This window comes from Candidatus Eisenbacteria bacterium (genome assembly GCA_005893275.1).
In the GTDB taxonomy this organism is placed as follows: Bacteria; Eisenbacteria; RBG-16-71-46; order SZUA-252; family SZUA-252; genus WS-7.
Map to the genome: position 1 here is coordinate 1 of VBOW01000022.1, position 54,680 is coordinate 54,680.

40 protein-coding genes and 3 pseudogenes are annotated in these 54,680 nt (G+C 64.4%); 25 read left to right on the forward strand and 18 right to left on the reverse strand.

What is annotated here, in order from left to right:
- Positions 1 to 348, reverse strand: a 348-nt coding sequence (locus tag E6K76_04620) for an SRPBCC domain-containing protein (GenBank protein TMQ59357.1), incomplete at its 3' end; no start/stop codon positions are given.
- Positions 345 to 668, reverse strand: coding sequence for a winged helix-turn-helix transcriptional regulator (locus E6K76_04625; GenBank protein TMQ59358.1), 324 nt, complete (start codon positions 666 to 668; stop codon positions 345 to 347). The genes E6K76_04620 and E6K76_04625, both read right to left, overlap by 4 nt.
- A gap of 69 nt (positions 669 to 737) precedes the next feature.
- Between E6K76_04625 and E6K76_04630 the strand changes: the two are divergent.
- Positions 738 to 1,145: pseudogene (locus tag E6K76_04630) on the forward strand (polyketide cyclase).
- Here E6K76_04630 and E6K76_04635 read toward each other — a convergent pair.
- Entirely contained in the window at positions 1,142 to 1,621 is a 480-nt protein-coding gene (locus E6K76_04635) for an isoprenylcysteine carboxylmethyltransferase family protein (GenBank protein ID TMQ59359.1), read from the reverse strand. The pseudogene E6K76_04630 and the gene E6K76_04635 sit on opposite strands and share 4 nt — an antisense overlap.
- Before the next feature lie 72 nt (positions 1,622 to 1,693).
- On the opposite strand from E6K76_04635, the gene E6K76_04640 reads away from it, so the two are divergent.
- The 8 genes from E6K76_04640 to E6K76_04675 all read left to right on the forward strand — a co-directional run bounded on the left by E6K76_04640 (position 1,694) and on the right by E6K76_04675 (position 9,330).
- On the forward strand, positions 1,694 to 2,551 hold the full coding sequence (locus E6K76_04640; GenBank protein TMQ59360.1) for a methyltransferase domain-containing protein: 858 nt from the start codon (positions 1,694 to 1,696) through the stop codon (positions 2,549 to 2,551).
- Between the two features lie 275 nt (positions 2,552 to 2,826).
- Positions 2,827 to 3,516: an HAD family hydrolase gene (locus tag E6K76_04645; GenBank protein TMQ59361.1), complete on the forward strand. Its 690-nt coding sequence runs from the start codon at positions 2,827 to 2,829 to the stop codon at positions 3,514 to 3,516.
- Positions 3,509 to 4,237: a hypothetical protein gene (locus E6K76_04650; GenBank protein TMQ59362.1), complete on the forward strand. Its 729-nt coding sequence runs from the start codon at positions 3,509 to 3,511 to the stop codon at positions 4,235 to 4,237. The genes E6K76_04645 and E6K76_04650 overlap by 8 nt, the downstream gene beginning before the upstream one ends.
- Positions 4,234 to 5,097 (forward strand): hypothetical protein, encoded by an 864-nt coding sequence (locus tag E6K76_04655; protein TMQ59363.1) that lies wholly within the window; start codon positions 4,234 to 4,236, stop codon positions 5,095 to 5,097. The genes E6K76_04650 and E6K76_04655 overlap by 4 nt, the downstream gene beginning before the upstream one ends.
- Positions 5,094 to 6,428, forward strand: coding sequence for an aspartate aminotransferase family protein (locus E6K76_04660; GenBank protein TMQ59364.1), 1,335 nt, complete (start codon positions 5,094 to 5,096; stop codon positions 6,426 to 6,428). The genes E6K76_04655 and E6K76_04660 overlap by 4 nt, the downstream gene beginning before the upstream one ends.
- Positions 6,403 to 7,302, forward strand: a complete 900-nt coding sequence (locus tag E6K76_04665; protein ID TMQ59365.1) for a CDP-alcohol phosphatidyltransferase family protein — start codon at positions 6,403 to 6,405, stop codon at positions 7,300 to 7,302. The genes E6K76_04660 and E6K76_04665 overlap by 26 nt, the downstream gene beginning before the upstream one ends.
- Positions 7,232 to 8,317, forward strand: a complete 1,086-nt coding sequence (locus E6K76_04670; protein ID TMQ59366.1) for a Gfo/Idh/MocA family oxidoreductase — start codon at positions 7,232 to 7,234, stop codon at positions 8,315 to 8,317. The genes E6K76_04665 and E6K76_04670 overlap by 71 nt, the downstream gene beginning before the upstream one ends.
- Positions 8,314 to 9,330 (forward strand): flippase-like domain-containing protein, encoded by a 1,017-nt coding sequence (locus E6K76_04675; GenBank protein ID TMQ59367.1) that lies wholly within the window; start codon positions 8,314 to 8,316, stop codon positions 9,328 to 9,330. Before E6K76_04670 ends, E6K76_04675 begins: the two co-directional genes overlap by 4 nt.
- Before the next feature lie 182 nt (positions 9,331 to 9,512).
- Here E6K76_04675 and E6K76_04680 read toward each other — a convergent pair whose 3' ends face one another.
- From E6K76_04680 to E6K76_04690, 3 genes are all read right to left on the reverse strand, one after another.
- Entirely contained in the window at positions 9,513 to 12,515 is a 3,003-nt protein-coding gene (locus E6K76_04680; protein ID TMQ59368.1) for a T9SS type A sorting domain-containing protein, read from the reverse strand.
- Positions 12,516 to 13,042: 527 nt separating this feature from the next.
- Positions 13,043 to 13,999, reverse strand: a complete 957-nt coding sequence (locus tag E6K76_04685; GenBank protein ID TMQ59369.1) for a hypothetical protein — start codon at positions 13,997 to 13,999, stop codon at positions 13,043 to 13,045.
- A 28-nt stretch (positions 14,000 to 14,027) separates the two neighbouring features.
- On the reverse strand, positions 14,028 to 14,660 hold the full coding sequence (locus E6K76_04690) for an NAD(P)H-dependent oxidoreductase (protein ID TMQ59370.1): 633 nt from the start codon (positions 14,658 to 14,660) through the stop codon (positions 14,028 to 14,030).
- A 210-nt stretch (positions 14,661 to 14,870) separates the two neighbouring features.
- Between E6K76_04690 and E6K76_04695 the strand changes: the two genes are divergently transcribed.
- From E6K76_04695 to E6K76_04705, 3 genes and pseudogenes are all read left to right on the forward strand, one after another.
- A complete protein-coding gene (locus tag E6K76_04695) occupies positions 14,871 to 16,067 on the forward strand; it encodes a hypothetical protein (GenBank protein TMQ59371.1) in 1,197 nt (398 codons plus the stop codon).
- Between the two features lies 1 nt (position 16,068).
- Complete coding sequence (locus E6K76_04700) at positions 16,069 to 16,863, forward strand: VWA domain-containing protein (protein ID TMQ59372.1); 795 nt, start codon at positions 16,069 to 16,071, stop codon at positions 16,861 to 16,863.
- 431 nt (positions 16,864 to 17,294) lie between these two features.
- Positions 17,295 to 17,387: pseudogene (locus tag E6K76_04705) on the forward strand (prepilin-type N-terminal cleavage/methylation domain-containing protein).
- Between the two features lie 368 nt (positions 17,388 to 17,755).
- Here E6K76_04705 and E6K76_04710 read toward each other — a convergent pair.
- The gene (locus E6K76_04710) at positions 17,756 to 18,286 is read right to left on the reverse strand and encodes a hypothetical protein (GenBank protein ID TMQ59373.1); all 531 of its coding nucleotides are present in this window, start codon (positions 18,284 to 18,286) and stop codon (positions 17,756 to 17,758) included.
- Positions 18,287 to 18,747: 461 nt separating this feature from the next.
- On the opposite strand from E6K76_04710, the gene E6K76_04715 reads away from it, so the two are divergent.
- Positions 18,748 to 19,644: a hypothetical protein gene (locus E6K76_04715; GenBank protein TMQ59374.1), complete on the forward strand. Its 897-nt coding sequence runs from the start codon at positions 18,748 to 18,750 to the stop codon at positions 19,642 to 19,644.
- A 40-nt stretch (positions 19,645 to 19,684) separates the two neighbouring features.
- Here E6K76_04715 and E6K76_04720 read toward each other — a convergent pair whose 3' ends face one another.
- Positions 19,685 to 22,447, reverse strand: a complete 2,763-nt coding sequence (locus E6K76_04720; GenBank protein ID TMQ59375.1) for a PEGA domain-containing protein — start codon at positions 22,445 to 22,447, stop codon at positions 19,685 to 19,687.
- Positions 22,448 to 22,664: 217 nt separating this feature from the next.
- Here E6K76_04720 and E6K76_04725 point away from each other — a divergent pair, with 217 nt between their 5' ends.
- The 5 genes and pseudogenes from E6K76_04725 (at position 22,665) to E6K76_04745 (ending at position 29,924) form a co-directional block, all read left to right on the forward strand.
- Positions 22,665 to 23,135: a GNAT family N-acetyltransferase gene (locus E6K76_04725; protein TMQ59376.1), complete on the forward strand. Its 471-nt coding sequence runs from the start codon at positions 22,665 to 22,667 to the stop codon at positions 23,133 to 23,135.
- A gap of 188 nt (positions 23,136 to 23,323) precedes the next feature.
- Positions 23,324 to 24,295: pseudogene (locus tag E6K76_04730) on the forward strand (PKD domain-containing protein).
- 1,116 nt (positions 24,296 to 25,411) lie between these two features.
- Positions 25,412 to 25,915, forward strand: a complete 504-nt coding sequence (locus E6K76_04735) for a hypothetical protein (GenBank protein TMQ59377.1) — start codon at positions 25,412 to 25,414, stop codon at positions 25,913 to 25,915.
- A gap of 92 nt (positions 25,916 to 26,007) precedes the next feature.
- The gene (locus E6K76_04740; GenBank protein ID TMQ59378.1) at positions 26,008 to 28,245 is read left to right on the forward strand and encodes a hypothetical protein; all 2,238 of its coding nucleotides are present in this window, start codon (positions 26,008 to 26,010) and stop codon (positions 28,243 to 28,245) included.
- A 5-nt stretch (positions 28,246 to 28,250) separates the two neighbouring features.
- A complete protein-coding gene (locus E6K76_04745; protein ID TMQ59379.1) occupies positions 28,251 to 29,924 on the forward strand; it encodes a glycosyltransferase family 39 protein in 1,674 nt (557 codons plus the stop codon).
- Positions 29,925 to 29,927: 3 nt separating this feature from the next.
- Here the strand turns inward: E6K76_04745 and E6K76_04750 are convergent, their stop codons facing one another.
- Both E6K76_04750 and E6K76_04755 read right to left on the reverse strand, forming a co-directional pair.
- Positions 29,928 to 31,076 (reverse strand): PIG-L family deacetylase, encoded by a 1,149-nt coding sequence (locus E6K76_04750; protein TMQ59380.1) that lies wholly within the window; start codon positions 31,074 to 31,076, stop codon positions 29,928 to 29,930.
- The gene (locus tag E6K76_04755) at positions 31,073 to 32,995 is read right to left on the reverse strand and encodes a glycosyltransferase family 39 protein (GenBank protein ID TMQ59381.1); all 1,923 of its coding nucleotides are present in this window, start codon (positions 32,993 to 32,995) and stop codon (positions 31,073 to 31,075) included. Before E6K76_04755 ends, E6K76_04750 begins: the two co-directional genes overlap by 4 nt.
- Here E6K76_04755 and E6K76_04760 point away from each other — a divergent pair.
- A complete protein-coding gene (locus E6K76_04760) occupies positions 32,932 to 33,810 on the forward strand; it encodes a flap endonuclease (protein ID TMQ59467.1) in 879 nt (292 codons plus the stop codon). The genes E6K76_04755 and E6K76_04760 overlap by 64 nt on opposite strands.
- An 81-nt stretch (positions 33,811 to 33,891) precedes the next feature.
- On the opposite strand, the gene E6K76_04765 is transcribed toward E6K76_04760, so the two are convergent.
- Positions 33,892 to 34,404, reverse strand: a complete 513-nt coding sequence (locus E6K76_04765) for a CHRD domain-containing protein (GenBank protein TMQ59382.1) — start codon at positions 34,402 to 34,404, stop codon at positions 33,892 to 33,894.
- 445 nt (positions 34,405 to 34,849) lie between these two features.
- Between E6K76_04765 and E6K76_04770 the strand changes: the two genes are divergently transcribed.
- The 5 genes from E6K76_04770 (at position 34,850) to E6K76_04790 (ending at position 42,779) form a co-directional block, all read left to right on the forward strand.
- On the forward strand, positions 34,850 to 37,015 hold the full coding sequence (locus E6K76_04770) for a hypothetical protein (GenBank protein TMQ59383.1): 2,166 nt from the start codon (positions 34,850 to 34,852) through the stop codon (positions 37,013 to 37,015).
- A gap of 174 nt (positions 37,016 to 37,189) precedes the next feature.
- Entirely contained in the window at positions 37,190 to 37,831 is a 642-nt protein-coding gene (locus E6K76_04775) for a hypothetical protein (protein TMQ59384.1), read from the forward strand.
- Between the two features lie 310 nt (positions 37,832 to 38,141).
- The gene (locus E6K76_04780; GenBank protein ID TMQ59385.1) at positions 38,142 to 39,803 is read left to right on the forward strand and encodes a choice-of-anchor D domain-containing protein; all 1,662 of its coding nucleotides are present in this window, start codon (positions 38,142 to 38,144) and stop codon (positions 39,801 to 39,803) included.
- A 72-nt stretch (positions 39,804 to 39,875) separates the two neighbouring features.
- Positions 39,876 to 41,225 carry an aminopeptidase P family protein gene (locus E6K76_04785; GenBank protein ID TMQ59386.1) on the forward strand — a complete coding sequence of 450 codons (1,350 nt, stop codon included), beginning with the start codon at positions 39,876 to 39,878 and terminating at the stop codon, positions 41,223 to 41,225.
- Positions 41,226 to 41,303: 78 nt separating this feature from the next.
- Positions 41,304 to 42,779, forward strand: coding sequence for a hypothetical protein (locus E6K76_04790; GenBank protein TMQ59387.1), 1,476 nt, complete (start codon positions 41,304 to 41,306; stop codon positions 42,777 to 42,779).
- A gap of 194 nt (positions 42,780 to 42,973) precedes the next feature.
- Here the strand turns inward: E6K76_04790 and E6K76_04795 are convergent, their stop codons facing one another.
- From E6K76_04795 to E6K76_04825, 7 genes are all read right to left on the reverse strand, one after another.
- Entirely contained in the window at positions 42,974 to 44,254 is a 1,281-nt protein-coding gene (locus E6K76_04795) for an OmpA family protein (GenBank protein TMQ59388.1), read from the reverse strand.
- A gap of 68 nt (positions 44,255 to 44,322) precedes the next feature.
- Positions 44,323 to 44,739: a hypothetical protein gene (locus E6K76_04800; protein ID TMQ59389.1), complete on the reverse strand. Its 417-nt coding sequence runs from the start codon at positions 44,737 to 44,739 to the stop codon at positions 44,323 to 44,325.
- A gap of 104 nt (positions 44,740 to 44,843) precedes the next feature.
- Positions 44,844 to 45,452, reverse strand: coding sequence for a hypothetical protein (locus E6K76_04805; protein TMQ59390.1), 609 nt, complete (start codon positions 45,450 to 45,452; stop codon positions 44,844 to 44,846).
- A 274-nt stretch (positions 45,453 to 45,726) separates the two neighbouring features.
- Positions 45,727 to 47,937 carry a hypothetical protein gene (locus E6K76_04810; GenBank protein TMQ59391.1) on the reverse strand — a complete coding sequence of 737 codons (2,211 nt, stop codon included), beginning with the start codon at positions 47,935 to 47,937 and terminating at the stop codon, positions 45,727 to 45,729.
- 42 nt (positions 47,938 to 47,979) lie between these two features.
- Positions 47,980 to 49,227 carry an FtsX-like permease family protein gene (locus tag E6K76_04815; GenBank protein ID TMQ59392.1) on the reverse strand — a complete coding sequence of 416 codons (1,248 nt, stop codon included), beginning with the start codon at positions 49,225 to 49,227 and terminating at the stop codon, positions 47,980 to 47,982.
- 23 nt (positions 49,228 to 49,250) lie between these two features.
- Positions 49,251 to 50,489, reverse strand: coding sequence for an ABC transporter permease (locus E6K76_04820; GenBank protein TMQ59393.1), 1,239 nt, complete (start codon positions 50,487 to 50,489; stop codon positions 49,251 to 49,253).
- Positions 50,486 to 51,766: an efflux RND transporter periplasmic adaptor subunit gene (locus tag E6K76_04825; protein ID TMQ59394.1), complete on the reverse strand. Its 1,281-nt coding sequence runs from the start codon at positions 51,764 to 51,766 to the stop codon at positions 50,486 to 50,488. The genes E6K76_04820 and E6K76_04825 overlap by 4 nt, the downstream gene beginning before the upstream one ends.
- Before the next feature lie 507 nt (positions 51,767 to 52,273).
- Here E6K76_04825 and E6K76_04830 point away from each other — a divergent pair.
- Positions 52,274 to 54,680: hypothetical protein (locus E6K76_04830; protein TMQ59395.1), on the forward strand; the 2,407-nt coding region annotated here is incomplete at its 3' end.

Genomic DNA, 54,680 nt, shown 5'->3' on the forward strand with positions numbered 1-54,680 from the left:
TACTCCCGTGTGACGCAGGGTGACCCGCGTCTTGTCGCCCTCGGGCTCGAAGGTGAGGGTCACCACCGACTCCAGCCCGCGGGTGCCTTCGGAGACCCAGGTGTGCTCGATGCGCCGCGGTCGATCGAGGGTAATGAAACGCCCATAGTGCGCCCATTCCCGGCCCTCGTGGCCAACGCAGTTGTAAAACAGGCCATCGACCTTGACGTCGAGGATCATGCGTTTGCACCCGAACCACGGACCGCCCGGGTTCTTGGAGTCGAGCCATACGTCATAGACCTCCGCAGGGCCCGCCGCGATGGTGCGAGTGAGCGTGAGCTCGGTTTGCTTTGGACGCGTGTAATTCATCGTTTCTTCTCCTTGCTTGCGAAAAAGGTCTCGAGTCGATCGAGTCGCTCGGTCCAGAAGCGCTCGTAGCGGTGCGCCCAGCGCGCGACGTCTCGCAGCGGGGCGGCGTTTAATTGCAGCGTGTGCTCGCGGCCGCGGCGTGCCCGCCGTACCAGGCCAGCCCTCTCCAGCACCTTGATGTGCTTGGAGACAGCGTTGAGCGACATCGCGAACGGCGCGGCCACGTCGGTGACCCGCGCCGGCCCGCGCGCCAGGCGATCGATGATCGCCCGCCGCGTGGGATCCGTAACTGCAGCAAAAACGTTTCCGATCTCGGTCATATAGTCAACCTATGGGTTGAATATATACCGGCGAGCAAGTCCTGTCAAGCGCAAATAGGAGAAGGGACCATGACGACTCAGAACACAATCACTCTGACCCGAGCTCCGGTCGTCCAAAACGCAGATGCTGATACAAGACCTGTCGCGGAAGTGTTTCGGGCATTTGTCGACCCTGCTGTAACGACTAGGTTCTGGTTCACAAAGAGCAGTGGACGGCTGGAAGCAGGCAAGCAGGTGACGTGGGACTGGGAAATGTATGGCGTTTCCGCCAAGGTCACCGTGAAGGAGATCCAAACGGACCGACGAATACTCGCCGAGTAGGGTTCCGAGTGCGGTGCCCCGACTCAGGTAGCGAATGCGATCGATTCCATAGGAGGGTTTGCCATGGTGCTGTGCGCGCTGAAAGCGTTACTCGAACACAACGTTGTCTTGAATGTCGTGGCGGATAAGGCGCCCGACGCCCACGTAAAGCGCTAATTCCGGGAACGGGTGGACCACGGGATGAGCCCCCATGTCCGGGCTCGGTACCTCGCGTACTCGGGATAACGCGCGAGCAGGAGCTCCTCCTCGAGCCGCACCTTGATCGCGAGAAACGCGATGACCGCGGCTGCGGAGATTCCGACGAACGCTGTTGGCTTCCGGAGGAATAGGCCAACGACGAGCATGAGGATCCCGGTATAGATGGGATGCCGGAAGCGGCCATAGACGCCCGTCGTCACCAGCTCCCCCTTGGGGCGGGGCTCCGGCGCGATCTGGATGACGCGGCGGAGGGTGACCACCGCCGACAGCATGAGCAACAACCCAATCACGCACAGCGCGGCGCCAACGGCGCTGGGTACGCCGCCCCGCATCCACAACGGTGGCTCGCGATCCACGAAATAGACTCCGGCGAAAACGCACAGGAGCACGGTCTGTGCTGCAGCGTAGATTTCGCTCTTGCGGCGCACGCTCATGGCATCAAGACCCGGGTAGCACTGGGTGGACCTCGGCGGCGACAGCCCTCAATCGGAGTACTCGACTATACTATGATCGTCGTTCACTCCACCACGAGGAGGATCCGTAAAGCCGTGACCGACCTCAATCCGCAGGCAAAGCAGATGGCCGACGAGTCGATGGTGCGAACGCTCGACGCGCAGGCGCGGGCGATCTGGCCGCAGGAATCCGAGCTGATCCGCCGCTATGAGCTGCCGGACAACATCCGCATTCTTGACGTGGGCTGCGGCCCGGGGGAGGGTTCATCGCGTCTCGCCGAGATGTTCCCGCGCGCGGACGTGCTCGGGGTCGACGTCCTCGACCGAAGTCTCGACCGGGCACGCGCACGCTTTGGGCACCTCGCGCCCCGCCTCCGGTTCGAGAATCAGAGTGCGTTCGGGCTTCGTGCCGCCGACCGAGCGTTCGACCTGACGGTGAGCCGCCACGTGCTCCACTCGATCCCGCATCCGGACCGCGTGCTCGCGGAGCAAGTGCGCGTGACCCGCCGCGGGGGCCGGTTGCACCTGATTCCCGAGGACTACGGGATGCTCCACTTTCAGCGTGCATCGCTCGATCCGCGGGATTTCTGGTACGAGGCGCCGGCGCGATTCGGCGAAGCCACGGAGACGGACTTATTCATCGGACGCCACGTATTCGCCATTCTTATGGATCTCGGTTTGACGGACATCACCATCGACTACGTCGTGGTCGACACGATTCGCGTGCCGCGGGAGACGTTCGCCGCGATCATCGAGGCGTGGCGGGACGGCTATGTGGAGCCCGTCGCCGAGTTCACGCGCTTCACGCGGAAGGAGGCGAAAGCGTACTTCGACCAGATGATCGCCAACATCCGCGACCCGCGGGGCTACGCGGCGTGGATGGTTCCCGTGGTCAGCGCCCGCGTCCCATAGCGCGGGCTGCGCCTGCGCCTTAGGCCGGCTTGCCTGGAGTCGTCGGGGATGCTAGCGTGCTTGCGCTCCCGCTGCACGGCTAGAGGCAAGACAAGGCTCCACACCGCCAGCGAGCTGGTCACGTAGTGGCGCACCAAGCGTAAGTCCCTGTACAGCGTCCTAGACCTTCGCTAGGGGTGGTAAACCCGCATGAGCTACGTCGATACAACGCACGCCCTCTGCCGTGAAGCTGCCCGGAAGCCGCGGTCTAGTCCTGCCCCAATCCTCCTGCTCCCATGCACCGCGCAAGCCCCGCCCAATCCATCCTGATCGATTTCGGAGGGACCCTGGACGCGGACGGCGAGCCGTGGAGCCTCCGATTTCACCGGGCCTACACTGATCTTGGTGGGCGACTGGAGTTTTCAAGCTTCGAGCCGGTTTTCCAGAAAGCGGATCGCGCCGTCTTGAACTCTCGAGGGATCAGAACCGCGGGCTTTCGGCAGATGGTGCAGAGCCAGGCTGAAGTGCTCCTTCGCCTTCTGGGTGAGGGTCCGGCGCTGGACGCGGGAGCGATCGCCGAGACCTTCCGATCGAGGGCCGTCGCGACCGTGGAGCGCAATCGGCCCGTCCTGGAACGGCTGCGCGCTCAATACCGCCTTGGGATCGTGTCGAACTTCACCGGAAACCTGGAGCCGTGCCTTGAGGAGCTTGGAATTCGACATTTGTTCGGTGCCGTCGTCGACTCCGCTGTCCTTGGAGCGGCGAAACCGGACCCGCGCCCGTTCGTCGAGGCGCTCCAGCTCCTGGAAACCCACCCCGACCAGGCCTGGATGGTGGGGGATAATTTCGAATCCGACATCACACCCGCTCTGAGCCTGGGCATGCGCGCCTGCTGGCTTAGATCCCGATCTCGCCACGCGCGCGAAGGCCATCCGCCGTGCACCCAGATAGGCTCCTTCTTGGAGCTAGAGGCTGTGATTGGCTAGCTTGCAGGCCCTGATCCTGGCCGGAGGCGAGGGGTCCCGGTTGAGGGCGGATGGAGTGGCGGACCCGAAGCCTTGGGTCCGTATCGGCGCACGGCCCTACATCGCCACCCTCATCGAGACCCTCCTCACGGTTGGGTGCGAGTCGGTATCCTGCCTCATACGGGCAGACGAGCCCCGGGTCTTGGGGGAGCTGCGCGAGGACTTCCCCGCCGATCGGTGCTTCGTGCATGCCTGCCACACGCCATCCTCGCTACACACGCTCGCGATTGGATTGGGGGTGACTCCCCCGGGGCCCGTGTTCTGCACCATGGTGGACACCGTCATGCGCCCCCCCGACTGGGCGTATGTCCACCGCTCCGTTGAGTCGCTCCTGGGCGAGGGCGCGGACGCCGTGCTGGCTGTAACCCCTTACGCCGAAGGCGACGGGGCGCTCTACGTGGACCGGGATCCCTCCGGATGGGTGCGGGCCCTCGGAGAGACCCCCTTCGGAACACCGATCGTCACGGGGGGCGTTTACGGGCTGAGCCCGGGAGTGCGGGCCCTCGCGGCGTGCGCGGTGGCCGAAGGCCGCTCGCGAATGCGCTCGTTCCTCCGCATGTTGAAGGAGAGAGGGCTCCGTGTTACAACGATCGAGGTCGAGAAAATCGTCGACCTGGATCGCGCTTCGGATCTGATCGCGGCTCGAGACCTCCTGGCGCAGTGGGAGAATAGACGCTCGTGAAGACCCGCCTAGGCCAGGGGATCCTCGTGGCGCTCTACAGGCGACCTTCCTACTCACCGCTACAGCACCGGATCAATGATACGGCCGTGCTCGACGAGACTGTGTCGCACCTCGCGGCCAAGGGTTGGGATGTCGTTACGACGAACGAAGCCGAGGTCGAGCAAGGGCGAATTCCCGGAGGGCGGCTCTACCTCAACATGTGCCAGGGCCCGCTCGCCTCTGAGTACCTCCTGCCCCTCGAAAACGACGGGGCGCTGATCGTAAACAAAGCGAGCAGCGTGCTGCACTGCCACAGGCATCGCATGGCCCGCCTGCTCCAGGAGAGCCGCGTTGCGTTCCCGGAAACCCTGATCATCCAGTCCTCGGATCCGGCCCACGAGCGGGATCGGCGGCTTGATTTCTGCGGGCGGCATCCCAGGGTGTGGGTCAAGCGCGGGGACGTGCACGCGGAGCGGCCCGAGGATGTGGTCTCCGTGGCATCCGGGAGCGTGAGCGGGATCATGGCTTCCTTCGCCGCGCGGGGCGTTCCATGGGTGGCAATCCAGGAGCATGTGCCGGGCCCCGTCATCAAGTTTTACGGCATCCGCGACGGCAGCTATTTCCGCTGGTATCCCGCAGAGCGCCGTGCCGGCCCGTTCGAGGGTCTCGTTGGCTCGGGCACGCTGCGCGGGCTCGCCTTCGAGGCGGCGGCGGTTCTCGGGCTCGACGTCTTCGGGGGGGATGCCGTCCTGCCATCCCCGGACCGTCCCGTATTGATCGATATGAATGATTGGCCCAGCTTCGCGGCATTACGATCGGAGGCCGCCCCTGCGATCGCAACCTACGTCGACCATAGAGCAAACCCTGGAGAGTCCGAATGAGCACCACCAAGGCGCCCTCCCTCGCGCTGCCCGGCCCTGCGTCCGAGAAGTGGTTCGACACCGAAGCAGAATATCTCGCGCCGGGGATTCAGAGCGTCGCACTCTTTGCACGGCTCTGCATCGACCGGGGTGAGGGGGCACTGCTCTACGACGTCGACGGCAATCGCTACATCGACCTGCTGGCCGGCGTCGGCGTGGCCAGCCTGGGGTATGCGCATCCGCGCTACGTCGAGGCGCTCCGGCGGCAGCTGGCGCGGGTTCATGTGGGAAGCTTCACGACCGAGAACCGGGCCGCCTTGGTGAAGCTCCTCGCGGAGATCACGCCCGGGGACCTTCGCCGAACGCAGTTCTACAGCGGCGGGGCCGAAGCCGTCGAGGCCGCGATCCGCCTGGCTCAGTCCCACACGGGCAAGAGCGAGGTGATCGCCTTCTGGGGAGGATTTCACGGCAAGACGGGCGGGGTCCTGCCGCTTCTCGGAAGCAACTTCAAGCATGCGCTCGGCCCGCTCATGCCGGGGCGGTACCTAAGCCCCTATGCTTCCTGCGCCCGATGCGCCTTCGACAAGACATTTCCATCGTGCGGCTGGCACTGCGTCGAGTTTCTCCGGCAGAAGATCGACGTCGAGACGGCACGGAACGTCGCCGCGATCCTCGTCGAGCCCATCCAGGGCACGTCGGGCAATATCATTCCGCCTCGCGGATACTTGAAGGAGCTGGAGGGGCTCGCGCGGGAGCTGGGAGCGCTTCTGATCTGCGACGAGATGATCACCGGATTCGGCCGCACGGGGATGATGTTCGGCGTCGACCACGACGGGATCGTTCCCGACGTCATGACGGTGGGGAAGGGCTTCGGTGGCGGGTTCCCCATGAGCGCCATCATCGCGCGTGAATCGGTCGCCTTCGCCAAGCCTTTCGCCAACCCGAGCGGGAGCTCGTCCAGCTACGGGGGAAACCCTCTCGCGGCGGCCGCGGCCCGCGTCACGGTCGAGACGATCCTCGCCGAGCGCCTCGTGGACAACGCGCGGAGGGTCGGAGACGTCATGCTGACCGAGATGAAGAGTTGGGAGCGGGAGATTCCGATCGTCAGCGACGTCCGGGGGCGCGGGCTTCTCCTCGGGATGGATCTCGTCGTGCCCGGAACCCGTCAATGGCTGGACAAGAAGACGACGCGCTGGATCTTCGACACCCTTCTCACCCGAGGGGTGCTCGCGATGATCTACAACCCGGAGGTTCGCATCAATCCTCCCTTGGTGATCAACGAGGAGTTGGCCATGGAGGCGCTGGCAGCGATGAAGGGAGTCCTGCGTGAAGCCTCCGATCGACTTGGCTGATAAGGGCGCGGAAGTCGAGGAATGGCTCGACCTCCGCTTCTTCCGGCCGCTCGGCTACTGGATTGCCAAGGCGCTTCAACCGACGCGCGTCTCCGCCAACCAGGTCACCTTGTGGTCTCTGGCGACGGGACTGGTCGCCGGGCACCTCTTCTACTACGCGGGCCCCTGGCCCGGCGCCCTTGGCTTCGTACTCTTCATCATCTCCGACATCTTTGACAGCGCCGATGGACAGCTGGCGCGGCTGCGCAGCGTCGAATCCCGGTTCGGGCGCATCGTGGACGGTCTCGCAGACAACCTCCGCTTCGCGAATCTATACCTGACCCTGATGGCCCGCCTCGCGGTGCAGGGCAGGAACTGGTTCGACCTTCTCCTTGTCCTCGCCGCCGGCCTGAGCCAGTCCCTTCAGGGCACGTCGGTCGACTTCATCCGGTTGTCCTTTCTCTCCCTTGGGCCCGGCCATCGGGAGCCCGTCGAGCTCCCCGAGGAGGTTGCCGTTCCGCGCCAAGGATCGCTCTTCCAGAAACTCGCCGCGTTCGCCTACCGGGCGTACGTGCGGAGGCAGTCTTGGATGTTTCCCCGAAGCATGGAGTTGGAGCGACGCCTGCGGCAGGGTCTCCTCCCCGAGCAGGAGATTCGTTCCTGCCGGCTCCGCCAGCGGGCCGTGGTGAACCTCTGCGCCTGGCAGGGCCATAACATCCGATTTGGCCTGCTTGGGGCGGCGGCGGTATTGGGCTGGATCGAGGGGTACCTCTGGGTGACGGTGACGGTGATGAACATCCTTCTTCTGGTGAGTGTGGCCCTCTATGAGGGGAACGCGCGGAACCTGCTCGAGGCCGTCCGTTCCGATGCCCTTGTCACCGTCGCCGAATCCTGACCGGCCTCCGCTGCGAGGCGTGATCGTCGGCGGAGGCGCTGTCGCGACGAGGGGCCACATCCCGGCCTACTTCAGCGCGCACCTCGCGAGACGATTTCAGATCCTCGGCGTGGTCGATCCCGCGCCCGGCGTTGCGCCGGGTCACGGGATTCCCGTTCTCGATCGTCTGGATCGGATCCGGGACCTCGGTCCCGTCGACTTTCTGGACGTTTGCACACCGACAGCGTTGCACCTCAGGCTTACCCTATGGGGTCTCGAGCACGGATTCCACGTGCTGTGCGAGAAACCGGTGGCGCTGAACCGGAACGAAGCGGAGCAGATCGCGGTCGCGGCCAAGCGCGCCGGGAGGGTGGTCCTGCCCTGCCACCAGTACCGATACAACCCCGCTTGGCTCAAGATACGCGAATGGCTGAAGGCCGGTCGCATCGGACGCTGGCACCTGGGTGAGTTCATCGTTCGCCGGACCGCCGCCGACGCAGGGGCCGGGGGAGCCGCCGACACGCCGTGGCGCGGCCGACGCGAGAAGAGCCGGGGAGGGATCCTCCTGGATCACGGAACGCACCTGATCTACCTGGTGCTCGACCTGGCAGGGCTTCCTCAGGAGACCCGCTGCTGGACCGGCCGCCTCCGCCGCGAGCCGTACGAGGTAGAGGATACGGCCCATGTTCTTCTTCGGTACCCCGACCGGGCCGTGACCTTTTTCCTGACCTGGGCGGACCAGACCCGCGCGACGAGCATTCGCTTCACGGGGGAGCGGGGTCTTATCGAATGGACGGAAGGGGTGCTTTGCCTGGACTGCGACACGGCGCACGAGCGCCTCGATTTGGCCAGGGAGCTTGCGAAGTCCGCCTATCCGAGTTGGTTCGCCCGTCTCTTCAGGAGATTCGCCGCGGCCATCGAGCGTCACGAATTGACGGTCGGCCTGCGCGAGATCCACGAGGTGGGAGCGGTCCTTGAGGAGTCGTACGCCTCCGCGGCGCGGGAGTCGGATGTCCTCGCCCAGGCGGCGCCGTGAGCCATCGAAGCAGGTTCCTCCTGTTCGCGCTCGGGCTGGCGGTCTTTTGCTATCTCCTCTCGCAGCTGCCCCTGCGGGATCTCGTAGAGAATGCGCGTCGCACGGGATGGCTCATCATTCCGATCCTGCTCGTGTACGGGGCCGTGTACGCGTGCTACAACGCCTCGTGGCGCGTGGTCATGTCCGACGAACGGACCCCCATCCCCTTCTGGCGCTCCTACGCGATCACGCTCTCCGGCTTTGCCATCAATTACGTCACACCGGTGGTGAATCTCGGGGGCGAGCCCTACCGCATCGCAGCCGCCACGCCGTGGCTGGGCCGTCGCCGCGCGACGGGGTCGATCATCCTCTGCACCATGCTGCACGGTTTGAGCCATCTGCTCATATGGCTGACGGCGATCGCGCTGGCGATCGCGTTCCACCCTCACGGCGAGATCCAGGTAGCGGGCTTGTCTGTCTTGGGGCTCATCCTCGTGGGACTCGCGGCCCTCTTGCTCACGCGGCACGATCAGGGGTTCCTCGAGGCGCTCCTCGACCTCTTGTTGCGGCTCCCGTGGCTCCGGCGATTTGTCCAGAACCTGGAGGCTCGGCGTCCAGCTCTCGCTGAGGTCGATCGGCAGATCATCGCGTTCTACCGCGGGCACCGGCGTCGCTTCTTTCTCGCGCTGGGTCTCGAGTACCTGGGCCGCTGCATTGCCATGCTCGAGTACGTCCTGATCATCTGGAGCGTGGGCATACACGTCACCGTCGGGGACGCCTTCATCATCGGGGCATTCTCGTCCCTGGTGCTGAATCTGCTCTTCTTCATGCCGATGGAGCTGGGGTCGCGCGAAGGAGGCCATTACCTTGCGTTCGCCCTGGTGGGACTCGGTCCGGAGCTGGGAATCTACGCCGCCCTCATCACTCGTCTGCGCGAGATCGTGTGGATCGGGACCGGGATTCTCCTCATCTGGTTCGCAGGGCGGTCGACCCCGCGGACCGCGTGGCTCAAGGAGGAAGTCGGCAACCCGTAGCTTCGCGCCGCTCAGTGGATCGCGTTCGAGCGCGGCTACAAGAGTGAGACCGCTAGGGCCAGCCCCCAGCCGAGTACGAGCCGTGGGGCGACTTGTGTTCCCTCGACCGCTCGCGGCCCCATAGCGCTTCGGGGGCTACGGGGCGGACGACGCAAACAGCGAGGTCAGGTCGGAGCCTGGACCTATCTGAGAAGCACGAACCTCCGCGTGAAGGTTCGGCCCTCCGCGGTGAACCGCACGAAGTAGACGCCGGATCCTGCGGCCGCATCTCCGCCGTGAACGTGCCACTTCACCGTGTGGTATCCGGCCCCGAGGACGCCGCTGAGGGGGTGTCCCACGCGGCGGCCCGCGACGTCGTAAATGGATAACTCGGCCCGCGTCGAGGCCGGTAGCCCCAAACGGAACCCCACGACGTCCGCGACAGGATTGCCGCCCTCGACCGCGAACGACAGGTCCCGAAGCGCCGCATTGTCGACTGCGGAAGCGCCGTCGTCATTGAGAATTGTTCCCAGCCCCTGACCGTCGGCGATCCCGGCATTCACGGGGTTCGACAGATTGACCAGGATCGTCTCCTGTCCCTCCGGTGTCAGGTCTCCGTTCACTCTGACCGTAAGGATCCCCGAGGTCGCTCCCGGCGCGAACGACACAGCGCTCGAATCCGCGACGTAGTCGCCGTCCGCGACCGTCGCCGTCCCGTCCGCTGTCTTCCAGGTTGCCTGTACGGTCGCCGTGCACGGTCCGGACAGTCTGACTGGGAAATCGAAGCCCGTCGTGCCAACGTTTCCCTCAATCGCGATCACGTCCCCGATCGAGACGCTCAGGCTGGGTGCGAAGCCCGCGCTGATCGTGTGGTTTGCCGTCACGTTGGTAAAGGTGTAGGTCGACACGGCACCCACCGAGACACCATCGACGAGCACATCCGCGATGTGGTAACAGGCGTCCGCAGCGATCGTGAGCGTCTCGTCCGCACCGGAGTTCACGGCCACAGCGCCGCTCGGGCTGATCGAGCCATTAGCGCCCGCCGTGGCAGTGATCGTGTACGTGTCGTCGTTGACGATTGTGCCCGTCGAGGTGCTGGGCGATCCGATCACGGCGTTGGTCGCGGAAGTCAGCGTGAGGGTGAATGTCTCGTTGGCCTCGACATTCGTATCGCCCACCACGTTCACCGTGACGGTGCCGCTCGTGGCGCCGGCGGGGATTGTGATCGAGCCTGCCGATGCTTGATAGTCGTTGCCGGCGACGGTCGCCGTGCCGTCGGAGGTCTGGCAGTTCACGGTTACCGGCAGGCTGTAGCCGGTCGACAGGTTGACGGCGAAGGTGAAGGGAGTGAGCCCGCTATTGCCTTCGCTCTGGCTCGGCCCCGTCGCGATCGTCACCGTGGGCACCGGTCCGGCGACATTCGCCCAATAGGTGCTCCATCGGCTCCCGTTGGCGCCCGTCCCGCCGTCGTTGGTGCTGACGCGTGTCTCGCCGTACTCCTGCACGGTCCAGAGAGACCGGTCGTCCGAAGGATCCACCTGCGCTTGGCTGAAGTCGCCCCAGCGGTTCCGACCGGATCCGAAGTCCTTGTGATAGTAGTCCGCACCCACTTTATAGATCACTGGGTCGCGGACGGTTCCGGCAACATCTCCGGCAAGGTGCACGGAATAGCCCGAAGACGGATGCTGGGCGGACGAGAACTGCGAATAGCCAACCATGAAGTCGCCCACTGAGTTCACAGCGATGTGCGGGTAGGCGTACCACTTCCCGCCGTTGCTTGAGTTGGCCGTCGCGTCCTCGATGCGCCCACCATCGGCGAAACTCCCGCTCGGGGTGTCGAGTTTGGTCCACTGCACGCCAGTGTGCGCGAGGCCCGACGAAGGGAGACCGATCGTCTGCGTGTAATGGATGAACCCGCCGCGGTAGACCGGAGCCGAGCGGATCTGTGCATCCTGGGTTTCGATGACGCACGGCGTGGCGCCGCAGCTGCTCGCCCCGGAATTGGGGGCCGATTGCGGAAGAAGTTGGCCGCCCGGCTGTACCCAGCCCCCGCCCGGCCGCGTCTGACTTCCCCCGGCGGTATAGACGGGCGCCGACGGTGTGCCGGTGATCATGTCGAGCGTGTAGGTCGCGCCGGCGCTGCTCAGATGGGTCGCGACATAGAGCGTGTCCGAAGTAGGCGAATAGGTCGCACAGGGTGCGCTGCAGAAGTGCGTGTTAACTGCGTGCGTGAAGATCGTTCCGGTGCCAGTGCCGGTTCGCGCCAGCGGGTAGTTTAGGACCAGGTTGATGCCACGTTGGAACAGCCCCGCGGTGCTGTACCGGTTGATGGAAACCGAGATCCAGTTCTTGTTGAAGCCCACGATTGGGAAATCGAGCGTGAAGCCGATAGCAAACCGATAAAGAAACCAGTTTCCGCTCGGATCGCTCGTTTGCGACACACCAACCAGGATATCCCCCGCGCCGGGGATTACCGATTGCATGACCGCGATCCAGCGGTTGTTGTAAGGGTCGTAGAGCGTGCGTGGATCGGTCAGTCCGTTGAGGGCGGTTTCACCAGACGGTGCCCAGAAGGTTGCGGTTCCCACCGTGCTGATCACCGAGCCGTCGGATTTATTGAAGATCCGGTAGTTATTGTTCAGTCCCGACATGATCTTCGTGGGCCCCACCGCTCCGCCGACGTCCGGTGGAATGACAATGTAGCTCGAATCCACCATGGGGATGTCGTCGAGACCCATGAAGCTCGAACTGGGAGATGGAGACGCCGCAAACGCGGAGTACGGCGCCTGAATACTCCCGGGCGAAAGGGATGAGAGCGGCTCCGCGGGCTCCTCGACCTCTGGGAGAATCAGTGCCCTGACCGGCGGCATTGGGCGACCGGAGAGCGCCTCCTGCTTGGCCAGATTCTCGAAATTCACGACCGCGTTGCCCGCAGCATCAATGTGCCTTGTGTTCCGGACCTGGCCCGGGATCGGTTCCGCCACGCGAACATGAGCGTGGTCCGACTGCGCGATCGATGCGGGGGGATTCAGGAGAGAAACGGCGGTGATCGAGAGGGTTGCCGCGAGAAATTGGTGGGAAGATCGGACGATCCAGAGCAAGTGAACCTCTGACGGCTGAGCCAGAGAAGGCACTCCTCGAGACAGACGGGTGCGCTTCGTCGCATGGATTGCAAAAACTCCAAACTTCATTTCATTATACGCCATAACATCAACGGTGTCAAAGGATTCGAGGGATGGGGAGGTTCCCCTAATTTCTCGGGGACGGTTCCTGTCGCGGCGGACTCATGGCTCCGCGCTCGCAGGAACCTTGAATCAACGGCCTACCGCCGTGCCTCCTGTATTAGCGAGTCAGGAATCCCCGCGTCGGCAACACTTACACTGCTGCCCAGGAGGAAACATGCGCGTTCTACTTCCTGGAGCCCCGGTGTGGAAACGCGCCCGGGCCCTGACATTTCGAACGCCCTTTTGTCGAGCGCTCCTTTACCCGGCGCGCGGCGTACGGCTAGGGCGTTGCCCTGGCCCCAGCAGAATGTTCGAGGGACGAGAGGAACCGACCGTAGGCATCACGCGCAAAGTACGTCGTGATCGTGGCGATGAACGCGCTCAGGTAGCCCCACGTCAGCAGGAGAACGGCGAAGTACAGACCCAGCAGAAATAGCATGAAAGAACCCAGAAGCTCGTACCCGAAGGCGAACGACTGATGCCAGATCCGCCACGCGGACTCGCGCCGCTCAGTGGATCGCGTTCGCGGCCTTCTTGCCGAACATCCCGCCGATCTTCCCTCCCACGAACTGACCCGCCATCGCCCCCAGCGGGCCGCCGAGCGAGCCGCCGAGCGCCGAGCCCAACGAGCCACCGAGGTTCGAGCCCATGCCCTGGACCATTCCGCCCGCCATGCCCTTCGCCATGGCGCCGACACCGCCCACGGCTCCCATGGCTCCCATGGTTCCCATCTTCGCCATCATCTCGTCCATGTCGGTCACTTCGTAGCCCTTCGGGACGGCAAAGAGCTCCGCGGGCTGGGGCTCCACCTTCCTGTTCTTCCACTCGAGGGTAGCCTTCTCGCCTTCGACGAGGCTCTCCATCCGAAGCGGCGCCCCCGTGGCTTTGTCGAACCATCCCAACACGTCGCCTTCCTTGCCGTAGGCCATGCGGAGTTTCCGAGCCACGATGCCGTCGAGCTTCTCCTCACCCAGGTCTTCGGCCTTCACGTCGGGTGGAGCCTCGTTTCCTTCGGCCTCCCCGAGCTTCTCCGGCTTGGCCTTGACCTTCGCAGAAGCAGCCTCCGCTGCCTGGCGCGATTGCTTCATCGCCCTCTTCTCGTCCGGCATCAGCGTATACATCGTCCCCTTGGCATCACCCACCTCGATCATGATGAACTGGTGCCCCTCCGCGGCGATCTCGGTCCGGATCTTCCCGTGGTCCAAAAAGCGCTTCATCGTCACCGATTTGCCGTCGTTGTTGATGACCAAGTCCTCGCGGAATGCAGGCGGCGGGACATAGTGCGGAAGCTCGATGGTAGCCAAACTGACCATCTTGGACCCCTTGGCCCCGGCGACCTCCGCTCTGGGCTTGGGATCCGCGTACGCGTGGTGTGCGATTCCGCAAGACAGAGCCAAGAAAAGCGCGGCGGAGAGGTCGATACGGGAAAATCCCGAGGCACAAAACCGACGTGGTATCAGGGCCATGGCGCTCATGTCTCCTTCGTTGTGGGTCCTATTCCGAACCAGCCGCCACGAGTCGGCAATCGCCGCTTTGCTCGTGATATTCGCTCGGCAGGTGGGCGCGACCAAGGCAAAGGGTCCGGGCCATCCAGATGAGCTCCGCGAAGAACCCGTCGATGCGCGCGTTCATCGCCTGATCGAGAAGGCGGCCCTCGGCATCGAACTTGGTCTCCACGTTGTTGAAGTTCAGGTCCGTGAACGTGACCACGAGACCAAGCTCCCGCACGACGCCCACGAGCTTTTCGATGACCCGAGTTCCACCCCATGGACCGGCGGACACGCCTACCAGGGCCACGGCCTTGTGGATGTACTCCTTGAGCAGCATATCGAGGGCCATCTTCAAGCTTCCCGGGTAGCCGTGGTTGTACTCGGGGGAAATGATGATCAGGCCGTCCGCGCGGATGATCGCTTCCCGCCACTCCGGGTTGAGCTTCTTCAGGCCCTGTCCCTCATCGTTCATGGGGAAGACCATGCGTCGCGGATCGAAGAGCTGGGTCTCGAGCTCCGGGTGGGCCCTGGCGCGGTCGAAAATCAGCTTGGCAACATTCTCGCTCTCGCGACCCTTGCGGATGGTTCCGAGCAGGATTGGAATGAAGAGCTTCCGTGTGAGTCCATCGTCGTTCATGAGGCCCTCGCTGCTTGACGGAAGGGCGGCTGCTCCCGATGGAGGACGTGCGCGGAACAGCCTCACTGTACACGCTAGCCGGCCGACATGCACGATGCGTAACGCTATGCCGTTGCGTGACTTGCGGTTGCACGCAACGGGGCTCAAGAGACCGCCGCGCCGCGACGATAAGCCGCTAGGTAGCACGCCCCATACCCGAAAGGAAACCCCATGAACCAAGAGGCGCAGTTTTGGATCGAGACTATCGCCCTCTGGCAGCCGGTGAGGAGCGCCTTTCTCTTTGCCTGGGGAGCCGGTGATCCGCTCTGGCTTCTCATGGCGAAGCGGCTCTTTCTCCTCATGCCGCTCGGCGCGATCGCCCTGGGCTACTGGACGAGTGTCCTGAGCGTGCCGACGATTGTCGTGCGCGCGAAGCGCCGCACCTTCGTCAGCCTCGTGCTCGTCACCTGGTGGGATCTGGCGCGCGCCATCTTCACCTTCTGGGGCGGCGTGCTTCGCTTGGCGATACGATTCATGATCTCGCTCCTGGGCGTGTGCCAGATGCTCGTCGTCGGCCTATGGGCCGTCATCCAGGAGCTCGTCGCGATGCCGTTCCGCATGATCCGGAGCGTGGGCAGCAACGTGCTCCAGCCGGGGGTTCCCTGGATCGCGGTGGCTATGACCGCCTTCTGGTGCGTGTTTGAGGCGACGATCTTCACCTACGTGATGACGTCCCTCGTCATCGATACCCTTTCGAACCTCGCGGGAACCCAGATGACGGAGACGGCAGTGCGGATCCCGCTCTTCCTCTTCATGCTCTTTATCGTGCTGGGGAGTTACGCGGTGCTCTCTACCTGGGCCGCTGCACTGAAAAGCCGTGACTGGCCCACGATTATCAAGATCGGTGTCGTCGAATTGGTGGCGATGTTCGTCGAGGTGGTGTTCCTGTACCGGGAGTTCGTCGACGCGCTCGTGCCCTGGTTCGCCCAGCATACCTCCGGGAATTTCGACCTCGGGATCGTCGGCACCCTGGCGATCGCGGGCGTGACCTGGCTCGGTCTACGCAGTCTGACCTGGTTCCTGTTCGCGTCCGTCGGGACGCCTACGATGATGGCGATCATTCAGCGCCAGGGGGTTGGCAACCGTGACACCGCAGGCGAAGCTCGCCCCGCCTTCAGACTCTTTTCCGAGAATTTCGCGGGCCAGCTCCGGAATGAGTTCCAATGGGTTGGCGCGGAAGGTGAGCGCCTCCTGGAAGCCTTCCTCGTGCCGCCGATGCAGGTTGTCGCGGCGGCGCTCAACTTCGTCACGCTCCTCGTCTCGAACCGGCACTTCATCGACCTGCCCCTTCAGAAGGTAGAGGACTTCAAGGACGCGCGCTTGCTGGTCGCAGAGCTGAACAACGCGCGCATCAGGAAGGCGGCCTGACATGCGCGCCCTTTCTCTTGCCGTGATCCTCGTGACCCTTCTCGCGCCGGTGCGCCTCTCGGCCGGCGTCGCCGCGGCCCCCACGGGCTCGGATCGGCCTCCGGCCGGCCGCCTCGTTCTCTTCATAGGCGTCGATATCAGCGGCTCCTTCATGGACGGCAGGTATTTCGATGATTCCATCGAGTTCCTCGCCCGGTACATCCACGCGCACCTGAACGGGCTCGGCGGCATGGAGATTCCGAATTCCATGTTCGTCGGATCGATCGGCGGCGTGAAGAAGGGCGAGGCGAAGACCCTCTTCCCCATCCAGACGTTCCAGGACCGCACCGTCGAGGAGATCGAGGCGCAGCTGCGACTCCTCTTTCCAAAAGACAGGCTGAAGGAGAATCCCTTCACCGATTTCAACGCCTTCTTCGCCCAGATCGCGGACATGGTGGACTCGAAGAAGCTGATCCTGAAGCCCATTTCAATCGTGTTGCTCACCGACGGCAAGCCCGACCTGGGCGGCACGGACCGGTTGGCGAAGTTCCGAAACATTCGGCTGAAACCCCTCGAAAACCTCTCCCGCAACATCACCCTGCGCGTCCTCTACACGGACGCGGTGACGGGGAAGTCCTGGCGGGACGAGGTGCCGCGCAAGCGCGTCAAGGTCTGGACGCAGGACGCGATCGTCATGGAGGAATGGAAAAACCCCAAAACCCTCCTTCCCGGCCGAGGTCCCGCCGAGCAGCAGAAGTTCTTCTCCTGGGTCAGGGACAACGTCGACTTCCAGCCGCGTTTGCGCCGGGTGGACTGAGCTTCAGGCCCTGGGTCGACGGATAGTTCCCCTGCGGAGTCCGACGCGCGATCTGCAACTCAACCTTCGCATCCCGGGGCCGACGCTCCTTCTGCCGGCCCGTTGCCTCCCGACCTCTCCAGGGCCGTCCTACGAGGAGCCGCCACCCGCGGACACGGACCAGGATCCCCGAGCAACGGGCGGCGAGCGAACAGGATCGACTCCCGAGGCGGTCACGGGCCGCGGTCGGATTGGACCAAAGTTGGGTGGAGAAGGCTCAAGCGCGCCGTGGGTAGCCTTCGCGTCCTGGCCGGGTGTAACCGAACCCCGTGGGGCATCGCGGGTCAGCGGATAGCCTCCATTTGGCATGCCCATTGCAATAACCCCATGCGGGGAGGATCGGGGCGGACCACGGAGCAGCAGGGATTCTGAGAACGAAGGGACGGTACCCAATGATTCGCAATCAGAAAGGCTTCACGCTGATCGAGCTGATGATCGTGGTTGTGATCATCGGGATTCTCGCGGCGATCGCGATTCCGAACTTCATCGCCATGCAGGACCGCGCACGCGAAGCCAGCGTGAAGGCGAACATGCATAGCTTCCAGCTGGCGGTCGAAGACTTCGCGGTCAAGAACACCGGCACCTATCCGGTGGCCGCGGACAACGCCGCCGTCCTCGCCAACTTCCCGAGCGGTGCTTGGCCCAAGAACCCGTTCACCGGCGCGAACGACGCTGCCACGTGGGGCGCGGACCCGGGGGCTCAGGGGATCTTCGGTGCGAACCCGGCCGCGACGACCGGCTACACGATCAAGGGCTACGGCAAGACGGCGCTTCTGTCTCTGACGTTGACCAACGGCTAATCGCCAAGCAGGTCTCGGGCGGCAGATCGCGGACCAACGCGACTGCCGCCTTTTCATCCCGCGGGCACGGGCGCTACGCGAACGATGAGGTAATCCGCCACGGCGTGGCCGTGGGCCTGGGCGGGAGCGAACCTCCAACCGTCGAGCAAGCTCCGCGCTATTCCGATCTGGTGTGAATCGTAGGGTTCGCCGCCGGGCTCTTCAATGAACTCCGCGGCCCGGAGACGGCCGTCCTTCCCGATCATCACGACGAAGGGCAACCCGGCCGGCCGTGGAGTGGCGCCCCCACGTGTTGCTTCCGGGGCGGGGGAGAGCACGCGGGGCTTCACCGCGATCTCCGATTCCAACAGCGCCTCGCTCGTCTCGATCGGAACGAAGTAGCCGTCGGCGAATCGGAAGCGCTGCCTGTCGCGGATTCGCTCAAACCGCGTGGGATGCGGGGGCCCGATCAAGCGAACCGTGTCGGTCCGTACCTCGAGAGGGATCACGAGGTCTGTCTCGTCGGTGCCGTGTCCCGCGTCCAGTTGGATCTGGAGTCTCAGCTTCAGCTCGCAGCGTCCCGTCTGCTGCGGCCGGATGGTCATGACCCAGCTTCGGTCCGACATAGGGCGCCGCGAGTAAGGTGAGATTTGCAGGCCGCGAAGCGTGTCGCCCGAGACCCACGCCAACTCCGGCGGGATCTCCGCACGGAAGGTTCCCACCGCGAGCGAGTCGTATTGCGGGGCGCCCCATACTCGAACGAGAATCGGCGTGTCAGCCAGGTAACGGGGATGAAGTAGGCGGAAATCCCGAAGCCCGGTTCCATGCCGGGACGGGGCGGAGGAATGGCGAGGGCTTCGCCCTGGCCGAGCCCGGAAATGCCGCCCACGAGCAGCGCAAGGAAAATTCCCACGCGGCGCGCCATCCTGTCGGTCGTGCCCATACCCGTGGCATACCCCGATCCGCGCGGATCGCTCCGGTTCGACTTCGGCGACCCTTCACCTTGGAGATCCCCTCCCTTCGGGGTACCATGATCTGCCCGTCGAACCGGAAGGAGGTGCGTTCCGTGAGACTCCCCGTTTTCAAACCCGCCCTCGTCCTCGCCTTTGGCATTCAGCTCATGCTCTGCCCGCCGAAACCCTCGCTCGCGGACGAGGGTCAGCTCCCGAGGTTTCTGTGGGACAGGGAAGGCGGCGTTCCCTCGTCGATGTCCGGGACGTACATCCGGCCGCGCCAGCTTCTAGTATTTCCCTTTTACGAGCACGTCTCGGATCACAACCAGGAATACAACCCCGCCAAGTTCGGCTTCGGTAGGAACGAGGATTTTCGCGGCAGGTACGGATCATCTTCGGCTCAGATGTTTATCGCTTACGGCGTGACGGAACGGCTCGCCGTCGAATTGGAGATATCGTACACTAGGGCGACCCTCGAGAAATCATCCAGCGACACGACACCCATGCCGTCCAAGATCGAGGAATCGGGGCTTGGAGATGTTGAAGGGCAGATCCGTCTGCGCCTCGCACAGGAGAGCGGCCGTCGTCCCGAGGTCTTCGGCTTCCTCGAGATCACCGCCCCCTCGCAGAAGAACAAGCTGCTGATAGGCAACTCCGACTGGGATTTCAGGCCGGGGGTCGGCGTCGTGCGGGGATTTTCGTGGGGGACCATGACCGTCCGGACCACGTTGGAATACAGCAAAGAGCAGTCAGCGCTCAACGAGCCAAGGCAACTGGACATCGGAGAGACCAGCGTCGAATATCTGAAGCGCCTCTCTCACGCTTGGCGCTTGAACCTCGGATTCGAGGGAGGCGAAGGTGGGGCACCGGACGAGTGGGAGCTGCGGTCCGGGCTGCAATGGCGAATGACCCGCGTTCTCCTCTTGAAGCTCGATAACTCTGTAGGGCTCTCATCGAAGGCGCCCGACTGGACACCGCAGATTGGATTGATGTTCTCGATCCCCCGGTGAGCGCCCGCTCTATTCCCCTAATGCCCGTCGAGACGAGATTCTACCGGGTCAGCGGGATCGCCGACCGGACGTACACGTAGCGTCCGTTGTACCCGAAGGGCGAAGCCGCAGCCCACGGGAATGTCCCGAAATTGTTGTTGGCGTCGATTCGGGGATGGTCCGGATAGGTGTCGAAGATGTTTCGCGCTCCGATCGAGAGATCCATCGAGGCGAGCCGGTATCCCACCTCAGCGTCGAAGAGGGTCTTGGCTCCGTACGTTTCGCGACAGGCATCGCAGAACCCCGGCTGCGCCGATGCGAAGCGGCCGTAGTAGGAGCCTCGTCCCAGCGCGTGGAACTCTCCGCCCGAGTAGTCGGCCGCCAGCGTCCCTCTCCAGTCGGGCCGCTCTTCTTCGATCGCGACCCGCGTCACGACGTCGAGCAGCCCCGTCTCGGCTGAGTTCGCGAGAACCGCGGGCAGTGGATCGACCCGGGTGATCTCGTTCTTCGTGTAGTTGACGCTGCCTGTGATCCCGACCTTCTTGATTCCGCCCAGAGGAACGCGTAGATCGGCGGTCACGTCGACACCCTGGGTTCGCGTGTCCAAGCCGTTCGTGAAATACTGAACACCGGAAATGCCGGAATAGCCGCCGCGAGTCAGGATCGCCCGCGTCGAGTCGTCGTCGAAGGTGGCTCCGAGCAGAATTCTGTCGTTGATCTTGATGTTGAAATAGTCCGCCGTGATCGTGAGGTTGTCGCGCGGGCTCAGGGCGAGCCCCGCGCTCAGGTTCACCGAGGTCTCCTCCTTGAGCGGTTTGGAACCCAGCAGACGCGCTGCGGGATGATCGACGGGAAAGATGCCGATCTCCTCGGGAGTGCCGCCGATGAAATTCGTGACGACTTTGCTGAAGTGGATCTGGCCGAGGCCCGGCGCTCGGAACCCGGTGCTGGCGGCGGCGCGAAGCGTGATCCGTTGCGAGGGCTGGAGGCGCGCGGCCAGCTTTCCGGTGACCACCGAGCCGAAGTCGCTGTAGTTCTCGAAGCGTCCCGCCACGTCGGTGAGGAGCTTGGGAGTGAGGTTGGTCTCCAGATCGGTGTAGGCACCGAAGTTATCGCGGCTCGCGTTCGCCTCGTCCGATGGCGCGAAGCCCGGAAAGACCTGCGAACCTCCCGGTGCGTCTCCGCCGACCTGCGTGGTGTCCCCGCCGTCGACCCAGGACGCGAATTCCCCCCGTTGGATCTGATATTTCTCGTGGCGATACGCGGCCCCGACCGCCACGTTGAGCGCGGAAGGAAGCCCCACCTTGAGCGGGCGGGATGCGTTCACCGATCCGATGATTTCGTCGCGCCTCAATTGCCCCGCGAAAAACGAAGTCTGGTTCGGGATTCCCGGATCGTCCGAGGTGCCCAGGACGCCGTCCGGCCCGGGCGCGCACGGGACGCCAAGGCACGGTCCGAGCGACACGTTGAGGGTGTTCCGCAGCTTGTACTCGAAGTCGTTGTGCCCGAACGAGGCGCCCGCATCGACCGACCAGCCCGCGGGCCGAACCCAGACCCCGCTCGCGACGCTGTAGTCCCTCACGTTGGGATCGAATTCGGGCAGATAGCCGAGGGGATAGATTTGGGGCCAGTTCCGATCGCTGTCGGCATAGCGCCGGTAGCCGTCCCCCGTCCCCTTTCGGAAACTGTACCCGCCGTGGGCGTAGACCTGGCTCGAGCCGGCGCCATTCAGCGGCACGCGAAGGTCGCCGTAGGTGAGCACGTCCTTCTCGAGGCCGTCCCCCCAGTGATGATTCGGCTGGGGCACGGGGTTTCGCTTGATGACGACGTGTCCCTCGCTGTCGACGGAATCGGGGAGGCCGGTCCCGCTGATGTCCCCCGGGTCGGCCCAGGCCCGGTTGGTCGGCTGGCGGTCGAGGAACTCTCCGAAGAGCGCGAGCGAGCCGGAGCCCAGCGCGGTACCCCAGCCGCCGTTCACGTCCACCGTGGTCCCGTCGTCCGGATAATCGTCCGGGGTGTACCGGCCCGACGCCACGTTCACGAAGGGTGTGAACCGCCCCTTCTTCGTGACCACATTCACGACACCTGCGATGGCGTCCGAGCCGTACTGGGCGGATGCGCCGTCGCGCAAGACTTCGATCCGGTCGATGGCGCTCGCCGGGATCGCGTTCATGTCCACGCCGCTCGAGCCCGCCCCCGTTCCGTAGGCAAAGGTATTCACCAGCGCCGTCTGGTGCCGCCGCGCGCCGTTCACCAGCACCAGCGTGTGATCGGGGCTCAAGCCGCGCAGCGTGAACGGCCGCACGACATCGGTCGCGTCGGTGACGCTCTGGCGGGGGAAGTTCACCGAGGGGGAGAGCGACTGCAAGATTTGGGTCGTCTCGCTGGCTCCCTGCTTCGCGATCGCCTCCGAGGTGTAGACGTCCACCGGCACCGCCAGCTCATCCGCGGCGGTGTGGGGAGCGCGGGATCCGACCACGATTTCGGTGGGCGCGATGAGGATGGGCGCGCGGGACAGCGTGAAATCCACGCTGAGGGTTTCGCCCGCGCTGGCGGTGACTTCGCGGCTCGAAGGCTTGTATCCGATCAGTACCACACGCAAGGTATGCGTTCCCGCCGGGACCCCCTCGATCCGGTAGGCCCCGGTGGCGCTGCTCGTGGCCCGGAGGGAAGTGCCGTCGACGCGGATCACCGCCGAGGGAAGGGCTTCGCCGGTGCTGTCGGCGATCGAGCCTGCAATGGTCGTCGTTTGGGCTGCCGCGGGACGAGCGGCGAAAAGGATCAGTACGCCAACGATTCCTGCGATGCACGACACGAGCTTCATCGTGCCCTCCCCCTGTGGTGAGCCGTGTCAACTGAAGATAACGCCACCCAGCCAACGCGGAGACTACATCCACACGGAGTCTGAAGCCACCCCCCAGCCTGCGGGAGGTCCTTTCCGCATGGCTTCTGCGGCCCAGGCGCTGAAAGCGGGCTGGCGCATTAGATCCCATCGGTAATAACCTCCAGGGCGTCTTGAACAAGCCCACCCGGAGACCCCCATGGAATTCACCGTACGGCGAGCCGGCACCCGCGAAGGAGACGTCGGCCGCATAGCTCCTCTCTTCGATTCGTATCGTCAGTTCTACAGTAAGGCGGCCGACGCCCATCTCGCCGGTGCCTTCATTCGCGATCGCCTGAGGGCCAACGAGAGTGTGATCTTCCTCGCGGAGGCCGGGGAGGAAAGCTCGAGGGACGCGGTTGGCTTTGTGCAGCTCTATCCGTCCTTTTCGTCCGTGGCTGCCTGCCGAATCTGGGTGCTGAATGATTTGTTTGTGATTCCAACCGCTCGACGATACGGAGTGGGCCGGGCACTCATGGAAGCCGCCCGTCAGCACGCGGTTCAAACGGGGGCGAGGAGGTTGACTCTCGAGACGACAACCGAGAATCGCGCGGCCTGCTTGCTTTACGAGGACCTTGGATACGTTCGCCAGAAGGACTCCGTGAGGTTCTACACGCTGGAACTTGGGTGAGCGGGCTGGCGGCGCCCGGCAGACTGTTTTTGGAGGCGTCCAAACTCTAGGGGTTTCCCAGACGCCTTGCTTCTGCTATACTTCGTATTGGCGCTACCGCATGGATCTGGCAGGCTCGGTGTCAGGGACGACGCTCGAATCCACCGCCTGCGGCGGAAGGCGCTCTGGCCCTGGGGGGGAGCTGGATTATGAATAAAGGTCCCGTCATCACCCGCGGAGAGCAGCCGCTCTCCTGTTTCACACTCCTGCGCGTGTTTCTCGGATTCGCCATGGTTGCCCTCTGGCCGCTCTGCATCTCCGCAGCCGGCGCCACGACGGTGGAGCAGCGAATCACGACGTCGAAGGACGATGCCGAGGAGTTCTCCGACGGAACGATGTACCTCGGGAGCAGCGACCTCGAGCTCACCCACGATGCCTCCGACCAGACGGTCGGGATGCGCTGGCCTGGCATCGCGATCCCAAGGGGCGCGATCATCACGGCCGCCTACATCCAGTTCAGCGCCAAGGCATCGCAGAGCGTGGTGACGAGCCTCACGATTCGCGGGCAGGCGGCTGACAACCCACCCGCATTTTGCTCGACCGCGCGCGACATCTCGTCGCGACCACGCACGGGGGCTGCGGCCACTTGGGCCCCCGTCCCGTGGGCTGCCGGCGAGGTGGGAGCGAATCAGCGCACACCCGATCTCAGCGCGTTGGTCCAAGAAATCGTGAACCGGCCAGGGTGGACGAGCGGGAACGCGCTCGCCATCATCATCACCGGGACGGGGCACCGCACCGCCTGGGCATGCAACGGGAGCGCCTCAGGAGCGCCGTTGCTCCACGTCGACTTCGGCGGCGGCACGGCGCCGCCGCCCGCCAGCCCTCCCGTGGCCAAGTTGTCGGTGACGCAGGTGCCGACCCCTGCTCTTACCGTGGCCGCAGACGCATCCGCGTCCACGGCCACCACCCCCATCGCCAGCTACAAGTTCGATTTCGGCGACGGAACGTCCCCGATAATCACGTCTGCGACCAGTGCGGCCGCAACTACGTTGGGCACGACCGCGACCGCGACCCCCCAGCACACATACGCGAACGTGGGTACCTATACCGTCAGCCTGACCGTGACCGATACCGGCGGCAGCGTGTCGGCGCCGGCGACTCAGAGCATCACCGTGACCGCCGCCGGGGGACCGAAAGTGGCAATTTACGCTGGCTACTACGACACCCACCATCCCAGCAACCCGCGGCCGAAGCCGAATCCATGGAAAGGGTCTTCTGGCGTACTGTTCGTCGGCAAGCCCGATGGCAGCAGCGGCGGTTGGGACACGAGCGCTCTACGGATAGACAACTTGACCGGTGGGTCACTCGCAGGCGTCACCGCCACGGTCGACATCGGATCGGAGCACTACTCCCTGTGGGGCCAGTATTCGGTCCCGGCGGGCGGGACCTTGATCCTGGCGCAGACCAGCATTGAGAACTTCGACGGGTCGGACACGAACCCTGCGGGCTGCTACAGCTGCAGCCCCCAATACTGTTTGACCAAGGTGTCCTCCACGATCCCTGTCGTGCACGTGTCCATCGGCGGGGTGAAGACGGACTACTTCGACGTTCTCCAGGTCCTCAACACGCTCGGCGTCGATGCCGCAGGCTGTCCATACACCGGAACGCGCAATGATGAGTCGGAAGCATGGCACCGCATCTATTCAACGCCTCCCGCGGCACCCCTGGCGGCGTCATCTCTGGGCGGCGCCGAGAATCCAGCCTCCGCCTCGACCCCGGAGAGTCGGTTTTGGCTGGGGCCGCCTTATCCTAACCCCACACAGGGTGAGCTCGCGGTCAGGTTTGAAACGGCAACACGAGGAGCGGTGCGGCTGCGAGTGTACGATGTCACGGGCCGGTTGGTGAGAATGTGCGTCGACGACGTCCTCGACGCGGGAACCTACATGGAACGTGTGGACCTCAACGGCGTGGCGACGGGCATCTACTTCTTCAACCTGCAGACGCCCGAAGGCTCCCGACATCAGGCGTTTGTTTTCATGCGGCATAAGTAGCAAGCCTCCCGCAGAGGCGTTCGTTCGGCCGCAAGCCGCTTGAATGCCTCAGCGGGCTCCGCTTCTCCCCGGTTCCGAGCTGACCGCAACCCTCTCTCGACACAAAGACGCACCCTCTCGCGTACCTAACAAGGGGGGCGTACGCGCTTCCTCAACCCGCGGGAGGCTCACGCGAATCAGAATGGGCAAGAAATAAAAGACTTACGATGATCTAGCGATGCGGGAGAGGCGAAAGGAGAACCGAGAATGATGTGGAACCGTATCACAGGCAGTGCCTTGAAGGCCTTGGTGCTGACGCTGGGATTCTACTCGGGCGTGGAAATGATCGCGACGCTCGCGCACCCGATGCCGGTGGGTGCTTCCACCGAAGCTCCCGCGGCGAAGCCCCCGGACGATCCGCGAAAGGCTCAGATCAAGGCAATAGACCAGCAAATCCGAGCGCTTCGTGAGCAATATGAGGCGCAGGCGGCTCCCCTCCAAGCGCAGCTCAAGACCCTTCGGGAGAAACTCGACGCCGAGCTCAAGTCGCTCCAGGAGCAACGCGAGGTGCTCGTGGAGCAGGGCGAGCCTGCGGGGCTCAAGGCTCTCAACGAGGAGGAGGCGGCCCAATTGACCGCGCTGGCCAATCAAGAGAGAGCCGAGATCGAGAAGATCCGCCAGCGCTTCAGCGAAGAGCGCAAAAGCATCCAGCAAGCGTTTCAGCAACGACGTCACAATCTGGAGAGCGGCAAGAGTGGGATAAAAGACTAACGTCTGGCTCCCGACGCGTTTGGCCGGTACGAGGCCCCGGTGGCGAGAGTTGCCGGGGCCTCGGTATACTGCCGGTGGCCGCCGAGCCCCCCATGCCACCCAAGCGTCCGACCGCCATAAGCCCCAAGGGGGCACGTCCCCGCGGAGCTCGCCCAAGAAAGAGTTGGCCTCGAGGATTCCGACGCGACTGGCTCCTCCTTGGACTGCTCGGGCTTTCGCTCGCGATCCGTCTCTGGGGCGTGAATCAGCGGCTGCCCGATCCCTCGCTCGGGGTCGAGGTCGTCGACGACTCCGCGATCGAGGAGACGGACCGCACGACGATGGGGCGGGCGTGGGCCATGTGGGAGGGCGGAACCAAACCGCTCGATCTGAACCCGCACACGGGCGGGTGGCCCTCGCTCAGCTTCTACCTCTCGTTATGGATCCAGTATTTCTACCGGGCGTACTTCTTTCTGGCTCATCCGGGCGCGACCGCGGCCGATTTCGCGGGGGGTATCTCGAGCCAGGCCGTCTTGCTGTTCCTCGTCGCGCGAATCGTCGGCGCGCTCATCGGAGTGGCCACGGTCTATCTCACCTACCGGCTCGGCTCGCGATACCTGGGTCGGCCCGTCGGTCTCATCGCGGGGCTCCTCGTCGGGACGAACACCCTTCATATCCTCACGTCGCAGCACATCAGCGACCCGAATCTGCTCGCGCTCTTCTTCGTGCTTCTCGCCACCGAATCCATGATTCGGATTCGACAGCGCGGTCGCATCTCCGACTCGATCCGAGCGGGGGTGATGATCGGGCTCGCGGGCGCCTGCAAGTACGTGCCGCTCGTGCTCGCGTTCCCATTTGCGCTGGCGCATCGGCGCGACGCAGGGGCCGCTCTCGACGCGCCGACCGCTCGCTCGCGCATCCCTCTTCTGCGGAATCGCGCGTTTTGGTACGGGCTCCTCGCGATTCCCGCGGCGGTATTCATCGCGTCGCCGTTTCTGTTCCTCGATTGGAGACGGACGCTGATCGATATCCTCAATCAGCGGGACGCGCTTTTCTCGGATTGGGTCGGCCAGACCGTCTTTCCCATCTCCCTGCCCACGTACTTGGGCGTGTCGCTCCCTCACGCGATGGGGTGGCCGGCGTACCTCCTGGGCCTCGCGGGCCTCGTGCAGATGTGGCGTTCGGGGCCGACCGCGCGTGTGCTCGTCTTGAACCCGATCATGATCGTGCTCGCGAACGGAATGTTGAAAAGTCCCCAGGAGCGGTACGTGCTCGTGGCATTGCCGTATCTCCACCTCGGAGCTGCGTTCGCAATCGTGCGGGGGGTCGAATGGGCCGAGGGGAGAATCGCTTCGCTTGGACATGTCGCCCCCGGGCGGCCCGCGCCCACGCGTATTGGGGCCGGTATCCTCGCCGCCGCCGCGATCGCGTGGCCCTTGCCCGAGCTTCTCGTCACGCGCCATTCCCTGAGTCTTCCCGACTCGCGGCATCTGTCCCGGCGGTGGATCGGCCAGAACCTCGATCCGACCAAGCCCCTGGCGGTCGAGCTCTATGGGCCGGTCTTCTACGACAAGGAGCGCCCGACCGTGACCTGGCCATTTTTCGCGACGCAGTCGCAGCTCGTCCGCCCCGCTTATCACCCGGAGCTCCTCGACGGACTCGACTATTACGTCGCGTCGGGGGAACTTTCCCGGCGGTTTGGAGCAGAGGCCGAACAGTATCCGGTCGAAAACGCCTACTATCGCTGGTTACAAGAGCACGCGAGCGTCGTGTGGGAGTCGGATCCCAAGACGACTTCCGGGCCGCGGATCACCATCCGGCGCCTGCCGCGGATCGTCAGCACGCGCGCGCAGCGCGACAGCATCTTCGCGGTAGCCATGCCGAAGCCGACCCGAGTGGAGCGGTTGGATCTCTGGTGCGTAGACTGCTCGAGGCTCTTCGCGCGCGGGGGGGACTTTGACCGCGCCGAAGAGTGGGCCAGGCGCGGGTTGAAGGTGGGAGTCAAAGCGAGGGAGCCCCAGCTGCGGTGTGCGCTGGCGATCGCGCTTTGGTCCAGGGGGCAGCTCGACTCAGCGGAGGCCGAAGCGCGTCTGGCGGTGCAGGGGGGGCCGCAGAGCGGACCATTTCACATGTACCACGGAGCTATACTGGCGGACATGAAGCGGTTCGAGCCCGCGCTCGACGAATTCCGGAAGGCGTTCCAGCTCTCGGGCAGAGATCCACAACTTCGCTTGAGCATCGGAGAAAGCCTGGGGCGTCTGCGCGAATCGATTCAGCTCGACCCGAATCAGCAACGGGCCGATCTGGTGCGCCAGCAGATCGCCCAGCTCGAGGCAGAGCTCGGCCCCTAGCCCGCATGGCTCGCTCCGCGTTTTCCCCCCAATGGACGCGAGCCTGTCTCGCCACCCTGCTGATTCTGGTCTGTGGGGTCGCCTTCTGGTGGCGCTTGGGATACCTGGGGCTCATTGACCCCGATGAACCGTTCTACGCCCAGTCCTCCCGCGAGATGCTGCGCGCCCAGGACTGGGCGACGCCCCGTATCTTCGACCGCCCCCAATTTGAGAAGCCGATCTTCCTATACTGGCTTTGCATGTCCTCTTTTCGGGTGTTCGGCGAGAACGAGTTTGCCGGGCGCGCACCCTGCGCCCTCTTCGCCACGCTGCTGGTGGTCGCCACATGGGCATTCGGAGCGCGGGCCTTCAATCCGCGGGCGGGATTCCTGGCGGCCATCGTCCTCGCCACCAGCGCGGAATTCTTCATTTCGGCCCGCATGATTCTTACCGACATGGTGTTCGCCGCCTTTGTCTGCGCGGCGGCATTCTCACTTTGGCTCGCGGGTCGGGAGGAGCGCCGCGGGGAGCTTTGGTTCTTGGTCGCGTGCGCGATGACCGGGCTCTCGGTTCTGACGAAGGGACCGCTGGGGCTGATCCTCGTCTGTTTCGCGGTTCTCGCGCTCTACCTTGTGGGCAGGAACCCGCTTCCTCGTCGACTTCTTCCGATCGCTCTCGGATTGGCATTCTTTGCCGCGATCGCGGTTCCGTGGTACGCGCTCATGATCGCGAGATTCGGAAAGGGCTACGCTCGCGCGTTTTTCATACACGAAAATGTGGAGCGCTTCTTCCGTGCGGAGCACCCAAGCAACAATCACCTGTACTACTACCTTGCCGTATTCCTGGGCGGCTCGATCCCTTGGAGCCCGGCGCTTCTCCTTCTTCCGCGCCAAGCGCCCGGGCGGACGAGGTGGGGTGTCGCGCCGCGCTTCCTCGTTTGGTGGGGGCTCCTTTGCCTCGGCTTCCTCACCCTAGCCCAGTCGAAGCTGCCGAGCTACGCGCTCTTTCTTTTCGTACCGCTCGCCCTACTGATCGGGCATGCGATCGACGGCCAACTCCGTGAACGAGACCTGGGGCGCGGGGCGGGTTGGGCGATGGGGGGGATGAGCCTCGCGCAGGCGGGAGCGTTTCTGATCGTCCCAGGCGCAGCGCACGAGATGGCGTTCCGGTGGCCCCTCGGTGTCGTGGCGGCTACCCTCCTGATCGCGTTCGTCCTTCAGATTCGTCGCGTCTCGGTGGCCTGGATCGCCTGTACGGCATCGGCGGCGCTGGGACTGGTGGTCGTGTGCCTGACCTGGACGGGCCCCACGCTCGATTCGATCGTCTCCGCCCGACGCGTTTCGAAGGAGATCGCGCTCGGGGGGGAGCCGTCCGAGGCGATCCTGACTTCGCCGCTCCTCGTTCGGGGCATCACCTACTACGCCCGCGAGCCGGTCAGCGTCATCTCGACAAGGCCCCGGCCCTTCTACACTCCCCACCCACTCACTGTTGTCGTGGGATCAGAGGAGCTGGACCGCTACTTGAGCGGCGGCCGGGGCGGCCGCGGCACGGCCCTCTGCGTGGGGTTGGCGAGGGACTGGGCGCGTCTAGGGCCGACCTTGGAGAGGGTCTCGGTTACTGCCCGGGACACCGTCGGCAATAAGATCGTCGCTCGCCTATCGAGGCCGCGCGCCCCCGTGTCTCAAAGCCGCGGACCCTGAGGCTCAAGAAACCGGAATTCCAGTGGACGCGACCGGGGCCCGCCTCTCCGCGGAATCCTCGGCCTCGACGCGCCGCTGTGCCGGCACGACCGGAACGGGTCGCCAGCCGACGGCATCGAAGAACCCCAGGCGGCGTTCGGAAGGGCGATCGAGCTTTGCGAATATCAACCGCGGTTGGAGAGCCGGGGCGAGCGGGAGGACGAAGCGCGTTCCAATCCGAGTCTTGACGCAAGATGCAACGGCGATCGGCTCGCCGGTGGATGCGTCCCGCACGGGCAGCGGCCGGGTGGCTGCGGTTACGTTTACAATCAGCCGTTGGGGAGATCCCCGCCCGGTCTCCATCGCTACCAGGAGGTTCAACGCCCCGAGCCCCACGCGTCGGATGCTGCCTAGGGTCAGATGAAGCTCCCCCTGTTCCAAGCGGCACATGCTTACAGGGTGGCGGCCGTCCAGCGCGCCGAACCTCGCTGCGGGAAGAAAGCCTTCCTCCGGGTTTGCGAAGCGAAGGAGAGCCGGTCCCCGTAGAGGGAGCTGGGAGCGGTGCATCAAGATGGCACGACGTTTCCGATCCCTCTCGAATTCGCTCAGTGGAAGTGCCACGTCCTTCGGGTCCCGGGCAAGGTGAAGAGGGGCGTGCACGATATAGCGGAGGGGGGTGGGCCCTTGGCCCTCCAACGATGTCCGGGCCAGGGCGAATTCCGAGAGCACTGCGAGCGCGCCATGGTCGGGATGCCGGTCGACAGGATCCGGATAGACCAGGATGGAGGGCCGCCACTCGGCTATTTCCGCGGTCAGGTCTTTCAATAGGCCCTCTGGACCCTTCATCAAGAGATCGCACAATTGCTGATCGGGGTAGCCGAGAAATCTCACTGAGTGGAGCGGAACCCCAAGGCAGGAAAGCGCGGAGAGCGCTTCCTCCCGCCGCCTTTTTCCCCAACGCACCCGGTCCGCGGGAGAGATTCGCCAGCGCCTCTCCACCGCCCGCTGGGCCCAGGGATTGTTCTCGCCGTCCGTCATGAACAGCACACGCGTCCGGGCACCGACCGTACAGGCTCGCTGCAGGATGCCGCCTGTCGCCAGCGACTCATCGTCTGGGTGCGGAGCCAGCAGCATCACGCGGTCCGTCGGACGAATCTCCAGCAGGCCGCTCACCGGGACACCTTTCCGTGGGCGAAAGGCGAGAATCCTCGTTCCACCGCGCTGGCCCAGATTACGGCGACCCGTCCCTCTCCAGGAGAGAAGCGGTACGCGTGAGCTCCCGCCGACAGCTCACGAGGGCGCCGGCATCCGGTTCCGTCCAAAAGGCCGGAGGCAATCCCCCCCTCGGTGACGACCGCGTAGCGCTGGGGGACGCGGATCACAAATCGCCGGGAAGGGCGAGCGACGTCGGTGGGGTCGAGGCGCATGCCGACTACGCGCAGGTCACCCACCGAAACATAATTGGAGTCCATGAAGGCGCGGGCTCTTCCAGGAAAGTCATACGAATCCTCAGCGACGACGGGCGTGCCGGTCGATACGAGCCGCGTGGCGATGTCGTCACGCATGAGCCCGCGACTGATCCGGTCTTTGGTCACTCCCTCCAGGGCGAAGAAATAGGGCCGCGAGCGGAACACGGTCTCGCCCTTGATATCCATGACGAATTCATCCGGACGAGTCAGCATCAAGGTGGTGGACAGGAGACGTGTTTCATCCCATGAATGATCCAGCCAGGGGGGTTCGTCGATGCAAAGGGCCGTGACCTCGATCGTCACCGTGAGCAACACGGCGCTCCACGGAGCGGTCGCGACTCGAGCAAACCGCACCTGCCGGCGCGCTACCCATCCCGGGAAACCCAGGAGGAGCGGCGTTGCAAGGACGGCGGCGAGCGGATAGAAGGGAAGGTAGTCCTGTTTTGTTATCAGCGGCCACGTAGCCTCTAGGGCCGCAATATAAACGCCAACGCTGAGAAACACAATCGCCCTGCGTGTCCCGGTCGCGGCATCGGGTGCCTCCGCCATCACGTGGTGTGCGATCCACCAGAGAAGCGGGAGTGTGACCGGCAGGATTGCGAGGCGGCGCGGGAGATGCCTCCAAAGACCGAGACCTGGAACCAGATTGTGACGTACCAAGCAATAGACCAACGGCCCCCAAGCTCGGGATGCGGCGAAGTAGATGGCGACGACCGCAGGCGCGAACGCGAGCGCCGCGAAGCAAACGACAATGGTACCCTGCATTCCGCGAAGGCACAACTGCCGGTCGATTCTTGAACGCATCCACGCGGAGGCACTAACCGCGACACCCAGCGCGAGAAGCAGCAGCAAAGTCTTCAACGAGACGCAGAGCGCGACTCCAAGAAGGAATCCGCCAGCCACAAGGCGCCTGCGCCCGAACGTTCCTCCAATCAAGACCGCGACGGCGGACAGCCATGTCGCCATCCAAAGGACATCGGTGCGGTACTCGACAGACGTCAGCAGGAAGTCGGGCCAAAAGCCGGCCAGCACGACCGCCCAGAGGGCCACACGCGATGAGAATAGTCTGCGCGCGATCAGCCATGTCGACGCCATCGCGATCACGGTGAGGGGGAGCACCATCAGGCGTGCGAGCTGCACGATGTCCGGACGCTCGCCAAAGATCCGAATGAGCGGGCTGGCGCACGCGCTGAAAAGCGGGGCGTGGTTGTCGAAGAAGTCACGATAGGGGAGCAAACCGTGTGCCCATCCCCATGCCACGTGAAGGTGTTGCGGCTCATCGGAGTCGATCGCGTGATGAAAGGCGCAGGCGATTCGCACGAACAACTGTGCGACGATCAGTACCGTCGCGACCGCGCGCTCACCGGTGCTTCCGGCGATCCGCCGGCGCGCGTCCTGATCGCCGGAGCCGGCACTTCGGGCGACTGGGTAGATCGGGGGCTCGGAGGCTATGAGCGATCGTCTCCGCTCGGGCGCTTGGGACGCTTCGCGTCGAATGGCAAGACTCTTCGGGAGGATATGGCGGCAATCCAAACCGCAGCTAAACGGAGACCCATGTGATGCGCGTCCATCTCGTCGACGGCACGTACGAGCTCTTCCGGCATTTCTACGGGGGGCCACCAGTCACCGATGCTTCCGGCAAGGAACGCGGCGCGGTGGTCGGAGTCATCCAGACCCTGCTCGGGATGCTCGAAGAGGGCGCGACGCATATCGGGGTCGCGACCGATCATATCATCGAGTCCTTCCGGAACGAACTCTACCCTGGATACAAGACCGGGGAGGGAATCGATCCTCTGCTTCGGGAGCAATTCGAGCCGCTGGAAACGGCCATCGCTGCCCTCGGCGTCGTGGTCTGGCCGATGGTGGAGGTCGAGGCGGACGACGCGCTGGCCGCTGCGGCGGCTGCAGCCGTTTCGGACCCGCGCGTCGAACAGGTCGTGATCTGTACGCCCGACAAAGACCTCGCGCAGTGCGTGCGCGGCGACCGGGTCGTGCAGCTCGATAGACGCGCCGGGGAGGTGCGAAACGCAGACGCTGTCATTGCGAAATTCGGCGTGCCGCCGGCCTCGATCGCCGACTACCTCGCCCTCGTCGGCGACAGCTCCGACGGCTTTCCCGGCCTGCCGGGCTGGGGCCCCAAGGCGGCGTCCGCCGTGCTCGCAAGGTACGGGCGACTCGAGGATATCCCGGCGTCGGTCACGGATTGGGAGGTGACGCCGCGCGGTGCGGCGAAGCTCGCCGGGACCCTCCGCGAGCGGTGGAACGACGCGATGCTCTTCCGGACGCTGGCGACGCTCCGGACCGATCAGCCCGCCGTGACGGTTGACGGGCTCGAGTATCGCGGTCCTGCCTCCGGATTCGAGGCGCTCGCAGCGAGCTGGGGCCGTCCGAAGCTTTTCATTCGGGCGCAGACCCTCGCCGCCGGACGGCGGACCTGAACGGCCCCGGGCGGCATGCGCCGCCGGGGCCGTGTTGCCTTCGAACCCGAATGAACGTCGACTCTCTAAAGCTGCTTCGAGTTATCGGATCTGACCGCGGATTTCGCCGGATGCAAAGTCCCCTGGTTTTTGATCCGACGCTCCCTGTCCATCATCGGTGAGTACGCTGACGTACGTGTTTCCCGCTCTGATGGCTGAAGTCAAGTCAGACATCGGGCGTCCCGCAAGGCTTCCAACAAGATTCGCCGCGGTAATGGTTCCTTTCGCGAGAACCCCAGTCGTCTTGCCGCCACCCGGGGCGACCGGCCCGAAGATGGTCGCGACAATCGTCCCGTTTTCTCCGGGAGCACCGACATAAAGGTTCGCCCCGATCACGTTTTCAATATTCGAGACCGTGAGGCGGAACTCCAACTGCGTCTCGTCTTGGTTGAGCGTGAAGTGCGCCTGCCCATTGGCATTCGTCTGCCTCGCGGGCACTACTTGGTCGCCCGTGAGATGCGCCGTAAACACCTTTGACGCTGCCTGGGCGGAGAGTGGAGCACCAACCAGGAACAGCGTGGCAACCGCGAAGCTAAGCTGACGGATCCGTGTCATGATTGTCCTCCATAGATGTACCGATCACGTCGATCGGAGATTCCAGCCGGGTTCGTCGGCATTGGATGATCGGAATCTCGTCGAGTCCGGGACTTCCGAATCGGCGAGTTCCGGCGCCGTGGGGCAGCAAGGTTCGGGCCGCTCCGCCACCCGCCGCCTATAACTATGGAGGGATCAGAGCGCGGCAAATCTCGGAGCGCACGCACGAGCGCTCCCCACGTACGAAACCGGTCAGATGACCACGTCGCATGCCGGCCAATTCTCGGCACCGTGTCCGCAATTCGACGGAGATCGCATACTCCCCTCGGCGCTCCGTAGAAGCGCGCGGTCACAACATGCCCTTTCGTGTCCTTCGTAGAAGGGCTACCATGGTGCGCGCTGTATGAGTCGGTGCAGGTGTCGGGCGGCGGCATGATGGTGCTTGGGTCCCGGACGAAATCCCCCGATGGTGCGTTTTCCACGAGTGCTCGCTGTCGCGGCCCTGTCCGCGGCGTCGTTACTCGCCCCTGCCGCGGCTGCGGTCGCAGGCCTGCCCGAACTTGAATTTGTCTCACCAATCCCCGGCTCCGCTCTGGTTCTCCCCGAGACGAACATCATTCTTCGCCCGGGCGGGATCGTGGACGCCGCCTCGGTCGCCGAAGGTTCGCTCCTCCAGCTCAGCGGATCGACTTCCGGTTTGCATGAGGGACGCCTTCGGTTGTCGGACGATCACCGGACCCTGACGTTCCAGCCGAACATCCCCTTCACATTCGGTGAGATCGTCACCTGCCGGCTCGGGGTGGGACTCACGACGAACGATCGCGGACCGGTTCCGCCGTTCGAGTTCACCTTCACGGTCGCGGGCCCGGTGCGCGAGACCTTGCGTGATTTTCCGATTCCCGCGGACGTTGACGAGAACCCTCCGCCCGCGCCGGGCGGCTTCGCCGCGACAAGCGCTCTGCAGAGCGCGGCCCTCGCCGACTCACTACCGCCCGATTTTCCGCACATCCGAGCCGCGGTGCACGGCACGCCCACCCCCGGACGGCTCTTCCTGGGCAACATCGCTTTCGGAGGGCCCCGGCTCCCCACCTACCTTATGATCCTCGAGAACGACGGGAGACCCTTCTTCTACCGAAAGCTCGCGGGAGTGGGCCTCGACTTCAAGATGCAGCCGGACGGACCGCTGACCTACTTCGACGCCGTTGCCGGTGGTTTCTATGCGCTGAACGCCCGCTACGCGGTGGTGGACAGCTTCCGCTGCGGCAACGGCTACTCGACCGATGGCCACGACCTGCTCCTTCTTCCCAACGGCCATGCTGTCCTGATGAGCTACGACCCCGAGATCGTCGACCTGAGCCTGATAGCGAGGGGGGGCATGCAGGACGCGACGGTGATCGGGCTCATCATCCAGGAGCTGGACCGGGAGAAAAACGTGGTGTTCCAATGGCGGAGCTGGGATCACTTTCAGATCACGGATATCGTCTCGCACTCCCTGACGGGAGCGCTGGTCGACTACGTCCACGGCAACTCGATCGATGTCGATCCGGAGGGGAACTTCATCCTCTCCTCCCGGCACATGAACGAGGTGACCAAAATCAGCCGGGTCACAGGCGAGATCCTCTGGAGGTTGGGCGGCAAGAACAATCAGTTCACGTTTGTCAATGATCCGATCCTCTTTTCCCACCAGCACGCCGTCCGGCGACTGCCGAACGGACACATCGTTCTGTTCGATAACGGCAATTTCCGGCTGCCGCTCTTCTCGAGGGCGGTGGAGTACGCGATCGACGAGGCGCAGAAAACCGCTACGCTCGTCTGGCAGTATCGCCTCAACCCCGATGTCTTCGGCGCGGCGTTGGGCTATGTCCAGCGCTTCTCCAACGGGAACACGTTGATCGCCTGGGGCGCCACGACGCCGACCCTCACCGAGGTCGCGGCAGACGGAACGATCGTTTCCGAGCTGACCTTCGACCCCGGCACCGCGACCTATCGCGCGTTCCGCTTCGAGTGGCCGCCCGTGAAGCCCGCGGTTGTGACTCTCTACCCCGAGACCATCAACACGGAGACCCGCGGAGGCTGGGTCCTGGCGACAATCCAACCGGAGGCAGCGGATTTCGCGGTGTCGGACGTGGAGCCTTCGACCGTGCGACTCGCCGGAACGGTATCCGCGGACACGTCGAGCGTGATGTGGGGTGTGCACGGCGACGGCGTTCCCGACCTGACGGTCCGGTTTGCCCGGGATCCGCTCGAGCCTCTCCTCTCGACAGGAACCGATCGGCTCGAGGTGAGTGGGTCGTTGAAGACAGGGGAGATCTTCCGGGGGTTTGCCGAGGTTCGCGTCGTCGCGCCGCGCGGGACGCAGACGGCGCTGACGTCGCTCCGACTGGTTTCCACTCCTGGTGCGATTCCGGTGGAGCTGACGGTCCCCGGAGCCGAGGCTCACGCGCATACATTCGCGGTCTATGACGTCCAGGGGCGCCTCGTGAAGCGGTGGCAGGCGGCGTTGGGCGCCGGAACGCGCGCATCCTGGGACGGGCGGAAATCGGACGGTCGCCCCGTTGGCTCCGGGATTTATCTCATCCGGTTGGAGGGGGGCGCGCCCGGACCGGCGTTGAAGGTCGTGGTCGACCGGTAGCTCCGAGGCCATGAGCCCCGCCGCGTCCGGGTCCCGGCGGGAATGAGATTCTCGCAACTTTTGGGCCTTCCCTGAGGCACAATCGCTCGGGGGGTGGCGGCGTGGGATACGGCGGCGAGGCCGCGCGGCCCGGGGGGGCAGGCGTGCGAGCCGTCCAAGGTGAGGAGGTACCGGATGAGGCGGACGGCTACGCTCGTTGTGGGAATCTTGGGCATTGCTCTCGGTGGTCTCTCTCTCGATTTTTCGCGACCCAATTCGCTCGTCGCGAAGTCCGCCATGCCCGATCCCGCGTTGACGGGGGCACCAAGCCAGGGCACCTGCGTGAGCTGCCACAGCGGCGGCTTGGACGACGGGCAGGGGAGTCTCCTGATTGTCGGCCTGCCTGCGGAGTACACGCCGGGTCAGGGCTATGGCGTCGTCGTGGCGCTCGAACGTCTCGGGAGCAGGCGTTGGGGCTTCGAGGCTACCGCCTTGAACGGCGGCGGCTCGATGGCGGGGACGCTCGACGACACCCCCGACCCGCATGTAATCGGCCAGACCCAGGCCGGAATCACATATATCTCCCAAACGACGAGCAGGGGCTTTGATGGCACCTACGCCGATACGCTCGACGGCGCCGGGTGGGGATTCTACTGGATCGCTCCGCCGGTGGGAACCGGGACGGTGACGTTCTATGCGGCCGGGGCCGCCTGCGACAACAACGGCAGCGCGGGCGCCACGGACTACACGTATACGACGTCGATGAGCGTCACCGAGGGAGCCCCGACTGACGTGAAGGGCACGAGCTGGGGGCAGATCAAGAGGATTTACCGCTGAGCGCCAGGCCAACGCGTGCGGTCGGTCGTCCCGGGCGCGATATTGGTCTTGTGAATGAGCGCGGCCTGTGGTACAGTGACGGTGTCATCGGAAGAGTCCAAACCCCGCGCAGTAGCTTGGGGGATCTGATGATCGGAAGCACAGTTTGGAATTCTTCTAACAAGCTCGATTCGTAAACACGGATGCCGTGGGCCCAAAGGCCCGCGGCATTTTCTGTTCTCAGCACAAGCTCGTTTCCAAGGAAAGCTTGCTGCGAGCTCCGCGCCGGATTGGTTTTTTCGTCCCCTGAAGCGAACCGCGGAGGTGCCTGATGGATGCAATGTCCCGTGGAATGCCTCGAGTCGTCCCCTTTTCCATCGTCGCTCTCGCGCTGGTTGCCTTCCCCAGTGGATTCGCCATGGCTTCGGCCGAGGTCACCTCGTCCGGCCTTGCCGTCCGCGCTACCGCCGTCAGCGGCCCGGTCATCAGCGCTTCACAATCGTCGCACGACTTCGGCCGCGTGAACGTCGGCTCCAGCTCGGAGGCCTTCGACTTCACGATCACGAATACAGGCGATGCGGATCTTCACATCTCCGATCTGACACACAGCAATGCGGGCGTCGGTTTCGGCGCGGACGCCGGTGCGTTGCCCGCGACGCTCGCCCCGGGGGACACGAGAACCTTGTCGACTTCCTACATGCCCGTGGGCAGCGGCGCCAAAACGGACAACGTGACCATCGTGAGCGACGCGAGCAACGGCAACTTCACGATCCTTCTCATCGGCTTCGCGAACAACGCCCCGGTGTTCGATCCGGCGCTCGCTTCGAACTATGACGCCGCCGCCTTCGTCCCTTTCACGCTCACGGCCACCGCCGTCGACTCCGAGGAAGACCCCCTCAGCTGGTCCATCACCGGCCTCCCGATCGGGGCGACCTTCGATACTTCGACCGGTACGCTGGATTGGCCGAACCCGGACTCGGCGGGTAGCCACCCGATCTCGATCTCGGTGAGCGACGGCAGCGCCAGCTCGTCTGCTTCCTTCACGCTGATGGTCACCGCCGACAACAGACCGCCGACTGCGAATCCGGACGGTCCGTACAGCGGGCTCACCGGGATTCCACTGCAGATGGACGGCTCGGCCTCGAGCGATCCCGATGGCGGCCAGACCTTGACCTTTGACTGGAACTTCGGCGACGGCGCGTCGGGCTCGGGGCCCACCCCGAGCCACGCCTACGCCTCGCCGGGGGGCTACGTCGTAAGCCTCACGGTGACCGACAACGGCTCGCCGCCGCTCAGCCGCACGGCGACCACGGGCGCCACGATCGTGAACTTCATTCGGGCCGACATCGTCCGTGCCACGGGGGCAACCGACACCATCTCCACCTCCGGCAAAGGCCAGAATCTCTTCGGCATCGAGACCTTCGACCGTCCGCTGACCGACATCGATGTGGCCACGATCCGGATGGGCACGACCTACCCCAACGCGGGCACGGTGTCGGAGATCGCCAACTCCGACAGGAAGACGCCGAAGATCGAGGACATCAACGGGAATGCCTTCGCGGATTTGGACGTGCACTTCAGATCCTCGTCGATCAAGCCGCTTCTCTCACATGTCCCCAACGGCGCCAGCGTCACGCTGGTGATCAAAGCCCTGACGCGCGGCGACCACGTACCGGTGCGCGGAACGATCGACGTGGTCAAGATCGGTTCCTCCCAGGTGATTTCGGCCGCGGCTCCGAATCCGTTCCAGCGGGACGGGACGGCCATCTCCTTCAGGGTTGGAGACAGCGGCCCCGTTTCGATCCGAATCTTCTCGGTCGGCGGCAGGCTCGTTCGGACGCTGAAGGAGGGTGAGTACACGGTAGCGGGCGCCCACGAGGTGAGGTGGGACGGCCTCGACGACCGCGGCGAGCGCGTGGTGTCGGGCGTCTACTTTGTGAAGACAATCGCGCTGGATGAGACCTCGGTTTCCAAGCTCGTCGTCATGAAGTAAGCCGACCCTTTCTTTCGGGCTCTCGGTCGAAATACAGGCCCCGGTGCGGGAGCGCACCGGGGCCTTGGCGCTATGGCGTATACTGCGAACGCCGCACACGAAAACCGCACGTTCACGGGAGGTCGTGCCATGCCATCGCGGAATCGCTATGCCGCTCTCGCACTTGCCGCGCTCGTGTTGCCCCTGCCCTGCAGCCTCTCCGCCGATGAACCCATTCCCCCAGCGAAGCCCTTCGCGCCCATCGTCTACCAGGCGCGGCGCGCGAGGGTCATGAAAGCGCTGGGTGGAGGAATCGCCGTGCTTTACGCGCGGGGGGAGGAAGACGCGGACGGTTATCGCCCGGACGCCGATTTCTACTACCTCACAGGCTTGAGCGAAGCCGGTGCGGTGCTCGTGCTTTCGCCTGAGGAACGTGTCTACAAAGAGCGGCTGTTCTTGAAGCCGCGGGATCCGGACGACGAGCATTGGACCGGAATTCGCCCCGACATCGGGGACTCGCTTCGCCGGACTACAGGCATCGAGCGCATTTCTCGCACGACCGCTCTGGGCGGAAACCTGATGGGTCTCCTCCAGACGACCAACACCCTTCAACTAATCAGCGATCCCGGAGGGCCCGACTCGCCGGCCGGGCCCGAGATGGAGCTCTACGGCAAGCTCAGCTCCAAGCTGCCCGGTCTGAGCATCAAGAACCGCACGGATGTCCTGCCCGGCTTACGCTCCGTCAAGGAGCCGCGCGAGCTCGACTACATGGAGAAGGCCATCGCCGCGACGGTCTCCGCTCAGCACGCGGCCGCTCGCTCCATTAGGCCGGGTGTGGAAGAGAACTGGGTTGCGGGGCTGATTGATCTGGAATTCAAGCGCGGCGGTGCCGTTCGCCCGGGCTTCCCGCCCATCGTGGGCTCCGGACGGAACAGCACGGTTCTCCACTACCCGGAGCACAACCAAACCATCGGCCCCGGCTCGCTCGTCGTGGTGGACATCGGCTCGGACTACGGCCACTACTCCGCCGACGTCACCCGCACCTATCCCGCCGACGGACACTTTACCCCCGAGCAGCGCAAGGTATACGAAGTGGTGCTCCGGGCCCAGCAGGCCTGCATGGACATGATCAGACCCGGCGTGTACTACGAAGACATCCACCGCAAGGCCGAAGAGGTCATTCGCGCGGCCGGCTACCGCGACTACTTCATCCATGGCCTGGGACATTTCGTGGGACTCGACGTGCACGACTCCGGGCTTTACCGGAAGCCCTTACAGGCGGGCATGGTCATCACCGTCGAGCCTGGGATCTACATTCCGGAGAAATCTCTCGGCGTTCGCATCGAGGACGAGGTGCTGGTGACGCCGAGCGGCTTTCGGTTGCTCACAGCCGCGCTGCCGCGTGATCCCGACTCGGTCGAGAGAATGATGCGCGAGCGGTAAGCGGCGCTGATTCCAGTGACCTCACAGCGGAGAGCTCCGTCGGCTACGTTCTGGTCTTGCGCGCTGCTGGTAGGCGCGGTGATCGCCGGCGCCGGGTGGTTCCTCTATTCGGAGCACAGGATCGCGGGGCGATGGGGTTTCTCCCTGGACGACTCGTGGATCTACGCTACGTTCGCGCGCAACATTGCGACAGGCAAGGGATATTCATTCAACGCCGGCGAACGGGTTGCTGGAGCCACGGGACCGCTCTATGCCCTGATCCTCGCGCTCTTCTATCGACTCTTTCACGAGGTCGTCTGGAGCGCGAAGGTCTTCGGCATCGCATGTCTGTGCGGATCGAGTGTGCTCATGTACCTGGCAGCCCGGAACCTCACTCCGCGAAGCCATCTCAGACCACTATGGGTCGGTCTGCTTGTCGGCATCTCGCCCTCGCTGCTCTGGGGCGCTCTCTCGGGGATGGAGATCGCACCCTATATCTTCCTCAACTGCCTGGGCATCTACTGCTACACGAAGGAACGATGGATCCTGGCGGCGCTCTGCTGGTCGCTCGGCGTTTGGCTCCGGCCCGATGGATTGTTGCTGGCCCTGATGGGCCTCTTCTTGAGGCCGAAGCTCACCGCCCGGGGCATGGGAACGACCCTTCTCGTGGTTGCCCCCGTTCTCGCCGCCTTCTTCGCCTTCAACTACGTCGTTGGCGGAAGATTTCTTCCGAACTCTGTCCTGGTAAAAACTCATTTCGGCCCGGGAGTGTTGCCTCAAATTTGGGAGATGCTCCAGCGCTGGGCGCCGCTCTGGGGCCTGGCAATGCGCCGCTGGGACGTTCCCGAGCATTCCATCGTCCTTCTTCCCGCGATGATGATCGGCGCGGTCCTCATGGCCCGGCGGTTTCCTGCGCTGGCCGCCTTCATACTCGGCCTTCCGCTGGGGCTTGCGATATTCGGCGCTTCGAGCGGATCTCATGGACGCTACATGATGCCCGTGATTCCTTTCGGTGTTCTGCTGGCGGCCGAGGGGCTGAACCATGCCAGCGGTCGCGCCCTCGGGCGAAGGTGGAAGGTCGGCCTGTTCGCCGCGGCCCTTTTTTGCGTGGCATGGCAGGTCCGAAGCGTGGAGCGGAAGGGCATCGTGCACGGTTGGAACGTAGAGAATATCAATGACATGCAACGCCTTCTCGCCGAGACCATCCGCGCAAGCGCGAGCCCCGGGGACACCATTGCCGTGAATGATGTCGGCGCGATGGGCTACTTCAGCGGGTGCTACATCGTCGACCTTGTGGGGCTCGTCTCCCCTCTCAGGTCGTTTCCCGAAAACCTCAAACAGTACAGGCCGAAATACCTCGTCATCTTTCCCGCCTGGTTCAGGCAATACGCCGCCGTCAATCCGGTAACGAGACGGGCGGCGTTCTATGACGCGGACTCCGCCTGGAAGTATGTACCGGTGGCGGGCGCAAGGCTTCGAACCAACACGATCTGCTCGCGAGACCGGATGCTCGTCTTTGCCCGCATGTCGCCGGACAAGGAAGGGCCCGAGAATGTGCAGATGATGGTGCATTGAGCCGGAACCGGGCGTGCCCGGAGGATTCGTCCGCCGCGTCGCCTACACCGTCAACCTGAGCGGTACGCCGCACTTCCTCGTGACGAGTGATGCTTCGGAGTATGACGGGTCGTCCGGATTCCTCCGGGAGTGAAACCGGCCCCGGTCCGGTGTTGCGCCTCGGCCCCTCGCCCCGGGCCACCGCGTCGATCCAATCAGATCTTCACCAGCTCCACTCGGCGATTATTCTGGCATCCCTCCGGCGTGGTGTTCGGAGCGACCGGCTTCGTCTCGCCGAGGCCCTTGGTCTGGATGCGTTCCCCCTGGATCCCGCTGCCGACCAGGTAGGCACGCACGGCGTTCGCGCGCTTTTCGCTCAAGGACAGGTTCGAGGCGTCGTCGCCCACGTCGTCCGTGTGCCCTTCAATGCTTAGCTTCAGCTCCGCGTGGTCCCGGAGCATCTGGCCGATCTCTTTGAGGGTCGGCGTGGACTCCGGGCGAATGGCGTCCGAGCCCGTGTCGAAGAAGATCCCGTGCGTTGCCACGCGCCCTGCCGTCACGAGCGACTCGTAGAGACGCTTCTCGCTGGCGGCCACCCGCAGATTGCCGATCATGGCCGGACGCCCCGCGTCGGTATCCACGAAGAAGAAGCGCAAGCCCTTCGATCGACCGAAGTTTGTGCTGGGGAAGTTGGCCACGCGCATCTCGTTCGCATACACCTTCACATACCTGCCATCCGCCAGGGCCCGGCAGTGGATGATGTTCTTGTCCGCGCCGGCAGCAAGCTCGGCGAAGGCCAGGTTCTTGCTGTTATCGAAGCGCTTGAGACCGCCTTTCTTCTCCCACGTGCTGTAGACCACCTTGGTGTATGCGCCTCGTTCCGGCGTGTCATCGGGCAGCTCGCAGGCTACTTCGATGGAGTTCCACTGCCAGGGGGCGTAGTAGTCGAATTCCAACGTGAAGCGCTCCGGGAGCGCCTCGGAGAGGGGCACGACGAACGAGCCGGAGGTGCTGGAGCGGAGCCAGCGCGAGCCGTTCCATTCCGCGATTTCCATGTTGCCCTCGGTCAGCTCGAGGCGCTGCGGGAAATTGCCGACCGGGTCCCGGCTAAAGTCGTCGAAGAACATGACGCGGTCGCCTGGGACGAAATCATAGTTGAGCCACAGACCCTCCCCCGGCTTGAGGCTTTCGGCCCCGGGCGCAGCGGCCGCGCCTGAGGTGTCGGTGCCGGTGGCCGGATCGGTCCCTTGCTTCGAGTCCGGCTTGGTCTCGCGGTTTTTGTCTTTCTCTGCGGCTTCTTTGGCCTTCTGCGCGGCCTTCTCCTTGGCTTTTTTCGCAATGTCCCCGAGCTGCGCCCCCGCGGTCGCGGGCAAGGAGAGCACCCCGAGGCAGGAGATGAGTGCGGCGAGACGACGAATCGTGCGGTGCATGATGCCTCCCATGCCGAGATGCGCGTTCCGAAGCTCGGCGATCGCGGCCGGTGTCGAGGTCAGCAAACCGGAGCGCTCAGCGGAAGATCCGCGGCCGGGAGTTTAGTCCTCTTCTCGGGAGGTGTCGAGAGGCTCTACACAGCGCGAAGCGCCTTCGCGGCGCGCCCGTAGTCCCTCGGCTTCACCCAGAGGATCAGGCCGTAGCGGCCCTTTCCAGCCGCGACACCGGCCGCCGCCGTGACGTTCACATTCGCGTCGGCCAAACGCTGGAAGTGCGCGTGGACCGCTCCGACCCGATCGTTCCCCTGGACGAGGAATGCCCTCTTGATCGTGCTGAGCCTCCAGTGGTTTTTCCGCGCCACGGCGCGGAGTCGCGCCATGTCGTGGGTCATGAGATCGAGCTGCGCTCGGCCGCCGCCGACCGGAAAGCCGACGTGCGCCAGGAGGTTCACGCCGGCCTTCCTGATCTCGCCGAGCACCCTGGCGCCCTGTCCGGAGCGGTGGGGAACGATCGGGTAGCAGTAGCTCACTTTCCTTACTCTGTCGGCCATAGTGTCTCTCCTTCTCACTGGCCCTCGGTCCCGAGCAGCCGGGATTTTCGCGGGGCGAGCCTACGGCCGTAGACTATTCCAACCTGCGGCCCCGTGCCAGGCCGCTATTTGAGCCTGTCGCGATAGAACGCCTCCGCCAGGCCCGATGACCTTGCGATCCTCTTCCCGAAGGGATCTTTGTTCTCCTCCGGATTCGAATAGAGGATGCGGTACATGACGATATCGTTCGCGCTCGGTTCCTCCTCCTTGCCCTCGTGGTCTTTCCTCCGGGCGCGCGCGAGCTCGGCGTCGAAGTACTGATCGTACGTCGCCAAGAGTTCGTCGACCGCGAGAAGCAGCTTCGCGAGCGCGTCCCTCGCCCGATCGCCCCACACGGCGAGCGCTTCCTGTTCCGCCAGCAGAAGGTCCGCGCGACACGTGCCGACCGCGGTGAGGCGCCGGCGATAGGATTGCGCGGCGCGGAGCACTTCAGACACGTGCCCTCTATCGCCGCTCGGTCGTTGGCCAGGATAGGGGACGACCCCGAATCGTCTGCGGGCTTCGGTGATGGACTCTCGAAGAGCGTAGATCGCCTTCAGCGTCTTGAGCGCGATCTGGTACTCGGTCGTCCCCCTCAGCTGGCGGCGCCACGCGTTCAGCCCAACGAACGCAAGACCCGCCGCCACGAGGGTGGACAAGCTGACCGAGACATCGCGTACAGCATCGAACAGCACATCGGCCTCCGAATCGTCCGGGTCGGATTTCGGTTCCGGTCGGGCAGGACTGACTGCGGTCGCGAGGAGCACTGCGTGGCCGTGGACTGCAGCCTGCCCATGCGGCTGGGTCGGGCCACCGCTTCGGATTTCCCGACTTGGCGTTTGCGGCGGGGGCCCGGGAGCGCGTCGCTCCCTCCCGTGGCTCCATCGAGCCAAACGAGCGGCGTCGCTTCTTAGGAAGTATTACTTAGATTCGTGCGGTCTTGTTCCAGATGCCGCCGATCGGAATCGGCTAAGGCTCCCGGCGACCAGCGTTCAGTCGGAGAGCACTCTCTGCTGCGGCATGGGCTTCCCCATACTTTCCGAGCTTCGCATACGCGGCCGAGAGATTTTCCCATGCCACCGCGTGGCCCGGCAGGTCTTCGCGCCAATCCTTCCGCACCGCAATGGCCAGCGTATCGGCGGCGTCTCCGTAACGATTTTGGCGGAGGGCAATGGATCCAATGTCCGCGAAGGGCTGCGCGAAGTCGGGGTAGAGATTCGCGCAACGAAGCGCCAGCTCACGGGCCTCGCCGTCGAGCCCCGCGGCCATGAGGGACTGTTCCGTGAGCACGATCACGTACGGGTCCAGCGGGTCCCGCGCGACGGCCTCCTTCGCCGTGAGGCTGACCCGTGCCCGCGTCTCGCTTGTGGGACGAAGCAGCGCCTCCGAGGAAAGGACCCGCGCGAGGTAAGCCCGGTGGGTGCCGCTTCGGGGATCAATCCGGATCGCGCTCTCCAGCGCTCCTCTTGCCCGCTCCAGTGTCTGCCATGTCTGGTCGCGCGATTGAACCGCCTCGATGAGGAGCGACCTTCCCGCCTCCCACTCGTACCGGTCGTACCACGGCAGAAGCGCCGCGGCCCGCGCGTATCCCTCGGCTCGCAACGGGCTCCCGATCGGATTCCGGGACGCCGCATACTCGATCCGAGCTGCGCGCCACGGGGTCAGGACGACCGGAACGAAGAACGCGGCTCCGCCCGCGAGGATCACAAGACCCGTCATCCAGCCCGGCGCCGATGGGTTCCTGGCGGGCGGCACAGGCTCGGGCGTCACCGTGTCGGCGCGGTCCGCCCAAGCCAGCCATCCGGCCAGCGAAGCGGCCAGCGCGCCGACGGCCACAACGGTGAAGCCGGTCAGGGCCTGCCCGGCGAATCCGGCCAGGGCAGCGCCGGCCGCGACCGCGTCGCCACGGGTCACGGGATTCCTGCTCGCGGTCGACCGCCACACGGCGCCCGCCGCAAGAAGCACGACGGCCAGAGCTGTGACCACGCCAAGGGATCCCTGCGTCGCGAAGATGTTGATCATTTCGCTGTGCGCCTTCGTGGGATTTCCGCCCCACTCGATCCGCACATATTCGGCGCTTCGATAGGCGGGGAAGGCGCTTCCGTAACAGTCCAGACCCGCTCCCAGGATCGGATGATCCGCACCCATCCGGAGGCCGGCCTTCCAGAGCTGGAGTCGGGATTGTGTTGTCGGTGCGCTGAGGTCAGCGATCTGGCTGATTCGCTGGCGAAGCGCCGAGCGAAGCCGCGGCGCCGAGATCAGAAGAAAACTGACCGCGAGGAGCGCCACGAGGACCGCCCGGAGGAGACCGGACGCGGGCGGCCCGCCCCGCCCGGCCGGGGAGGGGCTTGTTGCCCGCGCACCGCGCGTGGCGAGCAACGCGTATGCGGCGCCCGCCACCGCGAGGCTGATCCAGGCGCCGCGTGAGAGCGTCGCGATGACGATCATGAAGGCCACCGCACCCATGACCATCCACGCGACCCTCACGAGCGGGGTCTTTGCGCGCGCCGCGATCCGCGCGGTGAGCGGAAGCGACATGACAAGGTAGGCGCCAAGCAGATTCGGATGGGCGAGCGTTCCGAAGACCCGATTCTCTCCTCCAAAAGTCGCGTTTCCGGCCCAAGCGTACGGGTCGAGCTTCAGGAGCTGAAGCAAGGCATAGCCCGCCGCAATGGCGGCACCGACGCAGGCGGCCCTTGTCATGAGATGGAACCAGCGCGGGTGGGAGGCGAGGGAGCGTGAGGCGAAGAACAGGCTGGCCGTCGCGATCGCGGTCTTTAACCCGGCGAAACTCTCGGGCGCGCCGAAGAAGCTGAGCGTGGGCCGCATCGAGCATACGGTCGAGACGAGGGCCGAGCCGACGTAGGCCGCGACCCCGGCGCCGAGCGGATCCGCCCGCACCCACGCCGTGAGGCGTTGTGGCAGCGCCGCGAGCCACGCGGTCCCTCCGGCGGCGCCGGCGCGCGCCGATTCCCGGAAGGCGCCGAGCGTCCAGAGGAGCACGGAGCCGGTAGCGAGGAGCTCCAGCTTCGGGAATTCGAACGCGTCGAGCACCGTGCGGACGAACACGGTGGGGAGGAGGAACAGGAGAGCCAGCGTGATCCATTGAAGCGGGCGAAGAGCGACCGGACGTGCGTGATGGGCTGGAGAGGCGCGATCTGGAGCTTTCCCTCGAGGCATCCGATGCAGGATACCACGACGGTGGCGCTCGACTCCGTCGCCCTACTCGTGGCGCAGGGCGTCGATCGGGTGAAGCCGTGACGCCCGTACCGCGGGCAAGAGACCGAAGGTCACTCCCACCGCAGAGCAGAAGAGGAGCCCGATGACGGCCCATTCCATGGGCACCCTCACGTCGAAGTGAGTGAACGCGGCCACGAGGTTCCCCAAACCGAAGCCGACCAGGACGCCGATCAGGCCGCCGATGTTGCAAAGGATGACCGCCTCCAGGAGAAACTGGGTCAGGATGCTCACGGGTTTGGCCCCCAGCGCCTTGCGAATGCCGATTTCCCTGGTTCGTTCGGTCACCGCGACCAGCATGATGTTCATGATACCGATGCCGGCCACGACCAATGCGATGATACCGATGACAAACGCCGCGAGCTTCACGCCCATGCTCATCTTATTGAACTGTGTAATGAGGCTTGCGCTGTTGAAGAACTCGAAATTGTCCTCCTGGCCCGGCTTCAGGCCCCGGTCATGCCGCAACACTCGGCGCGTTTCTTCGATGGCGTTGTCGATGAGCTCGGGCGTCTTCGCGTGCACCGTGATGTTGACGGACCGAGAAAATCCATCCCGCCCCACCAGCCCGTAGGTACTCACGAATGTCGTGACCGGAATCAAGACGTAGTTGTCGAAGCTTCCCCCGAAAGCGGATTTCTTCTCGTCAAAAACCCCGACCACTTCGTATTTGCGACCGTCGACCCGGATTTCTTTTCCAATAGGATCGGTGAAGGGATAGAGCTTTTTCCCGATCGCGTGGCCGATGACCGCCACCTTCCGCGCGGTCTTCACATCGATCTGAGAGAGATTCCGTCCCAGCCCGACATAGTGGGTGTTGTTGGGTGCATACTCCGGCGTTCCGCCGCAGATCGAGACGTTCGGATTCGTGGACTCTCCCTTGTACTGCGCGACGAACCCAAAGTCCCAGATTTCCGACCCGACGATATCCGCGGACTCGACGTGCCTCCGGATGGCCTCAGCGTTCTCCAGCGTGAGCGGCGGCCGGAGCATGGCCTTCCGCCGCTGGGCGTCCGAATGGAATCCGCCCGCCGGCCATTTCTGAACCTGGAACGTCTGCGCGCCCAGGACGCTCATTTCGCGCTCCAAGGTGCCCTGCACCACGGAGATCCCTGTCATCACGGCGATGATCGATGCGACTCCCGCCACAATGCCCACAAGGGTCAGGATCGATCTCAGCTTGTTGCTGACGATCGCTCCCAACGACATGAACACCGTGTCAAGCGGTCGCATGGAGACAGCCTCCACCGGCGAGCCTACTCATAACGCAGGGACTCAATGGGATCCAGCAGGGCTCCCCGATACGCCGGGGCCACGCCGGCCATGATTCCGACCGCGATCGAGACCACGACCGCGATGATCAGGATGGGTATGGAAATGCTTGCGGGCATCAGGGTGGCGTTGATCACCAGGGTCAAGAGGTACGCGAGCACGATTCCGATCGTCCCACCCAGCAGGCAGATGGCGGATGACTCGAACAGGAACTGCAGCAGAATGCTCTGTCGCGTCGCTCCGATCGCCATTCGCACCCCGATCTCCCGTGTGCGCTCCGTAACCGACACGAACATGATGTTCATCACCCCCACAGCGCCGACGAACAGCGAAATGCTCGTCACGATCAGACCCACGAGAATGACGACGCCCATCGTGTTGTTGAAGGCACCCACGAGGGTGTCCAGCTTGTTGATGGAGAAGTCGTCGGGCTGGGTCGGCCGCAGCTCGCGGATCTTTCTCATCTCGCCGATCACTTCGAACTCGAGGTCGCCTACGAGTTCCTGGGAAGGGGCCTTGACCGCGACGTTCACGTCCTGGCGGCCGTGGGCGCCGCCGAACGCCTTGACGTAGGACGTGATCGGCACGAAGACCTGCCGGTCGAAATTCGGCCCGCCGAGGAAACTCCCGCCTTGTTTTTCCATGACCCCGATCACCCGGAACACGGAACGGCCGATCTTGATGTTCTTGTTGAGGGGATTCACGGTTCCGAACACGCCGTCGCGGACGTCGGTGCCGATCACGCAAACGTTCTTCTTGTAGGCGACGTCGAACGGAAGAAGGAAACGGCCGCTCTGCGGCTGCGCGCTGGACAGCCGCGTCTGCTTTTCCGTGGTCCCGATGATGACCACGCCGTCCATGGTTTCCGCCCGGTACTTCACGTCCTGCCGGCCGTCCATGGTTGGATTGACGATCGCCCTCCCGCGCAGTTTGTCTTCCAGCGCGCGCGCCTCGCGAAGATCCAGATTCGGGCGGTTCCGGTACAGGAAGAAATCGTTCATGACCACCCACGGCATGCGAGACACATAGATCACATCGGTGCCGACCGAGGCGAAACTCTCGCGAAATTTGTTCTGAAGCCCGTTCGCGGCGGTCATGGTGACCACGACAGCGACAATGCCGATGATGATGCCCAGCGTTGTCAGGGACCCGCGGGCCTTGTTCGCGCGGAGCGCGCGGAGGGCGATCCTGAGCGACTCGCCGAGACTGAGCGCAAGGTTCATCCCGTGGGGGCCCCGCTCCCTTTCGCCCGGTCGGACGGCTTCTTGCTGTTGTTGATCGTCACCTGGGCGCCGTTTTCGAGATCCTTGGAAATCGCCCGGTAGCTGCCCGTCACGATTTCATCCCCCTCCTTGAGACCGTCGAGGATCTCGATCAATTCATCGCTCTGGATGCCGGTCTTGACCTGCCGGGCGACCGCCCGGCCATTGTCGATGCAGAACACGATCTCCACGAAACCGTCTCGATCGGCTTTGTATCGTGCCTCGGCCTCTTTCCGCTTCTCTCCCTTCAGCGCGAGCTGATCCACGGTTCGGACCGCAACGCTCTGCAGGGGCACGCTTAGGGCGTTCTCGTTCGTCTTGGTGATGATGTCGGCGCTCGCCGTCATGCCGGGGCGGAGCGTCTTGGGGGGATCGATGATGCTGATTTTGATCTCGAATTCGGTTTTCTGCTCGGAAGTTCCCGCCCCGGCGGAATTGGCGCTGCTGGCGATCTCCGACACGACGCCCTTCAACCTCTGATTCGGAAGGGCGTCCACCTCGATCTCGGCCGGCTGGCCGATCGCGACGGACATGATGTCGTTCTCGTCCACGTTGACCTGGGCTTCCATTGACCTGAGATCGGCGACCACCAGGATGACATCCTTCTGGAACTGGGAGCCGAGGGCGATCTCGCCCTGCTCCTTCTTGAGGGCGCTGATCGTGCCGGACATGGGAGCGTAGATCGTGGTCTTGGAGAGATCGTCGCGCGCCTGCTTCAGAGCGGCCTGGGCTTGCTGCACCTGGTCCGTCGCCGACTTGTGGCGCGCCACCTCGACCCGGTACTCGGCCTGCTTCGCCTCGAACGACGCCTGCGACTCCAGCTTGCCCGCCAGGAGCTCCTTCGACCGCTTGTATTCGTTTTCCGCCCTGCTCATGTTCTCGCTCACCAAAGACGCGTTCGCCTCGGCGGAGCTCACGCTGGCCACGGCGCTTTCCACGGCGGCGACGTACCGCTCGCGAGCTAATTCCACCAGGAGGGCGCCCTTTTCCACCCATTGCCCCTCGACGACCGGAAGTCTGGTGATCTTGGCGCTCACGTCCGCGCTGATCTCCACTTGGGTCTTGGGCTGGATCTTCCCGGTGCCGTTCACCCTTTGCACGATCTTCTGGCGGACGACCTTGGCCGTTTGCACTTCCGGCGTCTTGCTCCCGTGACCGCGTAGAGCCATGCCGCTGACGACCGCGACCACCACGAGGATAGCGGCTCCGATCAAGAGGGGTTTTCTCTTCATCTTCATGGACCAGCAGCCTCCAGTCTCTTCCGAGTCAATGCCTTATGTGGTGCCCCGAATGACGACAAGAATACGGCCGGAGCGGGTCCTAGGTTACGGCAGATTTGGACGAAAGTCGCGCCCCGAAGCACTATTTCCCGAGAGTCCGCGCAAGGAGGGCGTGATCCGCTAATTTCAAGTCGGTTCTGTTCTTGCACCGGAAGGTGGATTTCAAGGCGGATCGCAGTCGCGAGAATGTGATAGATTTGCGTTCGCGGTCGCAGTGGGAACGGTCCCTCCGCGGCCGCGCAAAAATCCTCCCCAGTTTGGCTGGATAGGCATTCGTTCTCGTTTCCGTATTGGCGCGCCACGGCTTGGGAGGAGCCAGTGCAGACGGCCCGCAGCTCCATACCTCATTCAAGCGTCCCTCATTCGAGGGAGCCGTCCCCTTCTGCCATCTTGTGTACCCTCCTCTGGGCCCTCCTTGTCGCCGGGGCGTCCTTCGCGTCGATCGTTTGGGCGGCTTCGCCATCGATGAAGGCGGGGGAGGTGATCATCAAATTCAAGCCCGACGCGTCGCGGAGCGACGTCGTCGGCATTCTTTCCGATCTGCATGCTACCCGGCTGAAACACTTCCGCCGAATTCGGGCCGACCATGAGCGCATCTCCGGAATTTCGGTCGAGAGCGCGATCCATCGGTACCGCGGTCACCGGGCGGTCGAGTTCATCGAGCCGAACTACCTCTACCAGGCATCCGTCGTACCGGACGATCCGGACTTCCCCCTGCTGTGGGGTCTCCACAACACCGGCCAGGTCGCCGGTGGGACCCCGGGCGCGGATATCAGCGCGCTCGACGCCTGGGACGTGACCACCGGATCCAGGGACATCGTGGTCGCGATCATCGACACCGGCATCGACTATACGCACCCCGATCTCGCCGCGAATATCTACACCAACCCCCGGGAGATCCCGGGCAACGGCCGCGACGATGACGGGAATGGATTCGTGGACGACGTCCGGGGCTGGGATTTTCGAAACTTCGACAACGACCCGCGAGACGACGCCGGTCACGGAACCCATGTGGCGGGGACGGTCGGGGCGGTCGGGAACAACGGGGTCGGCGTGGTCGGCGTGAACTGGCATGTCCGCCTCATGCCGCTCAAGTTCTTGGGCGCGGATGGCTTCGGGACGACGGCCGGAGCCATCGGTTGCGTTGAGTACGCCACAATGATGGGCGTCCAGATCATGAGCGCCAGCTGGGGTGGGGGTGGATTTTCGGAAGCGTTGCGGCAGGCGATCTTCGACGCGAATAACGCCGGAATCCTCTTCGTGGCCGCCGCCGGCAACGAGGGCCAGAACACCGATATCTTTCCCAACTACCCGTCCGGATTCGACCTCCCCAACATCATCTCCGTCGCCGCGACCACCCCGTCCGACTCGAAGGCGAGCTTCTCGAACTACGGCCTGGAGTCGGTGGACCTGGGCGCGCCGGGCGTCGGGATTCTGAGCACGACGCCGGGGAACACCTACTCCGTGTTCAACGGAACCTCCATGGCCACGCCGCACGTTTCGGGAGCGCTCGCGCTGGTGCTGGCGCGCTACCCGGGAATTGCCATCGCCTCCGCGAAGGCGCTCCTTCTCAATTCCGTGGACCGAATTCCCTCGTTGAGCGGCCTCGTCCTCACCGGAGGAAGGCTGAACGCCGCCCGAGCGCTTCAAGGGTCCGACTCGATCCCTCCCGATCCGATTCTGGACCTAGCCGCCCTCGGGACGGGCTCGAACACCATCACGGTCGAGTGGACCGCGACCGGGGATGACGGGAGAAACGGAACCGCATCCGAGTACGACATCCGCTACGCCGCGTTCGCGATTCATGAGGACAATTTCAACGCCGCGCCGCGATTCCAGGGCGCGCCCCGGCCTGCCGCGGCGGGAAGTCACGAGCGCATCGTGATCCAGGGTCTCTCCTCCGCGACGACCTACTACGTCGCGATGAAAGCGCGGGACGAGTTCGGCAACGCATCTCCCATTTCCAACGTTGTGAGCGCCAGCACGCTCGAAGCTCCCGATATCCAGGTCTCTCCTGACTCGCTTTCGGCCGCCCTCCTCACGGGCGCCGTGACAACTCGGACGCTCACCTTGAGAAACCTTACGGGCGGAACCCTCGACTTCGGTATCGACGTCTCCTTCTCGCCCGCCCCGCCGGGTTCCGGCGGGGCGTCACCCGCCGGCGCCGCGGGGCTCCCGCCCGCCGGCACCGCGGGGCCCCCGCTCCAATGGAGCGATTATGCGCGTGCCGCGGCCGCCACCTCGGGCCCGGCGCCGCCGTCTGCGAGCCGAAGAACCGGAGCGACTACGCTCCCGAGCGTCATCACGGATCCGCCCGGCGACGCGCCGATCGTGGATTTGATCGAGCTGCGGGCCTTGAGTGAGCGCGGGAATCTCCAAGTCGAGATGGAATTCAGCACGGAAATCAATCCGTTCAATTTCGGCGGATTTCTGTCCCTCGACATTGATCAAAACCGCGACACCGGTCGCCCGCCCAGCTTTGGGAACGGGTTCCAGGACATCGGGACCGAATTCGAGTTTGACTTCTTCACGCTCGGCGCGGGTGTGCTGAGCCTTCGCGATGCCTTTTCCGGGACGGTTGTGGCGTCGATTCCGGTCGAGGTCGGGCCCAGGACGCTGCGCTTTACAGCGCCTCTTGCCCTCCTCGGCAATGACGACGGATCCATCGACGTGACGGGCGTCCTCGGGGACAACTTCGGACCCACCGACTGGTTCCCGGACAGTGGGCACGGAACCATCATGGGACGCCGATGGCTGTCCTTCGAGCCAGGATCCGGGACCGTATCTCCTGGGGGGAGCGTGGATGTGGCGGTGACGTTCGACGCGAGCGGGCTGTTCGGAGGGGGCTACGACGCGTTGATACGGGTGGCGA

Excerpts from the sequence above, each read along its gene's own strand:
- E6K76_04760 (TMQ59467.1), top strand. The coding sequence starts at position 32,932 with ATGCGCGTCCATCTCGTCGACGGCACGTACGAGCTCTTCCGGCATTTC.
- E6K76_04635 (TMQ59359.1), bottom strand. The coding sequence starts at position 1,621 with ATGAGCGTGCGCCGCAAGAGCGAAATCTACGCTGCAGCACAGACCGTG.
- E6K76_04765 (TMQ59382.1), bottom strand. The coding sequence starts at position 34,404 with ATGACACGGATCCGTCAGCTTAGCTTCGCGGTTGCCACGCTGTTCCTG.
- E6K76_04720 (TMQ59375.1), bottom strand. The coding sequence starts at position 22,447 with ATGAAGCTCGTGTCGTGCATCGCAGGAATCGTTGGCGTACTGATCCTT.
- E6K76_04735 (TMQ59377.1), top strand. The coding sequence starts at position 25,412 with ATGATGTGGAACCGTATCACAGGCAGTGCCTTGAAGGCCTTGGTGCTG.
- E6K76_04725 (TMQ59376.1), top strand. The coding sequence starts at position 22,665 with ATGGAATTCACCGTACGGCGAGCCGGCACCCGCGAAGGAGACGTCGGC.
- E6K76_04820 (TMQ59393.1), bottom strand. The coding sequence starts at position 50,489 with ATGAACCTTGCGCTCAGTCTCGGCGAGTCGCTCAGGATCGCCCTCCGC.
- E6K76_04660 (TMQ59364.1), top strand. The coding sequence starts at position 5,094 with ATGAGCACCACCAAGGCGCCCTCCCTCGCGCTGCCCGGCCCTGCGTCC.
- E6K76_04640 (TMQ59360.1), top strand. The coding sequence starts at position 1,694 with ATGATCGTCGTTCACTCCACCACGAGGAGGATCCGTAAAGCCGTGACC.
- E6K76_04785 (TMQ59386.1), top strand. The coding sequence starts at position 39,876 with ATGGCGTATACTGCGAACGCCGCACACGAAAACCGCACGTTCACGGGA.
- E6K76_04695 (TMQ59371.1), top strand. The coding sequence starts at position 14,871 with ATGAACCAAGAGGCGCAGTTTTGGATCGAGACTATCGCCCTCTGGCAG.
- E6K76_04625 (TMQ59358.1), bottom strand. The coding sequence starts at position 668 with ATGACCGAGATCGGAAACGTTTTTGCTGCAGTTACGGATCCCACGCGG.
- E6K76_04645 (TMQ59361.1), top strand. The coding sequence starts at position 2,827 with ATGCACCGCGCAAGCCCCGCCCAATCCATCCTGATCGATTTCGGAGGG.
- E6K76_04770 (TMQ59383.1), top strand. The coding sequence starts at position 34,850 with ATGGTGCGTTTTCCACGAGTGCTCGCTGTCGCGGCCCTGTCCGCGGCG.
- E6K76_04775 (TMQ59384.1), top strand. The coding sequence starts at position 37,190 with ATGAGGCGGACGGCTACGCTCGTTGTGGGAATCTTGGGCATTGCTCTC.
- E6K76_04700 (TMQ59372.1), top strand. The coding sequence starts at position 16,069 with ATGCGCGCCCTTTCTCTTGCCGTGATCCTCGTGACCCTTCTCGCGCCG.
- E6K76_04670 (TMQ59366.1), top strand. The coding sequence starts at position 7,232 with ATGAGGGGAACGCGCGGAACCTGCTCGAGGCCGTCCGTTCCGATGCCC.
- E6K76_04810 (TMQ59391.1), bottom strand. The coding sequence starts at position 47,937 with ATGCCTCGAGGGAAAGCTCCAGATCGCGCCTCTCCAGCCCATCACGCA.
- E6K76_04800 (TMQ59389.1), bottom strand. The coding sequence starts at position 44,739 with ATGGCCGACAGAGTAAGGAAAGTGAGCTACTGCTACCCGATCGTTCCC.
- E6K76_04690 (TMQ59370.1), bottom strand. The coding sequence starts at position 14,660 with ATGAACGACGATGGACTCACACGGAAGCTCTTCATTCCAATCCTGCTC.
- E6K76_04680 (TMQ59368.1), bottom strand. The coding sequence starts at position 12,515 with ATGGCGTATAATGAAATGAAGTTTGGAGTTTTTGCAATCCATGCGACG.
- E6K76_04745 (TMQ59379.1), top strand. The coding sequence starts at position 28,251 with ATGGCTCGCTCCGCGTTTTCCCCCCAATGGACGCGAGCCTGTCTCGCC.
- E6K76_04780 (TMQ59385.1), top strand. The coding sequence starts at position 38,142 with ATGGATGCAATGTCCCGTGGAATGCCTCGAGTCGTCCCCTTTTCCATC.
- E6K76_04685 (TMQ59369.1), bottom strand. The coding sequence starts at position 13,999 with ATGGCCCTGATACCACGTCGGTTTTGTGCCTCGGGATTTTCCCGTATC.
- E6K76_04740 (TMQ59378.1), top strand. The coding sequence starts at position 26,008 with ATGCCACCCAAGCGTCCGACCGCCATAAGCCCCAAGGGGGCACGTCCC.
- E6K76_04815 (TMQ59392.1), bottom strand. The coding sequence starts at position 49,227 with ATGCGACCGCTTGACACGGTGTTCATGTCGTTGGGAGCGATCGTCAGC.
- E6K76_04825 (TMQ59394.1), bottom strand. The coding sequence starts at position 51,766 with ATGAAGATGAAGAGAAAACCCCTCTTGATCGGAGCCGCTATCCTCGTG.
- E6K76_04710 (TMQ59373.1), bottom strand. The coding sequence starts at position 18,286 with ATGACCATCCGGCCGCAGCAGACGGGACGCTGCGAGCTGAAGCTGAGA.